The organism is Halomicronema sp. CCY15110 (assembly GCF_016888165.1).
GTDB lineage: Bacteria > Cyanobacteriota > Cyanobacteriia > Phormidesmidales > Phormidesmidaceae > Halomicronema.
The window spans coordinates 1-57671 of the sequence record NZ_JACSWC010000437.1 but is presented as its reverse complement, the minus strand read 5'-3'; the positions used below and the strand labels follow the sequence as shown (position 1 = coordinate 57671).

The 57671-nt window shown below is 55.9% G+C and carries 50 protein-coding genes and 1 riboswitch; of the genes, 22 read left to right on the top strand and 28 right to left on the bottom strand.

What is annotated here, in order from left to right; translation table 11 throughout:
• Positions 1-600: 600 nt before the first annotated feature.
• From JUK32_RS26465 to petB, 7 genes are all read right to left on the bottom strand, one after another.
• The gene (locus JUK32_RS26465) at positions 601-984 is read right to left on the bottom strand and encodes a response regulator (RefSeq protein WP_204141879.1); all 384 of its coding nucleotides are present in this window, start codon (positions 982-984) and stop codon (positions 601-603) included.
• 45 nt (positions 985-1029) lie between these two features.
• Entirely contained in the window at positions 1030-2613 is a 1584-nt protein-coding gene (locus JUK32_RS26460; protein WP_204141878.1) for a sensor histidine kinase, read from the bottom strand.
• 167 nt (positions 2614-2780) lie between these two features.
• On the bottom strand, positions 2781-3908 hold the full coding sequence (locus tag JUK32_RS26455) for a glycosyltransferase family 4 protein (RefSeq protein WP_204141877.1): 1128 nt from the start codon (positions 3906-3908) through the stop codon (positions 2781-2783).
• 27 nt (positions 3909-3935) lie between these two features.
• Positions 3936-4919, bottom strand: coding sequence for a GDP-mannose 4,6-dehydratase (locus JUK32_RS26450; RefSeq protein WP_204141876.1), 984 nt, complete (start codon positions 4917-4919; stop codon positions 3936-3938).
• A 279-nt stretch (positions 4920-5198) separates the two neighbouring features.
• Positions 5199-5639, bottom strand: coding sequence for an anti-sigma regulatory factor (locus JUK32_RS26445; protein ID WP_204141875.1), 441 nt, complete (start codon positions 5637-5639; stop codon positions 5199-5201).
• Positions 5640-5770: 131 nt separating this feature from the next.
• Positions 5771-6253 carry a cytochrome b6-f complex subunit IV gene (gene petD, locus JUK32_RS26440; RefSeq protein ID WP_204141874.1) on the bottom strand — a complete coding sequence of 161 codons (483 nt, stop codon included), beginning with the start codon at positions 6251-6253 and terminating at the stop codon, positions 5771-5773.
• Positions 6254-6347: 94 nt separating this feature from the next.
• On the bottom strand, positions 6348-7016 hold the full coding sequence (petB, locus tag JUK32_RS26435) for a cytochrome b6 (RefSeq protein WP_204141873.1): 669 nt from the start codon (positions 7014-7016) through the stop codon (positions 6348-6350).
• Between the two features lie 293 nt (positions 7017-7309).
• Between petB and JUK32_RS26430 the strand changes: the two genes are divergently transcribed.
• Entirely contained in the window at positions 7310-8545 is a 1236-nt protein-coding gene (locus JUK32_RS26430) for a S41 family peptidase (RefSeq protein ID WP_204141872.1), read from the top strand.
• On the top strand, positions 8535-9824 hold the full coding sequence (locus JUK32_RS26425; RefSeq protein ID WP_204141871.1) for an HD domain-containing protein: 1290 nt from the start codon (positions 8535-8537) through the stop codon (positions 9822-9824). The genes JUK32_RS26430 and JUK32_RS26425 overlap by 11 nt, the downstream gene beginning before the upstream one ends.
• A gap of 177 nt (positions 9825-10001) precedes the next feature.
• Here the strand turns inward: JUK32_RS26425 and JUK32_RS26420 are convergent, their stop codons facing one another.
• From JUK32_RS26420 to JUK32_RS26395, 6 genes are all read right to left on the bottom strand, one after another.
• Entirely contained in the window at positions 10002-11462 is a 1461-nt protein-coding gene (locus JUK32_RS26420; RefSeq protein WP_239113138.1) for a trypsin-like peptidase domain-containing protein, read from the bottom strand.
• Between the two features lie 294 nt (positions 11463-11756).
• Positions 11757-13346, bottom strand: coding sequence for an NAD(P)H-quinone oxidoreductase subunit 4 (locus JUK32_RS26415; RefSeq protein WP_204141870.1), 1590 nt, complete (start codon positions 13344-13346; stop codon positions 11757-11759).
• Between the two features lie 248 nt (positions 13347-13594).
• Positions 13595-15673, bottom strand: coding sequence for an NAD(P)H-quinone oxidoreductase subunit 5 (locus JUK32_RS26410; RefSeq protein WP_204141909.1), 2079 nt, complete (start codon positions 15671-15673; stop codon positions 13595-13597).
• Between the two features lie 286 nt (positions 15674-15959).
• Positions 15960-16859, bottom strand: coding sequence for a carbohydrate ABC transporter permease (locus JUK32_RS26405; protein WP_204141869.1), 900 nt, complete (start codon positions 16857-16859; stop codon positions 15960-15962).
• 125 nt (positions 16860-16984) lie between these two features.
• On the bottom strand, positions 16985-18862 hold the full coding sequence (locus JUK32_RS26400; RefSeq protein ID WP_204141868.1) for a tetratricopeptide repeat protein: 1878 nt from the start codon (positions 18860-18862) through the stop codon (positions 16985-16987).
• Between the two features lie 29 nt (positions 18863-18891).
• Positions 18892-20181 carry a P-loop NTPase fold protein gene (locus tag JUK32_RS26395; RefSeq protein ID WP_239113135.1) on the bottom strand — a complete coding sequence of 430 codons (1290 nt, stop codon included), beginning with the start codon at positions 20179-20181 and terminating at the stop codon, positions 18892-18894.
• A gap of 59 nt (positions 20182-20240) precedes the next feature.
• Here JUK32_RS26395 and JUK32_RS26390 point away from each other — a divergent pair, with 59 nt between their 5' ends.
• The 3 genes from JUK32_RS26390 (at position 20241) to JUK32_RS26380 (ending at position 22709) form a co-directional block, all read left to right on the top strand.
• Positions 20241-20387, top strand: a complete 147-nt coding sequence (locus JUK32_RS26390; RefSeq protein ID WP_204141867.1) for a hypothetical protein — start codon at positions 20241-20243, stop codon at positions 20385-20387.
• 400 nt (positions 20388-20787) lie between these two features.
• A complete protein-coding gene (locus JUK32_RS26385; protein ID WP_204141866.1) occupies positions 20788-21174 on the top strand; it encodes a hypothetical protein in 387 nt (128 codons plus the stop codon).
• A complete protein-coding gene (locus tag JUK32_RS26380; protein WP_204141907.1) occupies positions 21174-22709 on the top strand; it encodes an NAD(P)/FAD-dependent oxidoreductase in 1536 nt (511 codons plus the stop codon). The genes JUK32_RS26385 and JUK32_RS26380 overlap by 1 nt, the downstream gene beginning before the upstream one ends.
• Here JUK32_RS26380 and JUK32_RS26375 read toward each other — a convergent pair.
• The 3 genes from JUK32_RS26375 to holA form a co-directional block, all read right to left on the bottom strand.
• Entirely contained in the window at positions 22634-23659 is a 1026-nt protein-coding gene (locus JUK32_RS26375; RefSeq protein ID WP_204141865.1) for a hypothetical protein, read from the bottom strand. The two genes, JUK32_RS26380 and JUK32_RS26375, sit on opposite strands and share 76 nt — an antisense overlap.
• Before the next feature lie 382 nt (positions 23660-24041).
• Complete coding sequence (locus JUK32_RS26370) at positions 24042-24551, bottom strand: DUF4168 domain-containing protein (protein ID WP_204141864.1); 510 nt, start codon at positions 24549-24551, stop codon at positions 24042-24044.
• 73 nt (positions 24552-24624) lie between these two features.
• On the bottom strand, positions 24625-25635 hold the full coding sequence (gene holA / locus JUK32_RS26365) for a DNA polymerase III subunit delta (RefSeq protein WP_204141863.1): 1011 nt from the start codon (positions 25633-25635) through the stop codon (positions 24625-24627).
• A gap of 67 nt (positions 25636-25702) precedes the next feature.
• Here holA and JUK32_RS26360 point away from each other — a divergent pair, with 67 nt between their 5' ends.
• Both JUK32_RS26360 and cbiE read left to right on the top strand, forming a co-directional pair.
• Complete coding sequence (locus tag JUK32_RS26360) at positions 25703-26320, top strand: cobalt-precorrin-8X methylmutase (RefSeq protein WP_204141862.1); 618 nt, start codon at positions 25703-25705, stop codon at positions 26318-26320.
• Positions 26317-27561, top strand: coding sequence for a precorrin-6y C5,15-methyltransferase (decarboxylating) subunit CbiE (cbiE, locus tag JUK32_RS26355; protein ID WP_204141861.1), 1245 nt, complete (start codon positions 26317-26319; stop codon positions 27559-27561). Before JUK32_RS26360 ends, cbiE begins: the two co-directional genes overlap by 4 nt.
• Here the strand turns inward: cbiE and JUK32_RS26350 are convergent.
• Positions 27544-28386, bottom strand: coding sequence for a CPBP family intramembrane glutamic endopeptidase (locus JUK32_RS26350; protein WP_204141860.1), 843 nt, complete (start codon positions 28384-28386; stop codon positions 27544-27546). The two genes, cbiE and JUK32_RS26350, sit on opposite strands and share 18 nt — an antisense overlap.
• A 6-nt stretch (positions 28387-28392) precedes the next feature.
• Positions 28393-29475 carry a PIN/TRAM domain-containing protein gene (locus JUK32_RS26345; RefSeq protein WP_204141859.1) on the bottom strand — a complete coding sequence of 361 codons (1083 nt, stop codon included), beginning with the start codon at positions 29473-29475 and terminating at the stop codon, positions 28393-28395.
• A 792-nt stretch (positions 29476-30267) separates the two neighbouring features.
• Between JUK32_RS26345 and JUK32_RS26340 the strand changes: the two genes are divergently transcribed.
• Both JUK32_RS26340 and JUK32_RS26335 read left to right on the top strand, forming a co-directional pair.
• Positions 30268-30648 (top strand): cupin domain-containing protein, encoded by a 381-nt coding sequence (locus JUK32_RS26340; RefSeq protein ID WP_239113147.1) that lies wholly within the window; start codon positions 30268-30270, stop codon positions 30646-30648.
• A gap of 399 nt (positions 30649-31047) precedes the next feature.
• The gene (locus tag JUK32_RS26335; RefSeq protein WP_204141857.1) at positions 31048-31311 is read left to right on the top strand and encodes a hypothetical protein; all 264 of its coding nucleotides are present in this window, start codon (positions 31048-31050) and stop codon (positions 31309-31311) included.
• Between the two features lie 170 nt (positions 31312-31481).
• Here JUK32_RS26335 and JUK32_RS26330 read toward each other — a convergent pair whose 3' ends face one another.
• Both JUK32_RS26330 and JUK32_RS26325 read right to left on the bottom strand, forming a co-directional pair.
• The gene (locus tag JUK32_RS26330; protein ID WP_309224643.1) at positions 31482-34289 is read right to left on the bottom strand and encodes a UPF0182 family protein; all 2808 of its coding nucleotides are present in this window, start codon (positions 34287-34289) and stop codon (positions 31482-31484) included.
• Positions 34290-34331: 42 nt separating this feature from the next.
• A complete protein-coding gene (locus JUK32_RS26325) occupies positions 34332-36179 on the bottom strand; it encodes a lipase family protein (RefSeq protein WP_204141856.1) in 1848 nt (615 codons plus the stop codon).
• A 112-nt stretch (positions 36180-36291) separates the two neighbouring features.
• Here JUK32_RS26325 and nfi point away from each other — a divergent pair, with 112 nt between their 5' ends.
• Positions 36292-37026 (top strand): deoxyribonuclease V, encoded by a 735-nt coding sequence (gene nfi, locus JUK32_RS26320; protein WP_204141855.1) that lies wholly within the window; start codon positions 36292-36294, stop codon positions 37024-37026.
• 93 nt (positions 37027-37119) lie between these two features.
• Here the strand turns inward: nfi and JUK32_RS26315 are convergent, their stop codons facing one another.
• Positions 37120-37533 carry a DUF4278 domain-containing protein gene (locus JUK32_RS26315; RefSeq protein ID WP_204141854.1) on the bottom strand — a complete coding sequence of 138 codons (414 nt, stop codon included), beginning with the start codon at positions 37531-37533 and terminating at the stop codon, positions 37120-37122.
• A 49-nt stretch (positions 37534-37582) separates the two neighbouring features.
• A riboswitch (Glutamine riboswitch) is annotated at positions 37583-37677 on the bottom strand.
• A gap of 271 nt (positions 37678-37948) precedes the next feature.
• Between JUK32_RS26315 and JUK32_RS26310 the strand changes: the two genes are divergently transcribed.
• Complete coding sequence (locus JUK32_RS26310; protein ID WP_204141853.1) at positions 37949-38815, top strand: 6-carboxytetrahydropterin synthase; 867 nt, start codon at positions 37949-37951, stop codon at positions 38813-38815.
• A gap of 78 nt (positions 38816-38893) precedes the next feature.
• Here the strand turns inward: JUK32_RS26310 and JUK32_RS26305 are convergent, their stop codons facing one another.
• Positions 38894-39112 carry a DUF2283 domain-containing protein gene (locus tag JUK32_RS26305; RefSeq protein ID WP_204141852.1) on the bottom strand — a complete coding sequence of 73 codons (219 nt, stop codon included), beginning with the start codon at positions 39110-39112 and terminating at the stop codon, positions 38894-38896.
• Entirely contained in the window at positions 39097-39408 is a 312-nt protein-coding gene (locus tag JUK32_RS26300) for a DUF4258 domain-containing protein (RefSeq protein WP_204141851.1), read from the bottom strand. Before JUK32_RS26300 ends, JUK32_RS26305 begins: the two co-directional genes overlap by 16 nt.
• Positions 39409-39570: 162 nt before the next feature.
• Here JUK32_RS26300 and JUK32_RS26295 point away from each other — a divergent pair, with 162 nt between their 5' ends.
• The 5 genes from JUK32_RS26295 to JUK32_RS26275 all read left to right on the top strand — a co-directional run bounded on the left by JUK32_RS26295 (position 39571) and on the right by JUK32_RS26275 (position 45652).
• The gene (locus JUK32_RS26295) at positions 39571-42573 is read left to right on the top strand and encodes an NACHT domain-containing NTPase (protein ID WP_204141850.1); all 3003 of its coding nucleotides are present in this window, start codon (positions 39571-39573) and stop codon (positions 42571-42573) included.
• Positions 42574-42932: 359 nt separating this feature from the next.
• Positions 42933-43085 (top strand): hypothetical protein, encoded by a 153-nt coding sequence (locus JUK32_RS26290; protein ID WP_204141849.1) that lies wholly within the window; start codon positions 42933-42935, stop codon positions 43083-43085.
• Positions 43063-43410 carry a hypothetical protein gene (locus JUK32_RS26285; protein WP_204141848.1) on the top strand — a complete coding sequence of 116 codons (348 nt, stop codon included), beginning with the start codon at positions 43063-43065 and terminating at the stop codon, positions 43408-43410. The genes JUK32_RS26290 and JUK32_RS26285 overlap by 23 nt, the downstream gene beginning before the upstream one ends.
• Positions 43411-43539: 129 nt before the next feature.
• Positions 43540-44802 (top strand): glycerate kinase, encoded by a 1263-nt coding sequence (locus JUK32_RS26280; RefSeq protein WP_204141847.1) that lies wholly within the window; start codon positions 43540-43542, stop codon positions 44800-44802.
• Positions 44795-45652, top strand: a complete 858-nt coding sequence (locus tag JUK32_RS26275; protein WP_204141846.1) for a pantothenate kinase — start codon at positions 44795-44797, stop codon at positions 45650-45652. The genes JUK32_RS26280 and JUK32_RS26275 overlap by 8 nt, the downstream gene beginning before the upstream one ends.
• Here the strand turns inward: JUK32_RS26275 and JUK32_RS26270 are convergent.
• Positions 45633-46478, bottom strand: coding sequence for a M48 family metallopeptidase (locus JUK32_RS26270; RefSeq protein WP_204141845.1), 846 nt, complete (start codon positions 46476-46478; stop codon positions 45633-45635). The genes JUK32_RS26275 and JUK32_RS26270 overlap by 20 nt on opposite strands.
• A gap of 310 nt (positions 46479-46788) precedes the next feature.
• Here JUK32_RS26270 and JUK32_RS26265 point away from each other — a divergent pair, with 310 nt between their 5' ends.
• The 3 genes from JUK32_RS26265 to JUK32_RS26255 all read left to right on the top strand — a co-directional run bounded on the left by JUK32_RS26265 (position 46789) and on the right by JUK32_RS26255 (position 50523).
• The gene (locus JUK32_RS26265) at positions 46789-47331 is read left to right on the top strand and encodes a DUF4330 domain-containing protein (RefSeq protein ID WP_204141844.1); all 543 of its coding nucleotides are present in this window, start codon (positions 46789-46791) and stop codon (positions 47329-47331) included.
• A gap of 31 nt (positions 47332-47362) precedes the next feature.
• Complete coding sequence (locus tag JUK32_RS26260; protein WP_204141843.1) at positions 47363-47701, top strand: hypothetical protein; 339 nt, start codon at positions 47363-47365, stop codon at positions 47699-47701.
• Between the two features lie 251 nt (positions 47702-47952).
• Entirely contained in the window at positions 47953-50523 is a 2571-nt protein-coding gene (locus JUK32_RS26255) for a glycosyltransferase family 39 protein (protein ID WP_204141842.1), read from the top strand.
• Between the two features lie 41 nt (positions 50524-50564).
• Here JUK32_RS26255 and JUK32_RS26250 read toward each other — a convergent pair whose 3' ends face one another.
• Positions 50565-51155, bottom strand: a complete 591-nt coding sequence (locus JUK32_RS26250) for a hypothetical protein (protein WP_204141841.1) — start codon at positions 51153-51155, stop codon at positions 50565-50567.
• A gap of 650 nt (positions 51156-51805) precedes the next feature.
• Between JUK32_RS26250 and wbaP the strand changes: the two genes are divergently transcribed.
• A complete protein-coding gene (gene wbaP / locus JUK32_RS26245; protein ID WP_204141840.1) occupies positions 51806-53251 on the top strand; it encodes an undecaprenyl-phosphate galactose phosphotransferase WbaP in 1446 nt (481 codons plus the stop codon).
• 19 nt (positions 53252-53270) lie between these two features.
• Positions 53271-54515: an O-antigen ligase gene (locus tag JUK32_RS26240; protein ID WP_204141839.1), complete on the top strand. Its 1245-nt coding sequence runs from the start codon at positions 53271-53273 to the stop codon at positions 54513-54515.
• 11 nt (positions 54516-54526) lie between these two features.
• Here the strand turns inward: JUK32_RS26240 and JUK32_RS26235 are convergent, their stop codons facing one another.
• On the bottom strand, positions 54527-54628 hold the full coding sequence (locus tag JUK32_RS26235) for a cytochrome b6-f complex subunit PetL (protein ID WP_204141838.1): 102 nt from the start codon (positions 54626-54628) through the stop codon (positions 54527-54529).
• A gap of 142 nt (positions 54629-54770) precedes the next feature.
• Entirely contained in the window at positions 54771-55037 is a 267-nt protein-coding gene (locus JUK32_RS26230; protein ID WP_239113131.1) for a hypothetical protein, read from the bottom strand.
• 704 nt (positions 55038-55741) lie between these two features.
• On the opposite strand from JUK32_RS26230, the gene JUK32_RS26225 reads away from it, so the two are divergent.
• Complete coding sequence (locus tag JUK32_RS26225; RefSeq protein WP_204141837.1) at positions 55742-56182, top strand: two-component system response regulator; 441 nt, start codon at positions 55742-55744, stop codon at positions 56180-56182.
• A gap of 97 nt (positions 56183-56279) precedes the next feature.
• On the opposite strand, the gene JUK32_RS26220 is transcribed toward JUK32_RS26225, so the two are convergent.
• Positions 56280-56684: a DUF2294 domain-containing protein gene (locus JUK32_RS26220; protein WP_204141836.1), complete on the bottom strand. Its 405-nt coding sequence runs from the start codon at positions 56682-56684 to the stop codon at positions 56280-56282.
• Between the last annotated feature and the right edge of the window lie 987 nt (positions 56685-57671).

The window sequence follows — 57671 nt, the reverse complement described above, 5'->3', positions numbered from 1 at the left end:
ACAGATGTTGGGACAACGTTAAGGCCGAACGGGACAATGGCAGCGACCTCGGCCCACCCCCTGCTCGATAACGACCATCCACCTTGGCTATGCAAGCTGTGGGAAGAGCTCAGATGGCTCAAGATTGCCCTGGGGGGCTATACGTAGCATTCCCTGGGGGTCTGACCCCTCACGAAACTGTTACGTATCGACCTAAAAGACAACATTTTTCAATCTGGAGGGACGACAGTAGTTCCTGTTGTCATGAGGTACCGTGAAAGCCTTGAAATCTTGGCGATTCGGAAGTCTCAGCGCCCAATTCGCACCTCATCCAGCAGAGAACCGCTGTCATCGGCATAGTTCAAAGAGTCGAAAAAAATGGCTGAACGTTTTTATCCATCACCCTGCCCCCATTCAACGCCGTCCCGATAGAGAACTGCATGAAGGAGCCGGGCGAAACAATGGCGATCGCGCGCGCCCAGCCATTGATAGACGCCATCCCCGTGACAGGATTCCCCAGACTCTTGCCCGCAGAGCCCCATCGCCCCTTTCTAGTCGACAACATCGCCCGCCTCATCACTCTCAACGGCAAGCCGCCACCGGAGCCTTGGGGCGGCAGACTCAGGCGGCCGTAAGTTTACGCAAAATCACCTTCAACTGTTCTGTATCAAAGGGCTTGGTCAGGTATTCCGTCGCCCCTGCTAGTCGCCCCTGCAACTTGTCGAGATTGCCATCTCGCCCAGTCACCATGACGATGGGCAAATCTTGAAACTTGGGGATGCTCCGCACAGTGCGACAAAAATCGAGCCCATCCATCTCTGGCATAGAGACATCTAGCAGCACAACAGCGATCGGTTCTTGATTAATCAGCGCCAACGCTTGAATCGCACTATTGCACAGCAGCACTCGATATTCTGCCGACAGCGTTTGCTTGATCAATTGCTGCATGACCGTGCTGTCATCAATTGACAGAATCGTAAGCATCGATGACGTGGTGGCAGACATGGCCTTTACCCCTTGGATCGGTAATTGATGGTAATTGGTGGGCAATTATTCGGTAACCTGCACCGGAATTCGCACAATGAATTCTGCTCCTTCACCCACTTCAGAGACACATTGCAACGTGCCGTGGTGCTTTTCCACGATAATTTGATAGCTGATCGACATCCCCAGCCCAGTGCCTTTACCCACTGGTTTCGTCGTGTAAAACGGATCAAAGATCTTACGCTTAACCGCTTTATCCATGCCGGGGCCATTATCGCGAATCCGCACTTCGACATAAGGCAGTTCGGGCTGGTCGGCCCCAGGCGCATCGACCTCAGACTGCTCAACCAGCCGCGTCTCAATTTTGATTTGCGGGTGGGCAGTGGTTTCCAAGGCATCGATCGCATTACTCAAAATATTCATAAACACTTGATTGATTTGGCCGGCATGGCATTCAATCAAGGGCAACGAAGTATATTGGCGAGTCACCTGAACCGAGTCTTGGTGATTGCCGCCTCGTAAGCGACTTTTGAGGATCACCAGCGTATTATCCAGCCCTTCATGTAAATCGACAGGTTTAATCTCCGCTTCGTCGAGGCGAGAAAAATTCCGCAGTGATAAGACGATCTGCTTGATCCGACTGGTGCCGAGCTTCATCGACGACAGCACCTTGAGCAGATCTTCGACCATAAAGTCCAAGTCAATCTCGGCTTCTTTTTGGCGAATTTGCTCGCTCGCCTCCGGATAGGTGGTCTGATACAGCTCGATGAGCTCCAGTAGGTCTTTGATGTAATCGGTAGCGGGTTCGATATTGCCATCAATAAAATTGATGGGATTATTGATTTCGTGGGCCACACCCGCCACCAGTTGCCCCAGGCTCGACATTTTTTCGTGCTGGACGAGTTGAGCCTGGGTTTGCTGCAACTTTTGCAGGGCTTCTGAGACCTGTTGGGCTTGGGTTTGCGCCGCCATGGCGGTCGCGCGGGCGCGAGCTAATAATTCAGCTTGATCAATCGAAATAGCGACTTGGTCGGCCAGCGCTTGCAACAGTTCGACTTCCGTATCTGACCAGATTCTGACGCCGTGACACTGAGCGCAAAATAAGGCTCCGGTTTGACCTGAGTGGGTTTCCAACGGTAGCACCAAGGCCGCTTGAATACTCAACTGCTGGAAGAAAGCGTAGAACTCTGGGGACGTTTCAAAACTGTTATTGAGATCGTCAATGCGGACGATCTGTCGCCGGATGATCGCCTCCGACAAGCCCTCAGCATGGTCATCCGGTAAGTCACCCAACCGACTCTTGCAGTTGGGTGATTTGGCTTCATGGGTGATGGCTAAAGTGTCGCGATCGCCGCTTTCTAACCGCCATAAAAAATAGCAGCAGTCATTGTGTAGCAGCTTCTGCACTTCATCAACAGTCGTTTGAAGAATCGTCTCCAGGTCTAGGGAATTGCGGATCTGTTTCGTCAGGCGAAACAGCTTGGCCGCTTCCCGGGCATGATCAATAGAAACAGGAGCGGCTTGCTCCGCCAAGTTTTGGTGCAGCGTTTTCACGCGCACGATTTTTTTGTAGAGGGGTTCATTATCGATCGCAGTCATCGATTGCCCCTCGACCTTATTTTCCACTGATTGCTGAGAGATCCCTTTCATAAACGGAAAACCGCCAGGTCCTTGCTCTCACAATGTGCCCAGTCAGAACGGAATAAATTGGGCTTAATTCAAATAAAGTTGTAATCGACGCGGCGATCGCCCGCCCATCGGATCGCCGCTATCCAGACGAACCACACCTGTGAGGATGAACCGACGCGCCATGGTTCTCAAGGGCTGGTCAAAACTTGCTCTAGCGATCGCTGCAAACTAGCCGGGCTAAACTGCTCCAGCGTTTGTTGCCGCAACCACCCACCATCACACCGCTGATCTCCACCTTGCAGCAGCTCAATACAGGCGGCAGCAACCGCTGCCGAATCACGATAGGGTACTCGCCAGCCCACCCGACCATCTTGCAGCGGATCAGCCGAGCCATCATCATCTCCCGACACTGTCGGCACCCCACAGGCCATCGCTTCTAAATACACGATGCCAAACCCCTCCCGAGACGGCATCACATAGGCATCCGCCAAACGGTAATGTGCCACTAACCAATCATCCGGCACAAACCCTGCAAATACAACCCGCTCAGCCACTCCCAAGTCCTGCGCCAACTGGGCTAACCGGGGCTGATCATCGCCGCGACCCACCACCAAATACTTTACATCTGGAAACTGGCTGAGAATTTTGGGCAACGCCCGAATGGTGACATCTACCCCCTTATAGATATCCCCTGACCATAGCCGCGCCACCGTCATCAGCACCCGACTCCCAGCTAAGCCATATTGCTCAACGAGTTCCGGTGGCGGCGAACCGGGGCTAAATACCTCCCCATTTACGACACACGGCAGCATGTGAAACTTCGCCGCCGCGAGACCATTGGCCGCGCAAGCCAGATCGCGGCTATAGCGGCTGATGGTCCAAATGCTTTGGGCTTGTTGCAGGGCCTTCAGCTGGCGGGGGGCAACCGGTTCCCAGACTTCTTTGCCGTAGGTCATCATCGTGAGAGAGGTGTTAAACCACTGACACAACGGTTGCAAGAGCGGCCCCAGCAAAACGTGACCGCCAATCAGGCGAGCATATGGGGCTCGCCACAAACTTTTCACCAACTGCCAGGTCAACAGTAGCCGACCTAAATTACCCGTAGCGGCCCCCGCGTAGTGGAAGGTAAATTTAGGCTCATTGGCAAAAGGATTCGGATCAGACGCCTGATCTCGGAGCAAAAAAACATCGGCGGGTGGGGTTTCAGGGCAGGCGGCATATGCCCGCAAAATATCCTTCACATAGGATTGAATGCCCCCCTCCACCGAGAAGACACTTAAAAAGACAAACCCAACTTTGCTATCTTGCCCGTGCAAAACGACCTCCCCATGGCCCAGTAAAGATTAGTGAGAAAGCACGACCTGCCCCGACTGCAAGCGTTGCAAATCGGCCTGTACCATGTGCTCAATCAGTTGCTCAAATGTCACTTGGGGTGACCACTGCAAATCACGCTTGGCATTGGTTGGGTCAGCCACCAGTTGAAAGTGCTCGTCACGTCTGAGCAAATCTGTACTCACTTCGACATATTTCTGCCAATCTAAATCAACGCTGCTAAATGCAAAATCGACCAAATCTTGAACCGAATGCAAGATGCCAGTGCCAATGACATAGTCCCGTGGGGTATCGGCCTGTAGCATCCGCCACATGGCTTCTACATAGTCACCGGCAAAGCCCCAATCGCGTCTGGCTTCCAGGTTGCCCATCGAGAGGCGATCCATGAGTCCGAGCTTGATGCCCGCTGCGGCCAGCGTCACCTTACGGGTGACAAACTGTGGCGGCCGTCGCGGCGACTCATGGTTGTACAGAATACCGCTACAGGCAAACAGGTTGTACTGTTCGCGATGGTGGGTCATCGTCCAGTGGGCGTGTAGCTTGGCTGCCCCATAGGGATTTTTCGGTCGAAAAGGCGTCGCGACGGATTGCGGTGCCTCTTGAACGGCCCCAAAAATTTCGGAGCTGCTCGCTTGATAAAACCGAGTGGCTAGTCCAGTATTCCTTACAGCGGCCAGCAACCGGGTGGCGGTACCCGTCACCAAGTCCAGCGTGCCGAGAGGATCTTGCCAAGAGTCGGGCACGAAACTGGGGGCGGCAAGGTTATAGATTTCTTGGGGGCGCAGTTGCGCTACGGCGGCCTCTAATGCCGCTGCATCTCGTAAATCGACCGTATACACCTGAACTTGATTCGCCAGTTCGTCGAGTTTGACGACGCTATCTTGCCGATCAGGTGGCAGCAGACCAATGACTTGATAGCCCTTTTGTAAGAGCAGTTGACTCAGATAATAACCGTCTTGGCCGGTGAAGCCAGTAATCAGTGCAGTTTTACTCATAGCGTGGGGTTACCGGGGTCTCAATAGCGATTAATGTAAGCGCCACAGGCAGGATGAGGCCGTTGCCAAAATAGGTGGGGTCGATGCCAAGTTAGGCAATGTCTGGGAGCACCAGTTTAGACGAGACAGCAACGGCGATCGCCCTAACCATCCATAGTAGGAGCAGCAATGCACCGGGTTCGCCGTAATGCCTTAGGCGGGCTAATCCATGATTTATGCCTAGTCAGGGAGCGCCACTAGGTGCCCACCCCTCAAAGCATTCCCACTTTTGGGGTAGGGTTATCTGACAGGACTAGACTGATGCCGATATTGGGTGATTTCGAGGCAGTTTTGCTCGCCTTGCCGCCGATACGTGACGCGATCAACCGCCCGCCTCAGGAGAAACCAGCCGTAGCCGCCATGACATAGCAGGCTACCGGGTTCCGGTTCCTGTAGTTGATTGGGGTCAAAGGGCTGACCATAATCCCAAATGCGAATGTTGAGGCGATCGCCCACTAACTGCACCTCAATCTTGATCGGAGTTTCAAGGGGCAAATGGGCATGGGCATGGCGCACCGCGTTGGTGAATCCTTCGGCAACGGCGATATTGAGGCGATCAATATTACCTTGCACCCAACTAAATTCTGGCCCTAGTGAGTAGTACCAGCGCTCAAACCAAGCCTGAAGATGATTTAGGGTCTCTAACCGACTATCAACGACCAGACACGCAGATTTTTGCATCGCTCTAGCAAGCCTATAAATGTAAGCCAGCAGATGCAGCGAACCCATGATTCCGAATCGCACTGCCTAAACAGTAAAAAGTCGCCTGAGGCAAAACCACAGACGACCTTCTATATGAAATAGATGCTTGTTTAGAACAAGCCCAGAGTCAAGGACTCATCGATCGGGAAAGTTGCCCCGATACCCAGCCACAGAGTGACGGCAGTCCCAAATAGGAAGACCGTAGTGGCTACAGGACGACGGAAGGGATTCTGAAACTTGTTGACGTTCTCCAAGAACGGCACCAGCATCAAGCCCAAGGGAATGGCCGTCATCGCCCCAATCCCCAAAAGCTTGTTAGGGACAACGCGCAAAATCTGGAAAGTGGGATAAAGATACCACTCAGGCAAAATTTCCAGAGGAGTTGCAAAGGGATTAGCCGGCTCGCCCACCATTGCGGGGTCTAAAACAGCCAAACCGACACAGCAAGCGATAGTGCCTAAAATCACTACGGGAAAGATGTAAAGCAGATCGTTCGGCCAAGCAGGTTCGCCGTAATAATTGTGGCCCATGCCCTGCTTGAGCATTTCTCTCAGCTTAGGATCGCTCAGATCCGGTTTCTTGATAGTTGCCATAATTCGTCACTCGACTTCGAGACTTACAGTTTAAGGAATGGTAAAGCTACAAATGGTTCGCTCTCAACAAGATTGCAACCATTGCGCCAAACACCTAGAGAGGCCCTGAGATGCCCTGCTTCCGAATCATCAGGAAGTGCAGCAGCATGAACACAGCGATCGCCCAAGGCAGTACGAAGGTATGCAAGCTGTAAAAGCGAGTCAGGGTAGCCTGACCAACAGCCTCTCCACCCCGCATCAACTCAACGACAGTGGAACCCACAACGGGGATTGCCCCCGGCACACCGGACACAATTTTGACCGCCCAGTAGCCCACTTGGTCCCAAGGCAGAGAATAGCCGGTCACACCGAAGGTAACGGTAATGACTGCCAATACGACACCCGTCACCCAAGTCAACTCGCGGGGCTTTTTGAAACCGCCGGTCAAGTAAACCCGGAAAACGTGAAGAATCATCATCAGCACCATCATGCTGGCCGACCAGCGATGAATGGAGCGAATCAACCAGCCAAAGTTCACGTCAGTCATTAGATACTGAACTGACGCAAAGGCGTCCGTCACCGTAGGCTTGTAATAAAAGGTCATTGCAAAGCCGGTGGCAAACTGAATAATGAAGCAGGTCAGGGTAATACCGCCCAGGCAATAGAAGATGTTGACATGGGGCGGCACGTATTTACTGGAGATGTCGTCGGCGAGCGCCTGCACTTCCAGTCGTTCGTTAAACCACTGATAGGCTTTGGAATCGGTAACTTGCTTGGTAAACATGAAGCGGAAGGTTATTAATCTAAGCAGTGCATTCCTTAGAAATTTAACATGTAGAAACCTTTGCTCAGAGACATTCCCGTGTGAACGTAACGAAAGTCAACGCAAAATCTTCCAAACCAACCATTTGACAAGGGATTTGGCACATTTCAACAACTCGACTTCCTCCGCATTAGGGTTTACATATATTTACATGGCTGGCGGCATTCTCTGGTTTATCTATTGCTTTACGTCTATGCAACGCACTGGTTCTAAGCCGCCTTCTACAATTAGGGGTGACAGGAATATCGGATCTTATGGGAAAGCAGATTTTACGCTGGATTGCTTTGGGGCTATTGACCGGATTGTTGGCGCTGGGCATTGCTCAGCCGTCGGCCCTGGCCCTCACCGATGAGCAAAGTTTGGTTGCCGAAGTCTGGCGCTTAGTGAACCGAGCTTACCTGGATGAAACCTTTAATCGGCAAAACTGGTGGTTTGTGCGCGATCGCTACGTTCAGCGCGATTATGAGAGCCGCGAAGCGACCTATGAAGCGATTCGCGAAATGCTGGCGTCGTTAGATGATCCTTACACGCGCCTATTGCCACCGGAGCAATACCGCAGCTTGCAAACCAGCACGGCTGGCGAGTTGACCGGGGTCGGTTTACAAATCGCTAAGGATGAAACCGATCAGACCTTGCAGGTCATCGCCCCAATCGAAGGCTCCCCCGCCGCGGCTGCCGATTTGCAGCCGCGCGATCGCATTCTCGCGATCGATGGTCATGCCACGGCTGATCTCACCTTGGATGAGGCAGCCAACTACATGCGCGGCCCGGTTGGCACCCCGGTGAAGCTGACGGTATTGCGGGCAGCGCAAGCCCCCATGGAAATCACCCTGACGCGGGATGTGGTGAGCTTGAATCCGGTTGTGACTCGGGTAGACCGCGTTTCGCCCGATTTAACAGTTGGGTACATTCGCCTCAGTCAGTTCAACGCCAATGCCACAACGGAGGTGGCCGCCACGATCGCCGCCTTTGAAGCTGAAGGCGCGAACGCTTACATTCTCGACCTCCGCAATAACCCGGGCGGATTGCTCAATGGCGGCATTGAGATTGCGCGTCTCTGGCTCGATCGCGGCACCATTGTTTACACTTTTGACCGTCGTGGCGTGCTGGAAGATTTCTCCGCTGAGGGCACCGCCCTGACTGACGCTCCATTGGTGTTGCTGGTTAACGAGGGGACAGCGAGTGCCAGTGAAATTTTGGCGGGAGCTTTGCAAGATAATCGCCGGGCGCAGTTAGTTGGGAACACGACCTTTGGCAAAGGACTTATTCAGTCATTGTTTGATCTATCGGATGGGTCTGGCTTAGTGGTGACGGTGGCGAAATATAAGACGCCCGCCAACCATGACATTAATCGCTCCGGCATTCGTCCAGATAAAACGGTGACCCTAGGGGCCATTTCGCGTGATCAAATTGGCACCGCTAGCGATACCCAATACCAAGCCGCGATTGACCTTCTCCAACAATCTACGGTGATGGCTAGTGCCCCTTAAGCAAAACCGAACGTATCATGACCCACTGCACGGGGCGATCGCCCTTGATCGCCACGAGCCTGTCGAGCAACTGTTGATTGACCTGATTGATACCCCCGAATTTCAGCGTCTGCGGCGGGTGCGGCAACTGGGTACGGCCAGCCTCACGTTTCATGGGGCCGAGAGTTCTCGTTTTACCCACTCCCTGGGGGTAATGGAGCTGACGCGCCGTGCCTTTGATTTGTTAGCCAATCGTTATCCTCAGCTGTGGCCCCACCGCGCGACGGTGCTCTGTGCCGCCCTGCTGCATGATTTGGGGCATGGCCCCTTCAGCCACACTGCGGAGGAAATTTTTAAGACTCAGCATGAATATTGGACGCGGCGGATCATGCGGGAGTCGCCCCATGTGCAACCGCTGCTAGCAGCCTTTGACCCAGAGTTGACCTCGGCCATCGAAGCGGTCTTTACTCATCAGCATCCAGTGCCGCTGATCTGGCAGTTGGTCTCTAGCCAGTTAGATTGCGATCGCCTCGACTACCTACTCCGCGACAGTTACTTCACTGGAGCGTCTTATGGTCATTTGGATTTAGATCGCATCATCCAGTCGATGGACCTCGACGCTGACGGCAACTTGGTACTGTCGCGCAACGGTCAGACCGCGATCGAGCATTATTTACTGGTGCGTTACTTCATGTACGCCCAGGTTTACAACCATCCCAAAAACCTGGCTGCCACGTGGATTTTGCAACATGCCTTTAGCCGAGCCAAAGCCTGCTTCGCCCAAGGACAATTGGAGGCCGACGCTACCATGACCGCCTGGCTCCAGCATCCCCAACCGGGGCTGAGGCTGGCGGATTATTTGGCGGCAGATGACATTGTCTTCACTTACCATTTGCAGCGTTGGCAGTCTCATCACGATCGCCCGCTGGCGGATCTTTGTCAGCGATTCATAAACCGCAACTTGTTCAAAGGTCGCGATGTGTCTGGATTAGCGGAGGGCGATCGCGCGATGCTGCTGGCTGAGACCCAGGCTAAAGTCATGAAACTTGGCTACGACCCGAAGCTTTACTGTGGGTTGAGTCAGAGCCAAAGCCGGGGATATCCCCTGTATCAGCGCGGCATCAAACTGTGGATCGAGGGGCAGCCAGTGGATATCAAGACGGTGTCGCCCGTGGTCGAACCCCTCACCCGCACCTATCAGCGCACCTGGCTACTCTATCCCCCTGAGATTACTCATTGGGTCGATGGGCAACTAACGAAACTGAAACAGTCTGCCGTTGCTGTGGGTCAGGAGCATTAGCGATCGCCCACAACTCCACCGGGAACGTCACGGTGAAACCGCCTCAGTTTGTCAGCACATCAACGATATAACAATCTGCATTGAAGGCCCGAACAGGCCAGGGGCTTAAATCCCCGGTTCCACAGCATGAGAATGTACGAATTCATCTACGGATTGCGATGACTATCGACAAGCTACTTACCGGATGGTCAAACTGTAAGTGCCCTGATCCGATTGAGAATAACCATTCACAATGACGAGGTAAGGGCCACTCATCGGTAAGGTGAACGAAACCTCTGAGTTGGTGTTACCAGGGGCGATGTCATCGTTTTCTGCAACCAAGTTACCGCCACTATCCACCACGGCTAGATAGGTATCAAACTCGGGGCTGACGAGGGTAATGGTCACAGCTTGCCCCGCCTCACCGTCAAAGGTGAATTCGTCATAGAGGGTACCATCGGGGGCGATCGCGTCTCCCTGGGCGAGCAGACCGCTCTCTTGCAGAATGATCTCGCCAGCGGGAGGGACTGAGGGCATGGTCGTCGCCGCGCTACCACCCACTTCACTCAGGCGCAAGGCGTAGCGGCCCTGCTCGCCGCGCCCAAAGGAATTGGCCAAAATAATGTAGTCGCCATCGGCTGGTAGGGTCGCAATCACGCGGGCGTTGAGATCACCAGCGCTATCATCGTCTTCGAGATAGAGGCTGTCACTGTCTTCGCTAAGCACGATCAGGTAAGCATCGAGGTCTTGGCTGACCATTTCCACCGCAATGCGCTGGCCTTGCTGCCCGGCAAATACATAAGCGTCAAAGAAGCTGCCGTCGGCCAGGACATCACTGTCGGGATTCAGTTGACCAGAAACCGCTTCATTCAGGGCGATCGCTACTGGCGGTTGCCCCCCGCGATTCCCCGCCGCGCTGGCGGTGGTCAGGGCCGTGCCGTTGTTCACCTCGGCAATAAACGTCTCCACTGCTTCTACCGGAATGGCAAAGCCAATACCAATATTGCCGCCGCTACGTTCGGTGGTGAAGATCGAGGTATTGACGCCGATCAACCGACCATCGCTGCCCAGCAGTGGCCCGCCAGAGTTGCCGGGGTTGATGGCAGCATCGGTCTGGATCAGGCCGCGATCGGGATCGATGCGGCTCACAATCCCGACGGTGAAGGTGCCTTCGAAACCAAACGGATTGCCGATCGCAAAGGCCCGTTGTCCAACTTCTACGGCCCCAACGGGGGCAATATCAATCGTCGGTAAATTTCGCGGATTCCCCCGCAGCTGAATTGCGGCCAGATCCACTCGGCTGCTGGCGTAGCCCACCACATCGCCCGTGAACTCGCGACCGTCGGCTAAGCGTACTCGCACCGTGGGGTTGTTACCCACCACATGGGCATTGGTCAAAATCAGCCCATCGGGGGTAACAATGCTGCCGCTGCCCGACCCCGTGCCCGCATCAATAGCGACCACTGCTGGACTGGCTTGGCGGTAGACTTCAATATTGGTCTGTTCTTCCAGCGCTTGGGCGATCGCCATTTGCGATCGCGCCCAGCTAGCTGGCACCTCGACCATCTGCGGCATGAACGAACTGGCTAGACTCAAGCCCAGTGCGGCTCCAACGGTATAAATGCCTGTGCGCCGACGGCGCGGCCATAAATTTCCCATTGCTCTCGATCGTATTAGTTGAGTAAAAACCCTAAATTGGGCGCATCTCGTCCCGCCATCCCAGGCATCGGAACTAGATTTCAATAAGCGGTTGTCTTCACATCCTACGAAACCGTAATTTCGGCATCCGGGCAGAGTGAGCTGACAATTTGCCTGTCTCCAGTTCTCCGGTTGAGGGTAAAGTCCGCTCTTTAATACAAGAATTCCCCGAGGCAAAAAGGTTCCAACCTCAGGGAATGCAAAAATATCGCTGACTACTCCCCATACCGTTCTGGACATCGGTCACCGACGTGACTAATCCGCTGTGATCGGCAATTCTGGCGCTTGCAGATGCGGCAAAAAGGCCAAGGGTTGCAATTCCTCTGTGGAGGCAAAGGCTCGCGATCGCAGGTTGTCGGTCAGACTGATCGTGGTCGTATCGTAAATCTGCGTCAGCATCTTCGGATACAGCCCAAACCCAATAATGGGAATGAGCAAGCAAGCGATGATGAAGACCTCGCGGGGTTCCGCATCGATCAGTGCTTCATGCTCAATGAGTTCTTGGTTCTCCGGCCCATAAAAGATCTCCCGCAGCATAGTGAGCAGATAAATCGGCGTCAAAATTACGCCAACGGCCATCAGCATGACCGCAATCAGCTTGAAGGTAAAGGAATAGGCATCGCTGGTAGCAAAGCCGACAAACACCATCAGCTCGGCGACAAACCCACTCATGCCCGGCAGCGCCAGTGAGGCCATGGAGCAGGTGGTGAACATGGCAAAAATCTTGGGCATCTTTTTGCCGACACCGCCCATTTCATTCAGGACAAGGGTGTGGGTGCGATCGTAGGTGGCCCCGACCAAGAAGAACAGACTGGCCCCAATCAAGCCGTGGGAGACCATTTGCAGTACCGCCCCACTTAGGCCCAGATTCGTGAAGGAGGCAATCCCAATAATCACAAAGCCCATGTGAGAGATGGACGAGTAAGCAATCTTGCGCTTCAAGTTGCGCTGGGCAAATGAGGTCAGCGCTGCATAGATAATGTTGATAATGCCGAAGATCACCAGGATGGGCGCAAATACAGCATGGGCATCGGGCAACATCCCCAGGTTCATGCGAATGATCGCGTAACCCCCCATTTTCAGAAGGATGCCCGCCAGTAACATGTGCACCGGGGCCGTCGCCTCCCCGTGGGCATCGGGCAACCAAGTATGGAGCGGAAAAATCGGCAGCTTAACGGCGTAGGCAACTAAGAACGCCGCATACATAAAGAGCTGGAACTTAACGGTGTAGTCCTTCGCAGCCAGGGTGGACATGTCGAAACTAACCACATCGCCATAAAAGGCCATGGCCAGCGCCGCTACCAAAATAAACAGCGAACCACCAGCGGTGTACAGAATGAACTTAGTCGCGGCATATAACCGTTTCTTACCACCCCAAATAGAGAGCAGCAGATACACCGGAATGAGTTCCAGTTCCCACATGAAGAAGAACAGCAGCATATCTTGTACGGCAAAGACGCCGAGCTGACCGCTGTACATCGCCAGAATCAAGAAGTAGAACAGCCTAGGCTTGAGGGTCACCGGCCAAGACGCCAAAATCGCCAGGGTGCTGATGAAGCCCGTCAGCAATATTAGCGGCATGGAAAGGCCATCAGCACCAACGGACCATTTCAGGTCAAGTTGGGGCACCCAGGTGTAGCTCTCGACCAATTGCAGGCCAGAGTCGTTGAAGTCGTAGCCCAAATAAAAGGCTGCGACGAGCAAGACAAAATCGATGAGGCCCACGATCAAGGCATACCACCGGAGGGTCTTGCCGTCTTTATCGGGAATGAAGGGAATGAATAAGGCTGCGGTAATCGGCAGAAAGATGGTGACCGTCAGCCAGGGAAATTGAGCAAGTTCCATAGGAAATATCTAAGGGTGCTTTGAGATGAATTTTTCAACCGGAATTGCCGTGACAGTTCCTCAGGCAGAAATAACTAACTAAAAGATTCTTACTGAAGACTTTAGAGGGGGATTTGGGCGATCGCGACAAATCGCAACAAGTTTTTAATTTCTAAAAGGAATTTCCCCATGAGAAAGCATGGCAGGTGCGAATAAGCCATGCTTTCTAAGATGATTTGTCGGGATCGGTACCGAGTCAGACCACTCGTTTAGGTGATGCCGGAGACCAGCACCAGGCCTAGCACCGCACCGAACACAATCAGCGCATAGAACTGAGCCCGTCCGTTTTCGAGATATTTCAGTCCTTCGCCCGTCACGAGGGTAACAAAGCCTGCCAGATTGACAATGCCATCCACAATGCGAACGTCCATCGTCAAGGTCTGCTTCGCTAAGCCGCGACAACCTTTCACGAAAACGGCATCGTAGATTTCGTCGATGTACCACTTGTTCTTCGACAGTTGGTACAAAGGTTTGATTTGGTTGGCGATCGCGGCCGGGTCAATCTTCTTCTGGGCGTACATCAAAATGGCGAGAGAGATGCCGATCAGGCCAATGCCCACCGAAGAACCCGCCATCAGGATGAACTCCGACCATTCAAATTCGGCAAAGGCTTCTGACCAGGGCAACAGCGCTTCCACTTCCTCACTGGGGGGATGAATGAACGCCTCGAAGTAGTTCACAAAGGGCGTACCCACCAAACCGATTAGCACCGAAGGCACCGCCAACGCCACCAACGGCAGCGTCATCGAAATCGGCGACTCATGGGGCGTGGCCGCATGATGATCTTCGCCATGCTCCGCTTCGGCATCAAGGGTCAGCTCTTGAGGATTCATCGCCCCGGGGCCGAGGGAAGCGCCCATCGCCATCAACTGCTCGCGCTTGAGCTGCGTCTGAATCTCTTTATTGGTGCCGCGAAACTCGCCTTCAAAGGTGCTGAAGTACATGCGGAACATGTAGAACGCGGTGATGCCCGCCGTGAGCCAGCCGATCGCCCACAAGACAGGACTGACGGCAAAGGTAGAGCCGAGGATCTCATCCTTCGACCAAAAGCCCGCGAAGGGCGGAATGCCGCAAATTGCGAGCGTCCCCACTAAGAACGTGGCCGAGGTGATGGGCATATATTTCCGCAGGCCGCCCATCAAGCGCATGTCTTGGGCCAGCAAGGGGTCGTGACCAACGACTTCTTCCATGCCGTGAATCACTGAGCCAGAGCATAGGAATAGCATCGCCTTGAAGTAAGCGTGGGTCATCAGGTGGAACAGGCCCGCCCCATACGCGCCGACCCCCATGGCTAGCATCATGTAGCCCAACTGAGACATGGTGGAATAGGCCAACCCCTTTTTGATGTCGTTCTGAGTGATGGCGATGCTCGCGCCCATGAAGGCGGTGAAGCAACCCACCCAAGCGATCGCGGTCATCACCGTGGGCAGATCCTCAAAGACGGGGAACATCCGGGCAACGAGGAAGATGCCGGCGGCGACCATCGTCGCGGCGTGAATCAGTGCGGAAATTGGGGTGGGGCCTTCCATGGCGTCGGGCAGCCACACATGCAGCGGAAACTGCGCGGATTTGGCCATGGGGCCGAGGAAAATCAAAACGGCGAAGATAGTGGCAACGCCAGCGGTGAGACTGCCATTTTCCACCAACGCGGTGAGCCGCTCACCCATCACGTCAAACTCGAAGCTGCCGGTAGCCCAAAAGAGCGCCAACATGCCCAGCAGCAAGCCAAAGTCGCCGACGCGGTTGGTGATAAAGGCTTTTTGACAGGCATCCGCCGCGCCATCGCGACCATACCAGAACCCAATCAGCAGGTAGGAGCACATGCCCACCAGTTCCCAAAACACATAAATTTGCAGCAGGTTAGGGCTGATAACCAGGCCCAACATGGAGGAACTGAAAAGGCTGAGATAGGCATAAAAGCGGACATAACCCGGGTCATGAGCCATGTAGCCATCGGTGTAGACCATGACGAGAAAGGCCACCGTCGTCACAATCACTAGCATCAGAGCCGCTAAATGATCGATGGTGTACCCCATCGTCAGCTTGAAGTCGCCCGCCGAGGCCCACTCGAAGGTGCGGGTATACACTTCGTGTCCCTGCACCTGGCTGAAAAAGAGGAGAAATGACAGCACCATTGCCGCCCCAGTGAGCGAAACAATGAACACCGCCGATGGCCGCCGGAGCGTACTGGTTGTTTGACTGTAGCTAATGAGTCCGGTGCCGACGATCGCTGCCCCGACGAGGGGTAGCACCGGCACTAGCCATGCGTATTGATAGATTGGCTCAATTAATTCCATACGTTCTCTATGCCCGCTTACTGCTCTTTGCGACAGATTGGCAAAACCGCTTACATTTTGACACAAGCCTAGTCGCTGATTTTCATTCGCTGGATATACTTCCGTCTTTTTTTATGCCCAAGCCGCCACTCATTAAACTAGATCGCTCATGAGGCACCTGTTCACAATTTAGAAATACCGGAAAAAACGATCAGATTTGGTGAAATCGGTGACTAAATACCCAGTCGTCGCCTGGGTTGTCGTGAATCGTCAACAGCGGGCGTTAGCCGCCAATAGTCTATAGCACTTCTGAGCGATCGCCCAGCAATCGCAAAATCGACAGCGCCAAAATCACCAGAAACAGCGCCAGTCCCACCGTACAGGCGTAGCTCAGCTCCAATTCCTGAAACGCCAACTCATACACGTAGTAGACGATGGTTTTGGAACTGTTCAGCGGGCCGCCCTGGGTCATAATGTAGATTTCTTCGAAGACTTTGGTGGCGGCGATCGCGGAAATCACCGTCACCAGAAAAATGTAGGGCCGCATCAGGGGAAAGGTAATGTCCCAATGCTTGCGCCACCCGTCGGAGCCTTCGATCGCCGCTGCCTCGTACAGATCGGGGGGAATGGTTTGCAGCCCCGCCAGGTAAATCACCATGTAGTAGCCCAGCCCCTTCCATATCGTCACTACCATGACGCTGGGCATTGCCAGAGCCGGACTCGTCAGCCACGGAATCCCGCTTTCCGTCAGCCCCAGCCCGATCAAAATCTGGTTAAAGAAGCCGTTCTCGGCATAGAGCCAGCGCCAGGCGATGCCCGCCACCACCATCGAGATCACCACGGGGGTGTAGTAGGCCACGCGAAACCAGCGCATGCCGCGCAGCTTTTGATTGACCAAAATCGCCAGCAGCAGCGGCAAAATCGCCAGCAATGGCACTACCCCAATCAGGTACAGCAGCGTGTTTTTCACCGTGATCCAAAAGGTGCGATCGCCCAGTAGCTCCTGAAAATTCTCCAGCCCAATCCACAGCGGCGGCTGGGTGACATCAAAGCCGTAGCTGGTAAAGCTCAGATACAGCGCCTGGATGGCGGGCCAAAACACCGTCAGCCCCAGCACCGTCAACGCGGGCGCGAGGAAGAGATAGGGGATCAGCGATCGCCCGAGCTGCGATCGTTTGGATTGCGAAGATGCCTGCATAGGGCCAAAATCCAAGGCGTGAAAATGTCCACTCAGATTACACTCTTTTCTGCCGACAAGAAATCGTCGAGTTGCCAGCGGTATTGGGGGCGATCGCCAAGACTCGCTCACAGCCTAAAAGGTGTCTAAAGCAGCCACCACCCAATGAGCAGCACCCCCACCAGCCCCACGACTACCCAAACCCAAAACGGCACCTTGAGCGGCTGGGGCTCGACTGTAGGGCGCGATTCAGCGGTGGGCGATAGGTGGTCTCGCCCGGCTGATGGCGCGGTGGCCGACTCGCCAATGGTCGGAGCCTGCTTGGGCTGCATGACAATTTGCTGCCCCAAATCACGGATGGCGACATCACAGCGTTCAACTTCTTTGGGCAAGCCCAACTCGGCGTAGATCTCTCGGGCGGCCTGGTAGCAGTCTCGCGCCTGCCACTTATCATCTAACCGGGCTAGAGCAAGTGCTTGGTTGAAGAGAGAATTCGCTTCGCCCCGACGATCGCCAATCTCCCGCTCAATTTCGAGGGATTGCTGCTGGAACGTGATCGCCTGCTGATATTGACCCAGATCATAGTAAGCCAGCCCCAAGTTGCCCAAAGCATTCGCTTCGCCTTGGCGATCGCCAATCTCCCGCGTGATTTCTAACTGCTGCTGAAGAAAGGCGATCGCCTGCTGATATTGACCCAGCGACCGATAAGCAAGGCCCAAGTTGCCCAGAGAAGTCGCTTCGCCCCGGCGACTTTCCTTCGGAAACGCTTCGCGAACGCCAATCTCGCGTTTGATTTCTAGCGATTGCTGATGGAAGGCGATCGCCTGCTGATATTGACCCAGCGACTGATAAGCAAGGCCCAAGTTGCCCAAAGCAGCCGCTTCGCCCCGGCGATCGCCAATTTCCCGCGCCATTTCCAAGGATTGCTGATGAAAGGCGATCGCCTGCTGATATTGACCCAGCGCATTGTAAGCATTCCCCAAGTCGCTCAGCGACTTCGCTTCGCCCTGGCGATCGCCAATCTCCCGCTGAATTTCGAGCGATTGGTGATAGAAGGTGATCGCCTGCTGATATTGACTCAGCGAGAAGTAAGCAACTCCCAAGTTGTTTAGGGTAGCGGCATCGCCGCTGCGATCTGCCTGGGCTTGATAGAGGTTGAGGGCTTGTTGGTAATAGGGCACCGCTTGCGCCGGTCGGCCACAGGCGCGCAGGGCATCCCCTAAGTTGCGGAGGGAGCGGGCTTGTCCGGCGGCGTCTTGATAGGCTTCGGCCTGGGTCAGGGCTTGCTGATATTGGGCCAGCGCTTTTTGGTATTTATATTCGCGCTTGTAAGCATCCCCCAGGGTGTTGTGCAGGGTGATCAGCAGCGGCGAGTCGGGCGTGGTCTCGGTGAGGGTGGCGATCTGCTGCTCCAGTTCGGTAATGGGGATTTGGCTGCCGGGGTCGGGGGCGGTCTCGGTGGAGTCTGTGACGGCACTCATCATTGGCGGCGGCATCCCGTCGGGGCGGGTAACCGCGTCAGGCGGGGCAGCGTAAAACTCAAATACCCCGTTGCGCCAGCTCCAAAAGTCGGGAGCTTGCTGGGCTAACCGCGTCGCCACCTCGTCCGGTAGCCACAGCACAATCGGAAAATCAAAGTGCCGCAGGGCCTCCCGCGTCCATTGCAACGAAAAGAAAAACTGCTCCTGCTCGGATTTTTCTTCGGTGAGGCGTACCCCCAGCAGTTCCCCCGCATTCAACACCGTCACCACCGCCGGGTCGCCCGCTTGCAGGGCGGGTGATTGCTCCACCAGCTCCGTCAGGGCCGCTTTCAAGCTGGGGCGCTGGTGGCTCAGTCGCGTGCGATAGGTGGCAATCCCCGCTTCGCGCAGTTCCGCCTCGTATTGCTCCATCAGCTGCGCTTGCAGGTTGCGGTCATCACAAATCGCCAGCAGCAGACTCAAGCGCTCCGGCTGCGCTTCAATCGACAACTCCAGCTTTCTGAGTTCACGGCGGTTAGAGGTTTCTAAATCAGTCGGGGGCATAGTTTAAGGGACTACCCTCAACACAGGGACTAAATCAATTGCCGACGGCGCAAAATATCGGTCACGAGTGGATGCAGGTCATACCACAGGTCGTCATTCTCATATTCCAACACATAGAGCGAGTGCAGCAGGTCGAGAAACTCGTCGCTTTTCGCATTCGGCGGGGCCAGGTTTTCGTAAGTGGTTTTCAGCAGCTCAAATAGATTGCTGCCCAGGGTGCGAGCAAACTGATTCCGCAACGACTTGACCGCCTCTTGCAAAATATCGGCATTGATGGTGACCACTTGGTCTGCAAGATCTGGGTCAATCTCCGACATACAAATACGGCAACATTCTTGACCGATGCGCACCAGTTCGCGCAGCACCCCACCACTTAGCAACACAATTTGGCGCTTCATCTCTGGTTCAATCAAGTCTGCCGGAATCCGTTTCTCCAGCAAGTGTTGCAGCGTTTCGACATTGGCCTCAATGGGGGCGGCCTCTGCTCGCCGCACATCTTCGCGGCTGTAGAACTTGGTGACTGGCAGCATAATAATTCGGCTATCAGATTCCAGCGTGGACACCAGCCGAGGATCGCGAATCACCGCCACGGGAATCGTAAACACCACGCGAATTTCGGGTGAGAATAGCGCCTTAATATTGTCCTGAAAAATGGGCCGCACCACATCCAAATCCAGTTTGTCCAAATCATCAATGATCACCAGGATTTCTTTGCCCGTAGTCGATTGAATGGTGGCCGCGACTCGGTTGATTTGCTCCGATAGCTCTGACACGCGGCGGTCATAGGTTTCACGAATGATTTCTCGAAACGCGCCTTCTTTTTGCAACTTGCCGCTGAATAGGCCGTAGAAATCGACCCCGACCCCCAACTCCTGCTTAAGCTGGTCAGTATATTCCCGCGACTTGGTCTGAGTGAACCAGTTCACTAACGCATTCTTGGTCCCTTCCGGAATCGGCATTTGCCGCTTCGTCGCCTGGCTCAGCAGCTTCAGCGCGATCGCATACAGAATATTGATATGGTTCACGTCTGACATTTCCACCAGGTCGGCGATGGAAAACCGGGCGACATAAAAGCCCTCGTCCCGCATCTGGTCCGCCAGCTGCACCAGTAGCGTCGATTTGCCACAGCCGCGATGGCCGGTAAAAATTAGCTTGCCGTTGGCTTCCGAGGCGATCACCGCATTGTTCAAAGTGCGCAGCACCTTTTGGCCGTACTTGACCTGAAACTGCTCAATCTCTTCCGCTTCTGACAGCGGAAACAGGTTCAGATTGCGGTACGCCTGGATAAATGCCGCTTTGCGATCGCTGATCATAGCCATTCTCCTGCCGATCACGCCTATCATACCGGGCATTTCGGTCGCGGTTTCGCGGTCTCGGGATGAGGTTGGGGTCATTGGAGCGATCGCAGGGCATCCGTTCAGGCAAACGCCACGGCCCCACCCCAGCGGGTATCGCCAGCCCCGTGCCAGTCGCCCTGGGCATCGACCCCCACGGCGCGGCATCCCAAAGTCCACGACGTTGGTAATAGTCACGATTGATCTGCTGGGCGATCGCCAGAGAAGTCCTGGCCTGCCGTCTACGGGAATGGGCGGATGGACGGCCCATACTGGCAGAACTGGGAACTGAGATCACGCTTGCCCGTGGCCTGTCGCGGTCTGAGACTGTTTTGCGACACTGCAAGATGTCAGGTTTACCGCTTCGCGAAAATTTCATGCCTTTTGCAGTTTGCCAGTGCAGAAGTGAATGACTCTCCTCAGATATCGCAAGCCGACGGAAAACCTGGCTGACCGACTAGAATCGTGGGTGGAGTCGCTCGCGGTAAGATGCCGACAGGCCAGGGGCTCAAGCCTGTACTTCTGGACTCCTAGAAGCTTGGCGTACGCCGTGAGTAGCTGCAAACCAGCCGCAGGATAAGAGAGAGTGACGTGCCGCGATCGCTAACGCCAGAATTCATTTCACACCTGTTGGCGCGACCCCATGGCGCGGAGCGATCGGCAGAGTATGAGCGGCTGATGGAAATTTATTGCGTGGTTAAAGCTGGAGGCACCGCTGCCCAACTGGCAGCAGCCCAACAGTTACAAGCCACCGAACAAACCGCCCTAGAAGCCGAGATCGCCCAGTTATTGCCCCAAGCCAACTGCGCGAACCAAGTCGCGGCCCTGCGACAAGAAATTCAAGAAGTTCAACGTTCGGTGGCCCATCGGGTGGCGTATCTGCAAAGTATCGACCCCCAAGAAGAGCGCACCGTTCAGAACTGTCTGCCCCTGATCGACGCCCATTTTGCCCAGGTCAACGATCCCCACTCGCAATGATGTCATCCTCATCGCCAGAAGTTGTCGTCATTGGCAGTGGCCTCGGCGGGTTAGTCGCGGCAGCGCTATTAGCTCGCTATGGCAAACGGGTAGTGGTCTGCGAAAGTCACACCATTCCCGGCGGCGCGGCCCACGGGTTTACCCGTAATGGCTTTCACTTTGATTCGGGGCCGTCGTTCTTTTCGGGATTGAGTGATCCGGCGTCGCGCAATCCGCTGCGGCAGGTGCTGGATGTGTTGGAGGAACCGCTGGAGGCGATCGCTTACGATCCGCTCGGGTTTTACCATCTGCCCGAAGGCACCCTGCCCATTTACCGACAGCTTGCCGACTATCGCCGCGCAGTGGCCCAGTTCACCCCCCAGGGTGCGGCTGAACTCGATGCGTTTGTGACGCGACTGCTCGCGCTGTATGAGCCGCTGAGCCAAATTCCGACCTTGGGGCTGCGGCCTGATTTGGGCGTCGTGCCGTTTTTGCTGCGCTATCCCCTCGCCCTGCTGAAACTATTGCCCCAGTTGCCCGCTGTGCAAAAGTCGGCGGGCCATTTACTAGATCAAACGGTGAGCGATCCGTGGGTGCGCCAACTGATCGATTTGGAGTGCTTTTTGCTGTCAGGGCTGGATGCCCACGGCACGATCGCCCCCGAAGTGGCGTTTGTGTTTGGTGAGCGCGAAACTGCCCCGGTGGACTATCCCGTTGGCGGCAGCGAGGCGATCGTTAACGCCCTGGTGCGAGGGCTCCAAAAGTGGGGCGGCGAGTTGCGGCTGGGCACCCATGTGGAACAAATCTTGGTTGAAGCCGGGCGGGCCACCGGAGTGCGGCTCAAGTCGGGGGAAGTGATCGCCGCTGAGACGGTGATTTCCAACGCGACCTTGTGGGATACCTACAGTCACCTGCTGCCGCCAGAGGCCTTGCCCCTGAATTTTCGAGAAACGGCGATCGCCACCCCAGCGGTCAGCAGCTTCATGCACTTGCACCTGGGCATTGACGCGACGGGGTTGGATGCTCTCACTGTGCATCATGTGGTGGTTCACAGCCGCGATCGCCCCCTCGATGCTCCGGGCAATACCTGCATGATTTCCATGCCGTCGGTGTTGGATCCGACCCTCGCGCCAGCGGGCAAACACGTCGTTCACGTGTATTCGCTGGAACCGTGGGCGGGCTGGCAGCGCGACGAAAATTATGCCCAACGGAAACGAGATCGGGCCGCACCGCTATATCAAGCCCTGGGCAAAGTCATTCCTGACGTTCGCGATCGCGTCGAGGTGGAACTCATTGGCACACCGTTGACGCACCAGCGCTTTTTACGCCGCTATCAGGGCACCTATGGGCCAGCGATTCGGGCCGATCAGGGCTTGTTTCCCAACTGCCGCACGCCGATTCCGGGCCTATTGCGGGTGGGCGATTCAACACTGCCCGGCATTGGGGTGCCAGCGGTGGCGGCCTCGGGTATCCTCTGCGCTCACTCGTTGGTGTCCGCGTCACAAACCGCCTCTCTTGTCGAGGCATTGGTGTCAGCCAGGGGGCGATCGCAGTAGCGATCGATCAAATCTTGTCGAGCCGGGGCCAACTCCATCGAGAAGGTGGGGGCGGGGGCAACTTTGGGCGCGGCAGCCCCTGTCACCGGAGTTCCCAATGGCTCGGCAACCGGAGTTGTATTTACGTTGGTGGCGGCTGGCAGGACAGCGGCCACATTGGCAAAAGCGGTGTCCGCATTGGCTGGAACCGTCGCCCCCGCAGCAGCCGTCATCTCTGCTAAGGGGTCGAATGACACCACATCCGTCATAGCGATTTCCGGGGCCGCTGGCGGGGCGGCTAAAGGCACAGGCACGTCGGACGGCGGAGCGATCGCAATCCCGTCTGGCAACGCAGCAAATAATTCCGGGGCTGGGTTGGTCGCGGTCACCTCAGCGACGGGGGCGGACGGCGGGGCTGAGGGAGTGGTGGCAACGGTCGCGACGGTCGCGGGGGCCGCCCGAGAGACAAAGCTGGGGGCCACCGCCGCCGGTTCTGGGCGGGGCTGGCTAACGGCGCGTAGTCGAGGGGCGATCGCCGCTGCCGAAGGGTTGGTCGCTACGGGAAAAGGATTGACTGCCGGGGGTGGTGGGAACGGGGTGGGCAGCGGGGCGATCGCGTCAACCCGATCAGGCATGCCGCCTGGGAGTTTGGCTAACAATACCCCCCCGACCAAATCGACTTCTCTCACCGGATATTGAGCAGGATCGTAAAGCGCTGGGTTATAGCCTGGTGGCTCATCGATTTTTCTTGCGAGTTGGGGTTGATCCGGCAACGGGGGCCGCGCAATTTGCTCAAACTCGGGAAACTGGCCGCTCATCGTATCTAAGGAAAACTTAGTGTCCTCGGCTAGCTGATCGCTGGCGTCGGGCTCAGGTTCGGGAGCCGATTTAGCCGTTTTGGGTAAATGGGTCAGGTTGTAGGCCGTTAGCGTGATCAAGCTGCTGCAAGAAAAAAGCGCCCAGGTATGCATAGGTCTGTACCGGAAAAGGGGGTCTGAAGGGGGCTATTCTCCTTTTCCAGCACCGCCAAGCTAAATCCGTATATTTTCCGATGACAGTATGCAAACGACGTTAAGCACCGCAAAAATATCTCTGCTGAGGCCAATGCGGTGCGATCGGTCACTGCGTCCGGTTTGAGGATTTTGGCTGTGAGCTGAGGCGTTGATCGTGAGTCGAGTGAAGGCTGAGAAGTTGATTGCTCAAGTTGGATTCAGCATTGCGCCCTCGCTGTCGCCGCTGCCTGGTTAAAGGAGCTTTCCCAGTTCTGGGTCGAGGTCAAGGCTACTGAGCAGCCAGTATTCGGTTTCTCAAACTGATTTCAACACACGATATTTCCAGCGGCGCGTAGCTCTCCTACTGGGCTCCTTGCAGGCGCAGCAGCTCTTGTTGAATACGTTCAAACACGGTCTCGTCGGAAGCGTGGGCGTCGGTAATTTGGTTGAATCGTCGGGAAGTGAGGCCCGTATCTTCTACGGCTTGGCGTGAATCGTTGCAGTAGCGCGTCAAAATTTCCCGCACGTCACGACGGACGGAGCGGGGCACCTCAGAAATATTCTGGGTATTCGTGCAGCTCATGTCGATCGCACTAATATCCACCTCTACCGTGAGCAAGATGTCTTTGATTTGGGTGTACGCGGCGTTGCGATACCGATCGATCGCCAGCACCGCCCGTGCGTACTGGTTGATTTCTTCGTTGGAGATGCTGCTCTGGGCGATCGCGGCCTGTTGGGCCAGCGGCAATTGCACCCCGGTGGTGGCAGGCAAACCCACGACCCCCAACCAGCCAGAGACCACACCGATTGCCAGCAACTTCGACCAGTGCTGTCGCCGTCGCGAGGTTGGCATCACTAAAAAACTCGTCATAGCCTGAGACTCAATCCCAATATTTCAGTGTGAACAGCGATTGCTCGTGCAGCTACCCATTGTAATTAGGAGACTACCGCACGCGCGCAGAAATCTGCCGAGGATTTTGACAGATTTGGGCAATTTCGACCACCTTGATTTGTAAAAGGGCAGTGGCATCTTGGCCGCTTTTAAGCCCCGCTTCGAGGGCCAGCAGGTGTTCTAGCACCTGTTGCAAACCGCCGAGCGAGAGCGCCGCCACTTCTTTTTGCAGGAAATAAATCCGTTTGGGGTTGCCGATTTCCGCCGCTTTGGCGATGGTTTGTGGATTGCGTTCCCCGCTTTCGGCCATGAGCTTGACCCATAACCAGGTGCGAAATTGTCCAACTAGGGTAGAGACGATGCGCAGGGGGGCTTCGTTCCGGTTGAGCAGATCAGCGAGTAGGCTCAGGGCGCGATCAATGTTGCCTTCGCGGAGGGCAGCGGCCAGTTGCAGGCTGCTCTGGGTGCTCACGGTGACCAATTGTGACACCGCAGCGGCATCAATGGGGTCAGCGCGATCGCCCCAAAACAGCGACAGTTTTTCCAACTCCAGCATGAGCTGGCGGGTTTGGTTGCCCACCGCATCCACCAGCAAATCCACGGCGTCTTGGGTGAGGGTGAGTCCTTGCGCTTTGGCGGTTTGTTCAATCTGGCGGGCAATCTGGTCGCTCTTCCACGGGGGAATGGTGCCAAACTCCCGAATCTCACCATGTTTTTGCAGCAGCTTCGTGAACTTAGAGCGCCCGTCAGGCTTTTGCTGACTGCTCAGTAGCAGGATGCTGGTGTCGGGCAGCTTGGGCAGAGTCCGCTCAAACTCCAAGCGCAGGGCTTCGCTGCACCGCTGCCCCAGGGGCGTATCCACCAGCCACACGAAGCGTTTGCCCGTGCCAAAGGGGGGCGTCATGGCCTGATTCAGCGCCACGGTCGGGCCTTCGGCTGCGTCGCTGCCGATTTTGTCATAGTTAAAGCTGGCCCAGGCGTCATCGATCGCCCGCTGCCGCAGTTGGGCGATCGCCTGGTTCATTTGAAAGTCGTCCTCGCCCCAGAAGTAATAGACTGCCATAGGCTGTGTGAATACTGTCCCAAGCCGAACTGTTCTAAAATCTTAAATCCCATTACTCAGGGTGACGATGCCGCCGCTGCCGCAACATCCCATTTTGCAGGAAAGTTTTGCCCGCATCGATCGTGAGTTGGGCACCCATGACTTTGCTCCCGAAGAATACGCCATTCTCCGCCGCATTATCCACACCACGGCAGATTTTGATTTTGCGCAGCTGTTGCAGATTTCTCCGGAGGCGATCGCTGCTGGCATCGCAGCGCTCCAGGCTGGCACCCCCATGGTGGTAGATGTCGGCATGGTGCGGCAGGGCTGCCAGGGCATGGTGCAACGAACGTTTAAAAATCCCCTCTGGACAGCGGTGGACTTAGCGATTACCGCTGACCCAGGCAAGACGCGCACCGAAACGGGGCTGCTCAAAGCTTGGGCACAATGGCCCGAGGCGATTTATGTGATCGGTAACGCGCCCACGGCGTTGCAAGCGCTGTGCGATCGCGTGGCAGAGTCCCCCGTGAAACCGCCGCTGATTATCGGGGTGCCGGTGGGGTTTGTCGGCGTGCTAGAAGCGAAATCGCGGCTGGCGGAGTTGGCCGTGCCCCAAATCCGCGTGGAGGGCCGCAAGGGCGGCTCGACGGTGGCAGCGGCGATCGTCAATGCGCTGCTGGTGCTCGCCTGGGAAGCCTTGCCATGACACCCATTCAGGTAATTGGAGTCGGGCTCGACGGGGCGGCGGGACTATCTTCAACCACGCTTAATGTGATCCAACAAGCGGCAATCTTGGCGGGGAGCGATCGCCTGCTTCAGCACTTTCCCGATCACCCGGCTCAACGCTGGTCGCTAACAAACTTGCCCGAACGGTTACGGCAGCAGGTAACCCAGCCCGCCCCCGCATTAGTGGTGGTATTGACCTCCGGCGATCCGCTCTTTTTTGGACTGGGACGGCAGCTCCTCCAGGTCATCCCGCCGGAATTGATCACCTTTCATCCTCACGTGAGTTCGGTGCAGTTGGCCTTTAGCCGTGCCAAACTGCCCTGGCAAGACGCCACCATCATCAGCGCCCACGGGAGATCGCTCGACCGCTTGGCCGCCGTAGTTAAAAAGGGCGCATCACCCATCGCCGTATTGACCGATCCGGAAAATACGCCGACCGCGATCGCTCACTTGTTGCGATCGCTCGGACTCCCCACCCCCTACCAAATGTGGGTCTGTGAGAATCTGGGCGGGGCGGATGAACGGGTGCGCCAGTGGGCGATCGCGGCTGTGCCCGCTGGTGAATGGAGGGCCCTCAACGTGGTGATTTTGCAGCGCTGCGATTCGCCACCCCAGCTCGCCACCGTGCCGCTATTGGGCATTCCCGACTCGGCGTTTCTCAGCTTTCGCGATCGCCCCGGCCTCATGACTAAACGCGCAGTGCGTGTCCAAATTCTGGCAGAGTTGGCGCTCCAGACCCACCAAGTCATTTGGGATATTGGGGCGGGCACGGGCAGCGTCAGTGTCGAACTAGCGCGACTAGTGCCAACGGCGCAGGTGTGGGCGATCGAGCGAACGACGGCGGGCGCAGAGTTGATTCGGCAAAATGCTGCGCGATTTGAGACGCCCAATATTCAAGTCGTGGCGGGACAAGCGCCCACAGTATTGGCTGACTTGCCCAACCCCGATCGCGTTTTCATCGGCGGCAGTCACGGCCAACTAACCGCAATTCTGACCCATTGCAGCGAGCACTTGGGGGATACTGGCGTCATCGTCGTCGCCCTAGCGACGCTCGAAAATCAGACCGAACTCGCCCAGTGGCAAAGCGACCATTCTCCCTGGACGGTGGCCTATCAGCAACTCACGATTGCCCGATCAGTGGCAGTGGGTGCCTTCACCCGTTGGAACCCCCTGAACCCAGTGATCCTAGCCACACTGCGACGCTCAGACAGTGGGCAATAATCCAGCAAGGTACCCAACCAAAACCGCCGTCAAAATTAGCAGTGAGCAATCCCAAATATCTGTCAGGGGCTGTGCTGCTCGACCCGTGAGCCACGTCGGTTTCGCTGCCACAGGGGCGGGTCGGACAAACTCACTTATATAGGCCAGACCAGTCACCCAACCAGCGTGCAAGCCCCAGGCGATCGCGATCGCGCCGCCGTCGGCCCAGCGGGCACCCACCAACACCAGGCCCAGCAGCCAGAGTCCCGGCTGCTGCCATACACCATCGCGACCATCCCAAACCAGATGCGCCAGCGCAAACAGGGCACTCGCGATAATCGCTGCTCCCCAGGGTGAAAGCGCGAGTGCAAGCTGGGTTTGCAACCAACCACGGAAAATCAATTCTTCGCTGCCGCCAATGACGATGCCCAGCGCCAGCAGCCCTAAACTGGGCAGCCAGTGACCCATCGGCGCACTGCTCTGGCTAGTTTCATCATCGGCAGCGGGCAGCGTGATGAAACCGCCCAAGCGCTTTACCAGCAACACCAAAACCAGTCCGGCGATCGCCACTCCCCAGCCCAGTCCAAAGGCCCACACCGAATGCCACCCGCCCGCCAGTCCCTGATCCGCCCAAGTTTGGTGCAGGAGGCGATTGGCGATCGCGATCGCTACTGGAGCCAGGGCATACAGCGGCAACAGCAATGTCAACTTTTGCTCAGGTGGCGTCGGCTGAAACGGTCGCCACCCAAATTTTTGACTCAGGGGAATCGCCAGTAAACTCCAGGCCCCCAGCCAACCAAGCAAGAACACAACAATGTTGGCAACAATGCGGGGCAATGATTCCATCGTGCACTAGGAAGCCAACACCGAATCTTTCGGACGGGCAAAGATCATGCGGCCAGCGGAGGTTTGCAGGGCACCCGTCACGACCACGTCAATTTCATCCCCGATAAAGTCGCGCCCCTCTTCCACCACCACCATGGTGCCGTCATTCAAATACCCCACCCCCTGCTGCGGTTCCTTGCCTTGCTTCAAAATGCGCAGGCCCATGTCATCTCCCGGTAAATAGTTAGGCCGAATCGCCTGGGCCAAATCGTTGATATTCAGGACTTCCACTTCTTGAAAGCTGGCGACCTTATTGAGATTAAAGTCATTCGTCAACAGCCTGGCATTGAGTTCTTGCGCCAGTCGCACCAACTTGGCATCCACCGTCGGAATCTCCTCATAATCGATGCTCGAAATCACCACCCGACTAGCGTAGGTTTCACGAATGCGATTCAGCACATCCAGTCCGCGTCGTCCCCGTACCCGCTTTTGGTCGTTGGAGGCGTCAGCCACCTGCTGCAATTCCTGCAAAACAAACTGGGGCACGAGAATTTGCCCCTCCAAAAAACTGGTTTCCAGCAATCCTTCTATGCGCCCGTCAATAATGCAACTCGTATCCAGCAGCTTGGTTTTAGACGGCTTCAGGGTGCCTTCTGCCACCAGGGTGGATTCCATCGAGCCAGGGCTCACGAGGCGGAGCAGCGATCGCCCGTGAGTATCAGCCAAGTTCATGCCCGAAACCGCAAAAATGACGCTGCCCATGACCGCCAGCAACGGCTTAATGAAACCAAACTCGCTGGGGATCGGCAGCAAAAACAGCGGAGCTAGCATCAGATTAGCAATGAGTAGACCAATGACCAGGCCAACGGCCCGACTGAGCAACCGCTCGGGCGGCAGTTCCCGCACTTGCGTTTCCAGTCGTCGATAGCTGGTCTGCATGACCAAGCCCAGGCCGGTGCCAAATAACGCCCCAAACCCGGCGGTGACAGAACTCAACCCTTCCAAGCTACTGACTTCACTCAGCACACCTGCGGGCAACAGTTCCGGAGCATAGAAGCCGATTCCAGCTCCAGCAATAATGAATGAAAGTACAATGAGAGCATCTAGCATGATGACAAGCCACAAAGGCTCAAATATGTATTTGGATGCGCATGCGCATTCCACATCTAAGGTACGACACAGAACCACTTGACGGTGAGATGAAAACCGTAAAACCGCTAAATTGCCCCAGGGAAAAATCGCCAGTGCAGTCAGGCCGTTCGTCTACAGCTTGAAAGCTAACGGCTCGCCACGATTTGCCCCGCAATTTGCAGTAAATTTTCACACTATGCATTTATTGACATGCTTTAGCGAATACTCGGCCCCGTCAGTAACGCCCGTAACGCTCAGGGTCAATTCATCTCGGCACCATGACATCAATGGCATGACGAGGGGCCCCAAGTCGCGCGAAACCGCTTCTCCATGTCATTCTTCTCAGTTCTTAAGACCGGTCGCCCCCCAGACGAGACCCGGAGCCACAGGCGGTGAGGTTAACCGATGGCATCTGGATGAGGTTTGGGGGCGAGCAGTCTGAGAATATGTCGATTAGGCTGAGAAGATTTTGAAGTCGGCTTATTTTTCGCGGCTTCAACTTAAAGTTTTTGTATAGCAATGTGCATGCTAAGACGATTTGCAAAGGTCAGGGCTAAGCTGTTGCCAATGTCCACACACAGTCTTTTGGTTTCATTTGAGTATTGAGCAAAGGTGCAGTTATGGTGACTCGCCGTACTGGCTGGGAACTCTGCAACTACTGCTGGGGATGAGTGTTGGAACAGCCGTCGTTAAAATTTCACATTTGCAACTGGAGGGTTGGTTATCGTGCCCAAAACACAAGAGTTAGCTGAGTCTAAGAATGGTCTGTCGATGCAGTCTTTAGCCGTCCCAGAAGGGATTGCGGCGACGGAATTGCGGCCATGGGGTTCTTTTACCGTTTTGGAAGAGGGCCGAGGCTACAAAATTAAGCGGATTGAGGTCAAGCCAGGCCATCGTCTAAGCTTACAAATGCACCATCACCGCAGCGAACACTGGATCGTGGTTTCTGGTACCGCTAAGGTGACTTGCGGCGAGAAAGAAACACTCCTCAGCACGAATCAATCGACCTATGTTCCCCCTTGCACGTCTCATCGCCTAGAAAATTCCGGCGTAATTCCGCTGATTTTAATCGAGGTGCAGAACGGTGAGTATTTGGGCGAAGACGATATCGTTCGCTTCCAAGATGATTATTCCCGCTCTGAAAGCAAGTAGAGGAGGCAATCGGCGGCTGGTCTGCGGTGATTGATTGCGCCTTGGCCAACTCAGAATCCAACTCTCACCCCACTGGGTGCTATCCATGGGGCGTAAGTCCTTGGAATGCCTGGAGCATAGGCTTTAGAAGCGAATTGTGCGCCTTCAAGAGGGCGTGAAGCTCCATCATGTTTTCTAGGCCCGCTCCCCATCGCCTTGGCGCGCCCGGAAACCGCCCAGTGGGTCAATCCACCGCAGTGCTTGCCGCAGTGGCAGCTACCTCGGGCTGCACTCGGGCTTAATTGTGCGGCCACATCAACCGCCAAAACCATGATGTTGTTGGTGATCAACGCCTTGAGCAGGTGCTCGCAACTTTAGTAGTTATAAGTCCTCAAAGCGACAGCCGCTCTTCAAGGTGAGGTGGAAGCCTACCTTTTGAAGGGCTACGCCTACAATCCATCAGCGATCGCCTTACCAGACGACGCATTGCCAGATCTGCTCAAAGGTGGCAGTGGGCAAGGTGGGCAAGAACAGCTAATGAATCGGGGTTTGCCCTGGCCGGGTGCTGCGGGTTGCGTGCCCATTCTAAGGTCGTCTGCCCGATCACGGGCGCTGGTGCAATCGTCGGCAGGGGATGGCCAATTCGTGCTGCACTTGACGATTGTGTTCGGCCCGAATCAGTAGCTCGCTCGCGGGCGCACGGCGGTGCACCAAACAGTTCGAAGACATCCGCTTCGTGATCGCCGAGATGTACCAGGGGCAAGCTCTCCGGCATATTAGCTTGGGTGGCAACAGCGGGGAAGTCTACGGAATGTCAAACAGATACCCGATCGCCTACCGGGGGGCAGTGTCGTTTAGTTACTCCTGCTCAGCTCATTGAGGATGCTCTCTAGTTCCTGCTGGGCTTGACCATAGGCTTCCCAGTCGCCTTCTTGCAGGGCTTGCCGTCCCGCTTCGTAGGCATTCAACGCATCTTGAATGCGATCGGCTTGAGCAATTGGCAAGGTCGGCGGATTGGCGGTGGCAGTTTCCCCGTCATCCGCTGGGGGCTCAGGTGTCTCCACCGGCACCGCCGCGCTTTCGCCAAAAATCGCGATCAGGGCTTCATCCAGAGTTTCGCGCATCACGATGTCATTGTCGTGGGCCACAATGACGCGGCGCAGTTCCGGCAGTTCGCCCTGCTCAGCCCGCAGATAAACGGGCTCCACGTAGAGCAGCGACTGCTCAATGGGAATCACCAGCAGATCGCCGCGAATCACTCGCGAGCCTTCTTGACTCCAGAGGGTGAGCTGTTGGGAAATCTCTGGCGTTTGGTCAATACGAGCTTCGATTTGACTGGGACCATAGACTAACTGCTGCTTCGGGAACTCGTACAGCAGTAGCTTGCCGTAGTTGTCGCCATCGGAACGCCCTGCCATCCACGACACCATGTTGTCTTTGTTGATGGGGGTAAAGGGCAGAATCTGGATGAATTCTTCAGTGGTTTCCCCCGGCAGTTTCATGATCAGGTAATAGGGCTCCATGCGCACTTGCTCGCCCTCATACACCTGGGTGGGGAAACGCCAAATGTCTTCGCGGTTGTAAAACACCTCGGGATCGGCCATGTGGTAGGTGCGGTACATCTGGGCCTGCAGCGCAAACAAGTCTTGGGGATAGCGGAAGTGCTCCCAAATGGCTTCGGGCGTCTCGTCCGCCGACTTAAACAGGTCGGGGAAAATTTGTCGATAGGTGCCGAGGATGGGGTCGGCCTCATCCACGACGTAATAGTCTAAGGAGCCGTCGTAGGCATCGATGACGACTTTGGCCGCATCGCGCACGTAGTTGCTGCCGCTGCGAACCAGGGTGTCCAAGGTGTCGTTGTTCAGCAGGGAGCCAATATCGTTGCTGCGGTTTAGCGGTTCGGAGTAGGGATAGCGATCGCTCGACGTATAGGCATCAATGATCCACTTCAGTCGCCCGTCAATGACGGCGATGTAGGGGTCGCTGTCATATGTCAAGAAGGGGGCCACCTGGCGGGCACGTTCCAGAACGTCGCGGTGGTAGAGAATGCGCGAGTCGTCCGTGATGTAGTTGGAGATTAAAACCTTGAGGCTGCCCATGTCGTAGGCAAACGCCAACCGGCGGCCCAAGTCGTTCAACGGCACACCGCCCAAGCCAGTGTAGCGATAGGGGGCGTTGGTATTGCCTTCGGGATAGTCAAACTCATCGGTGGTTGCACCCGTAAACACGTAGGAATCGGTGGCTTCGCCATAGTAAATGCGGGGCTGATCAATTTCGAGATCAACGGTGTAAACCGGCGGCACATTTTGAATCATCAGCTGAGGTAAGCCGTCGGGGGTGACCCGGTTGACCGGACTCATCACGATGCCGTAGCCATGGGTGAATTTGAGGCGTTGGTTGACCCAGGTTTGGGCTTCGGGCGGGGCTTCAGAATAGTCCAACTCGCGGGCCGACAGCATCACTTGGCGATAGTCACCGTTGAGGGTGTAACGATCGATGTCAACGTCTTGAAAGCGGTAATACAGGCGAATTTCTTGTAGTTGGCGATAGGTGCTCAGCAGGGGGCGATAGTCCCACAGGCGAATGTTATCGACGGTGAGGCTGTTGTCGTCGAGTACGGAGCGATCGAGGTTTTCTTCAGCGGGAAACGGTTCGCTCTGCACTTGGTCAAGGGCATAGGCTTCGCGGGTGTAGGCAATGCTGTGCTCGATGTAGGGCCGCTCGCGGGTGAGTTCATTCGGCTCGACTAAAAACCGCTGTTGAAACCAGGGATATAGTCCGCCGACCAAGATGAGCGTCAGCATGTACAGTCCGATGCCCACGGTGGGCCAGACGAAGCCGCTGCGCCACAAGGACATGATGAAGAGGGCGGCTACCGCCAGGGTCACAAAGGCCATGGTCCAGTAGGCGTGGAGCCGGGCATGGAAATCGGTGTAGCCGGCGCCAAACACCACTCCGTCAGCGGAGAACAGTAAATCGTAACGACCGAAGTAAAAGCCGGCGGCCACAGCGATGGCCAATGCCGACAGCAGCACACACATATGCCCCTTGACCTCCCCGGTAAGGAAGTACTTCCAGCCGCGCTCGGGGCGAATTTCACCCTTGAGGGCATAGACGCCAAAGGCGAGCAAAATGGACCAGATCAACAGCTGCACGATCGCCCCCTGCAACCCCTCATAAATGGGCAGGCGAAAGACGTAGAAGCTAATGTCTTGTTGGAAGAGGGGGTCGAGGCGATCGAAGTCAGTGGGATTGAGAAACTTGAGAATGCTGTCCCAGGCGGCTGCCGCGCCCATGGCCGCATTAAACGACAGCAGCGCGATTAACAGTGCGGCTAAATATTTGGGCAAATAGTCGGCCAGCGAGTCCAAATTGCGCTGCTCTAAGACGCGCCAGGGCGACTCCCGCGTAATCCATAGCGCCAGCCGATAGTTGGCATACAAAAAGGCGGCGTACCCAACTAGGGTAGTGACCCAAATGATGGCCTGCCAGCGAATGCGCGTCCAAAATACATTGTCGTAGCCAACGGCATCAAACCACCAGGACTCCGTCAGTAGGTGGACGATCGCCCCCGACAAAGCAATGAGCACGAGAATCGCGATCGCCACGAACAAAAACAGCGGGGGGCGACGACCAAAGTCAGGAATGTTTGCGCGTTTCACAATCGGTGTTGATGATGACAGTTGACAGGTACTCTGTTCACCCTAGCGAGCTTTTTCCATTTCGCGGATGTCTTTTGCCTCTAGAGCTTCCTCTTCGACTTTGCGACGATCCTTTTGCTTGTCGAGTTCGCGCTGCAAATAGCGCACGTAAAACTCCATCATGTGATCCGCCACGACATCCGGCCCAGGCTGTTTGATCCCGGCCAAAAAGCCGAGCAGGCGATCGCCCCAACGTTGCGTAGTGTAAGACTTTTCGTGCAGCTTACCCCGAAAGCCAAAATAGCGAAATTGCCCCATATGACCATACAGCCGCCCCGGATTCAGCGGATTTACCTGCGGCGGAATCAACGGCACAATGTCGTTGTTATTCACATAGCGGAACATGCGATCGCCCATGCGTCCATTCACCTCACGGGTAAAGGCCCAGTCGCCGACACGCGGCTGTCCAAACGTGTACAGTCCTGACACCTTAAAGCCCTGATATTCCAGCGAGGTGGCCGCCAGCGCCGCCAATGCCCCCCCCAAACTATGCCCGGTGACCCAGAGTTGACTGTCGGGCGTCCACCACTGTTGAAGTTGCACCAACACGTCGCGCTCCACACTCCGCCAAGCATCATGAAACCCCCGATGCACCTCGCCCGTCGGCGGTACGGCTGACTGGGCAGTATGGGTAAATGCAAACTGTTTCATCCGAAACTTGAAATTGGTGCCCCAGTCGGCGGCTTGTTGGCTACCGCGAAAGACCAGCACGATATGCTGTCCTTTCCGAAAGATAAAGGCCTGGGTATCTGTCAGGTGGTTGACAAAATATCGATAGTTGGCAGGCAGATTTACGCCTTTGTTGTCGGTTTCTCCCTCCCGCAGCCAACGTTTAATCACGTCAACCACATAATCCGCCGGGGTTTGTTGCATCCATTTCAGATCGTCATCGGGGCTGAGCCAGAGCCGCACAATGTCTTCCACATAGCCCGGATCTTCGTACACTAGATGCGCCGCTTTTGCCATGCACAAAGCCCGAAAGGCGTTGATCACCGCATTGTCGCGTTCAATGTTGGCAAAGTCGTGGGTGCTGTAGGGGGGCGGCAAAATTTTGTAGCCATAGCGCTCAAACAGGTTCTGCACACCGTCGTAACCGGCCCAGTAAATGTAGTGAAAGAGTTGGTCATAGAAGGCGGAACCCCCCTCACGGCGATAGGTGCGATCGCTAATTACCCGCACCCAGTAAATAATGTAAGGCTCCAGATCTGCAGCGGTGACCAGTCCCGATAAAATCGCATTTTCACAGGCTTCAAAGGCACTCAAAAATCCGTCGAACCAATTGCGCAGGGTCAACTCAATGATGAACTCTTCATCCCGGTACTGCTGCAACACCCGGACAGTGTTTTCGTCCATTTTGCTGGGCTGCTGACGATTCATATGTGCCAGCATATTCAAGCCCTGACGGGTTTTAACCATTTGGTCGTGGGGACGCAGCGCCCGCTTCAGGCGTTCGTCGGTCGCTTCAAAACGCACCACCGACTGATCGCCCGTAGGCAGGCGCAATTCAAACACGCGATATTCTTCAAAATCTAAAATGTCAGACACATTGCGCACGGCCTCGCGGCTGGCAAATTCTTCGAACAGGTGGCGGGCCAGATCGCGCCGTTCCCACTGCTGATTTTTGATATAGCGATCGACTCCAGCCACTGCTGCGATCGCCCCCATTAGTAAGGCAAAGGCCGCCAGCCACTGCGCCCCTAGTTGCGACTGGATCACAACTTCTGGGGTGAGTCGGTTGCCCTGCCCCGCGACATTTGTAACCACGGCGGCTAGTGCCTGAGTTACTCCCGGCCCCGCCACAACTAGCCCCACAGCGCCCAACCCGATGCAAGATACCCGCTTAATACCCATAACCCTGTCAGCATGGTGAAATGATAGATGCCTCATGCTATCGAAAATTTTCCCGCTAGCATGTGCTCCTTAACCCTTTGTTGATAACCGCTTGTTGATAACCGCCGGATAAATGGAGTTTGTTGCCCCGACGACTTGGCCGACTGATCCCGCCGCCGCGATCGCCCGGCAAAACGAATTGCGATCGCAGGTGCGCTTGCAAGATGAAGTGCGATCGCCCCTCCAGTTGGTCGCCGGGGTGGATGTCGGCTTTGAAGACCAGGGACAAGTGACGCGAGCCGCCGTGGTGGTGTTGGAATTTCCTAGCTTGCAGTTAGTGGAAACCGCCTTAGCAAAACGCCCCACCACCTTTCCCTACGTGCCGAGTCTGCTGTCCTTTCGCGAACTGCCCACCCTGTTGGCAGCCCTGGCGAGCCTCAAACTCACCCCCGATCTCATCCTGTGCGACGGCGCGGGCATTGCCCATCCCCGCCGCTTTGGCATTGCCTGCCATCTGGGACTGATCGTGGATTGCCCCACCATTGGAGTGGCCAAGTCGCGACTCATTGGCATCCATGACGAGGTGCCCAGCGAAAAAGGAGCGTGGGTGCCCCTGCGAGATCGCGCCGAAACCATCGGGGCCGTCTACCGCAGCCGCACGAATACCAAGCCGCTGTACATCTCCGCTGGCCACCGCATCAGCTTGCCCACGGCCCTGGACTACGTGCAGCAATGCACCCCAAAGTATCGCCTACCGGAAACCACACGATTAGCGGATCGCCTAGCCTCGAACCGGGGACCATTGCCGCCGCTGAAGTCACGCCGCCCGGATGATGACGCCACGGCTGGGCAAATGTCGTTGTGGTAATTAGCCGACATCCGCTCTAAAACGCGAATCCCTCCTGCACCGGGTGGGGGGCAAGAGGGATTCAAAGGTCACGTTCATCGCCGCTTCAGCAACTTAAGCGTACTGATGCCTTTCGTCTTCGAGCTGTTGCAATAGGCGATTGTCGCCCTTAGCTTGCGCCACTTGCATCCGTCGTTCTAGCGATCGCTTGATATTGGCCTGGTGCATATCCGTGGCTTCTTGCAGCAAGTTGCGCCGCGCCGCTGCCATCGAGTCAAATACCGGCTTGAACTGCGGTGCTTGAGGAGCTTTATTAACCTGCACCATTGCTTCCACAGCCCCGTGACGAGTCGTGTGGTAAGGCGTGCCGCGATAGGTCAGATTAGCCTCAGGTTGCGGAAAGGGCACATGACTCACATAAGAGAAATGCAGGGGCCGACCGCGATAATGCCCGAGCATTTGACTTTCGGATACCTCCAACACGGGAGGAGTGTAGTCATATTTAACGCCACGGTAACAAAGTTTCATATTTCGCCTCCAAGCTTAAAGCTTGTCTCAGAATGGTTTTGATTTAAGAGGCGCGTTCCTTCAGGTATTCCCTTACTTCCGTCCCGGTGGTGCCAATCGAAAACTGAATATCAGCGAAAAAGCTGGGCATTCGGGATGAACGATTTTTATATCTGTATCTAATTTTACGATTTTGCCCCTATGTCAGCAACTCATGAAATTAAAAGTAATACTGGGCTTGCTGCCTGTATGCGGCTCATATCAGGGCCTCTCTATCCAGTGATAGAAAAATGAGCCGTCTCTGTCACAAAGCTTATGGCTGGGTGCCGTCCATGTGCCACTCTCAGGGCCAATGGATCACAGCACATCGGTAAAGCGATCGCCTATGCTAGGAACAGAACATTACGGAACGTAAACAAAACGGTGCGCTGTCTTTATGGAATGCGTTATTAACCGCCGCGCTCAGTTTTCGGCTAGCCATCGCTATTGGCTGCCAGAATGGAGCGAGGCCGAAAACCAAGCCAAGTTTGGTCCTTGCAGTCGGGCTCCGGGGCACGGTCACAACTATGTGCTGTACGTGTCGATGCTGGGCGAGCTGGATGAGTACGGCATGGTGCTGAACCTGTCGGATGTGAAACAGGTGATCAAGCGAGAAGTCACCAGTCAGCTCGACTTCTCGTATTTAAATGACGTGTGGCCGGAGTTTCAGGCCACGCTGCCGACGACGGAACATATGGCGTGGGTGCTGTGGCAGCGTCTCTCGCCGCACCTTCCGATCACCCAGATTCAGCTATTTGAACATCCCGAACTTTGGGCCGACTACACAGGTAATGACATGGAAGCATATCTCACCATCAGCACTCACTTTAGCGCCGCTCACCGCTTAGCCTTGCCGACCCTGAGCTATGACGAAAATGTGGAAATTTACGGCAAGTGCGCCCGTCCCCATGGTCATGGTCACAACTACCATTTAGAAGTGACGGTGAAGGGGGAAATCGAGCCGCGCACGGGCATGATTGCGGATTTGGCGGAATTGCAAAAGGCCATTGATGAGCACGTGGTGGAACCCTTTGACCACACTTTCCTCAACAAAGACATTCCTTACTTTGAGAAGGTGGTGCCCACAGCGGAAAACATCGCCGTTCACATTCGCGACCTGCTGCGGGAGCCCATTGCCCAAACGGGAGCCCAGCTGCACAAGGTGAAGCTGATCGAGAGTCCCAACAATTCCGCCGAAGTGTACTGCACCGCCGCCCCGACTGCGGAAGCCGTCGCGACCCGACCGGAGTTGGCAGCCGTGTAAGCTGATCACCCTTTTGAATCCTCAGTTTGGGTGGGCGTGCCAGCGGGTGCGCTCACTTCTATGCTGGCTAGGTTGCGGCTAAGCCACATGATTGCCCATGAGCTGAGCATAGAGCGGTTGCTCTTTGGCGAGTTGGCTAACGTTGAGCACCGAGAACCCGAGCACATTGCCCTGCGCATCGACGCGTTCCATGACCGCATCGTGATCGGTCTCGCGTAGATAGCCAGCCGCCTCCGAGAAAGTCACCTCAAGAAAGTCGGCTTCGGGGTCAAACCAGATTTTTACGGCTTGGGCCATTGCGGCTCTCCTTGTTTGAGTTTGTCGGTTAAATAAGCGGTAATGACAAAGGCATCGTCTGGTAGCAGCTTAACTACGACGCAAAGCCACTTGGCACCCACCATCGTTTCTGCCTGATGCTGATAGTAAAGGTAAACATTGCTGTCTGTTCTGGAGCGCCTCACGACTTGAGGCTGTTGCAGCGCTGTGCAAATGGCTGCTTCCATCGTAGCCATTTCTGGGTGCTCAAGAATATGGGCAAGCCGCTCAGTCGTTAAGCGAATCTGACGACCTTGATAATCCGTGAGAATTTGCACAGTGCAGCCAAGTTAAGCGGGTTAAAGCTTCTAGGGCAGAAGTTGAAGGCTGAGATCTACAAAATGTTATCAGTCTTAGTCAGTGTGAAGTCATTACGCAACGGCACGCTCTTAAAGGAACTTCGCTATCGTTGAGGCACGATTTTCATCTGTGCGATCGCGATGCAGGCATTAAAAGGCTTCTGGCAATTTCTCAATACGGATGTGCATGACATCCCCTGGGGTGAACTAGCGGAAAATGGTATTGAGGCCGTGGTTGCCACCAATGACTTCGGCACAACCGTCCGAGATCAAGCGCCGAATCTGAAGCGGCTGCAACCCCACCTCCAACAAATCGAACCATTTTTGCAAACGCTGGAATCGCCCGTGACGCAACTGGCGGTCTCTGGTTTGCCCTTTGTCTCCATTGGGATTGGCCTGCTGCGCATTTATCTAGATTTGTCGAAGATTGACCCGACCTACGAAAGCGCGGTGGCCATCACGGCTCAGCTGGCCTATCTGCAAAGCTTAGAAACGGTGTTAGCCCGGGTCGATGACGCCACCGTTCAAGCCCAGCTGGGGCAGGTTTCCCTACAAACCCTGATTGAGCGGCAACTGGCGCGGCTCCAGACCGACCTGACCAAACGCGAGGCCGAAACAGTCACCAGCCGCTTTCGGGAGTCGGTGCTGGCGGAGCAGTTTAGCCTGGCGCTGCGGGACTGTTTGCAGCAGGCGGAGCTGGATGACGCCACCACCCAGCGACTCGTGGCACAGGTGACCTGGGGCACCCATCGCTATCTGCACCGGGCGATCGCCGAAGCGGGGGACAGCGTGGCCCCTCTGGCGGCGGTTTATCGAACCGGGGGGCAAGCGACCCAAGACCGCTACGACAGCATCGAAACCTATTTAGCCGAGACGATCGCCCGCCTGCCGAACGAGCAGGTATTCTACGAAGCCAATCCCCGCGTCACGTACCAAGATTTGTATGTGGAACTCGATGTGCAGCCGCTGACCCAGTCGGGAGCGGTTGACCGCGATGCTGAGCGAATCAATATCCACGCTTGGGCGCAACAACTTTTAGAGCAGGCAGATCAGCCGCCCGAGCAGCCGCGCCAAGTCATGTTTATTGAAGGGGAGGCCGGACGGGGCAAGTCGGTATTTTGTCGGATGTTGGCCGATCGCGTGCGGCGGGAGCTGGCCTTTGCCTACATTCCAATCTTGATTCGCCTGCGGAATTTGCGAGAGCTGGCGAATAACCTGACGGAAACCCTGGAAGACTGTCCCGATTTAGAACAGGTGAGCTTTGTGCGGGGAGACAGTGACTGGCTGGCGGATCGCAATACCCGTTTTTTGCTAATTTTGGACGGCTTTGATGAGCTGCTGTTAGAGGGGCGCGCCAGCGGTGGGTTGAAGGAGTTTTTGCAGCAGGTGGCGGATTTTCAGGCCCGCAGCCACCATCAGTGTGTGGTGACGGGGCGCCCCCTGGCCCTGCAAGGGATTGATCGCCTGATTACTCAGACCAAAAACCTGGCGCGGGTGCGGCTAGAGCCAATGGGGGATACCCAGCGCGAGCAGTGGTTGACGAAGTGGCAAGCCCGCTTTGGGGAAGCTGAGACCACTGCGTTTAGAGCGTTTTTGCAGGCGTGCCCCCAGGACATTGACGAGACCCTGGCGCGGGAACCGCTGCTGCTGTATCTGCTGGGGCGGCTGCACCGCGAAGGCCAATTGACGAAGGAAATGTTTGCGGGTACAGCGGCGCAGCCCAGCAGCCCCACCGCCGCCAAAGTGTGTATCTATCGCGAATCGGTGAACTGGGTGCTCGACAAGCAGCGTCAAGACGAAAACTTGCGCCTGGCGGGTCTGGAAGAGCTGGATGACCTGCGAGAGGTGCTGCAAGAGGCGGCCCTGTGCGTGGTGCAGTCGGGCAATGAAACGGCCCAGGTGGCCATGCTGAAACAGCGCTTTCAAGATACGGCGAACCCGGTGAAGCAATATTTGGAGCAATCCCAGGCCACCACAGGGCAGTCGGACGAGAAGGCTTTGAACAACCTACTCACCACCTTTTATCTGAAGCCGAAGGAGGGCGAGCGGGGCTCGGTGGAATTTGCCCACAAAAGCTTTGGCGAGTACTTATTTGCTGAGCGGTTGATCTGCGCCTTTACCGACTGGACGGAACTCAAGAAGCGTCAGCGCCTGGTGATGGATGAAGGGGCCGTGAATGCCCAAATCTATGATCTGCTGGGCTATGGCGGTCTCAGCGTCGAGATTGTGGACTATCTGTTTGAGCTACTGAGCGAAAGTGACATTGACCGAGTACAGCTCTTTGAGCGGCTGCATGGTTTTTATCAGCGCTGGCACGAAAGCGAGTTTCTCAACCAGGGACCCGTAGACGACCTGCCCCAGCAAGAAAATCTGCCCCTCAAAAAGATGCTGCAACTGCGGAATCAGGGTATTGCCATTGGGCTCAAGCAAGTAGATGTATTTGCGGGGCTGAATGTGCTGATTTTGCTGTTTAAGCTGCATGCCCAGGCCCAACCCGAAAGCTATCCCACCCTGCCCAACGATGCGCCCGCCCCGGCCATCACCTTTCACCCTTGCGGCACTCCTGGTACAGAAAACTGGGACAAAGATCGGTTGCTCAATACTATTCACTACGCTGATTCCTTAGGGTTCGCCACGTTTACCCTCACTGCCGGGCCACATCTCGCTCGCGCCAACTTCGAGCGCGCCAACCTCTTACTCGCCAACCTCCAGTATGCAATTCTGTTAAATGCCAACTTCGAGCGCGCCAACCTTGAGCGAACAATTCTGCTAGATGCCAACCTCGCTCGCGCTAACCTCGTTAGCGCCAACCTCGAGCGCGCCAACCTTGAGCGAGCAATTCTGCTAAATGCCAATCTCGAGCGCGCCTACCTCTTTAGCGCCAACCTCGCTCGCGCCATTCTGCTAGATGCCAACCTAGGTAATGCCCGCAACTTATCATCAGCCCAGTTCAGTGGTGTATCACCGCCCCTTCTTTGTGGTGTCACCTTGCCTGCTGACCTCGCCCTTGCCCCCAACCGCGACTGTGGGCAACTGCCCCAGGCGTTGGCCGATAGCTATCCCAGCAGATTCGAGTCGGTCGAAGTCGCAGTTGAGTTTGTGCGGCAGCAGGTGCCGTCGTGGCCGGGGGAGAACCTCACCTAGCCTCTCCTTGGTAAGGCGAGGAATCGGAGTAAGGCGAGGAATCAGAGGTACTGCCAAGGGGAAGTATTGTTTACGGCCTGGGCAGCAATTGCTTTATCCTCAACGTTTTGCCGCTTGCCGCTCAGCCCAGAACCCCGGTTTCTCTGTTGGTGTGTCTACGCAACCGGACTGGCCTCAGGGAAGAAACCGGGGTTCTCGTCACATCGAGACGGTGAGCTGCGAGCCTTTAGGGGCTTTGCAGATATCGATGCGAGTCCCAAAGGTTTGGCGACAGTGGGCAAGCGTTTGTAAATATACGCTGCTGCAACGGGAGGAAATCCCAGCGGTGAGCTAGCTTGAAGGCGTTGGATAGGCTCTGGATGTCGCTGGCTGCTGGATTGAGGCAGAGTTGTGCCCACGGCCCCGACTCCACGGGCAGCGTCGCTTTGTTCAACGATTCCAGCGGTGTTTCCCAACCATGGCGCGATCGCCCCTCAGTCATTAAGCCCTATGTCATTTTCTCGTCCCCCTAGCCGCATTCATCCCAAAGTCAGTACGATGCCTCGACAACAGTCCGAGTCATCGCACTATTTGAACCTGTATAAGCTGACAATCGAGCGCAAACGGCTGAAGCAAGAACTCGCTAGCCTGAACAAGCGCCGCGATCGCATCCAAGATCGACTCGCCGTTTTGGATCAAGAAATCAACGTCCTCACTGACCAAGCCCGTGAACTCGGCGAGGCCAATGCGTCGACTCCACAGTCATCGCCATCGTTGTCAGAGCCCAACAGTGTTATTTATCCACCTGCCACCGCGAAGCCGACCGACCCGTATAAAACACTCACGTTGGATTATTGAGTCACATCATGGCGAGCTTTAGGGCCGGCATCAGGGGCGTTAGTCGTTAGCTCTGGGTGGGGTTGTCACGTCATTGTCTGACGGTGGCGGCTGAATTTGGCATAATGCTGTGGCCGAGTCAGAAAGCCTATGTCGCCGACCGAGATTTTGCGCCAATTATTTGATACTGCGGTGGCAGCGGCCCAACCCGATCGCCGCATTCCCGCATTTTTGCCATCCCCTCCTAAAGGCCAGACGGTGGTCGTCGGAGCGGGTAAGTCGGCGGCGGCCATGGCCCGCGCGGTGGAACAAGCTTGGTCGGGGCCGCTGTCCGGGGTCGTCGTTACCCGTTACGGACACGGCGCTGAGACCCAGCGAGTGGAAGTGCTGGAGGCGGCGCACCCCGTCCCCGATGCCAACGGCATGGCGGCGGCGGAGCGCATTCTGGCAACGGTGACGCCGCTGGGGGCAGACGATTTGGTGATCTGCTTGATTTCAGGCGGCGGGTCGGCGCTGTTAACGTTGCCTCCGGTGGGCATTGGGCTAGAGGTGCTAGCCGATTTAAACCGCCAATTGTTGCGATCGGGCGCGGATATTGGCGACATGAATGCCGTGCGCAAGAATCTTTCCCGCTCTAGCGGGGGGCGCTTGGCGGCGGCGGCGTATCCCGCTCAGGTGGTCTCGTTGCTGATTTCGGACGTGCCGGGCGATGACCTGCGAGCGATCGCCTCTGGCCCCACGGTAGGCGACGCAGCGACAACGCAAGATGCCCTCCACATTTTGCAGAAATACGACATTTCCGTGCCGCCGGAGGTATTGGCCTACCTGCAAGCGAACCCTGACCCGGTGGTGGCACCGGGGGATGAGCGCCTGAGCACCACCACCAATCATCTGATCGCGGCACCGCAACAATCGCTGGTAGCGGCGGCCCAGCAAGCAGAAGCCTGGGGGTACCAACCGCTGATTTTGGGCAGTGCGATCGAGGGCGAGGCCCGCCAGGTAGGCATTGTCCATGCCGGTATTGTGCAGCAAGTGGTGCAGTACCAGCAGCCGATCGCGCCGCCGTGCATTCTTCTCTCCGGGGGCGAAACGACAGTGACCGTGACGGGAGCAGCAGGCAAAGGGGGACGCAATTGTGAGTTTTTACTCTCCCTGGCCGTGGCGCTCAAAGGTCAGGAAAAGGTGTGGGCGATCGCCTGTGATACGGACGGCATTGATGGCAGCGAAGACAATGCGGGAGCGGTGATGGGGCCACTGATTTTGTCGCAGGGCCGCGATCGCGGCTTCAAAGCGGGCGAACTGCTCGCGGCTCACGATAGCTATTCGTTCTTCGAGGGGGTGGCGGCGCTGGTGACCACCGGCCCCACCCTCACCAATGTGAATGACTTTCGCGCCATCTTGATCGATGCCTGACCCGCTCTCTGTGTCTGAATGGGATGTCCCATGGTTGGGGCTGGTGGTGGGCAATACCCGGCTCCATTGGGGCCTTTTTCGGCAGCAGCAGTTGCAGGCCGTTTGGCACACCCCGCACCTGACGTCCGCCCAAGTGACAGAATTACTCGATCATCAGTTTGGCGTGGCGGCGTGGCGATCGCTCCCAACTTTGGACAGGAGCACGCTCGACGAGTTGACTAAGCTGGCGGCGATTTTGCCCCCCGCGTCGCCCCTCCGGCTGGTTGTCGCTTCTGTCGTTCCGGCACAAACGGACCTGTGGCAGCGTTACCCCTACTTTCGCGAGGTCACCCTGGCAGACATTCCCCTGGCCAATCTGTATCCCACCCTGGGCATCGATCGCGCGTTGAACTTGCTGGGAGCGGGCGATCGCTACGGTTGGCCCGTCCTGGTGATTGATGCGGGCACGGCGCTGACCTTCACTGCTAGCACGGCAGAGCGCTTGATCGGGGGGGCCATTTTGCCAGGACTGACCACCCAGTTCACCACCTTAGCCGCCAACACCGCTAACTTGCCGACTGCTCACCTGCCGACAGAACTGCCATCGCGCTGGGCCAGCCACACCGCCGAAGCCATCCGTAGTGGCGTCATCTATGGCACGTTGGCGACGTTGACGGACTATGTGCAAGCGTGGCGACAAGATTATCCGGCAGGCCAAATCGTGCTGACCGGGGGCGATGGGCCAAAGCTCTACCAATGGTGGCAGTCCCAAAACCCAAAAACGCCAGGGATGACATTAGAGCCTCACCTGACGTTTTTGGGTTTAAGCCATCTCCAGCCCGCTTTGCTGGCTACAGGCCCGCAATTCTAGAGCGATAGATTTCCGGGTTAGTGCCGTAGGTCGCTTCTTCTCGGTGCGAGTCGGCATACATTTCCTGCAGTCGGTTTACTCGATTGCCGGGATCCGGATGAGAGCTAAAAAATTCGGGGGTGCCGCTGTTCAGGTTTTCCATGAAGGAAATCAAACCACGCTGGTCATACCCCGCTTGCCCCAGGTTGACGTAGCCCAACTCATCGGCTTCGTACTCGGCGGTGCGGCTATTGGGCAAAAATAGCGCCAACTGCACCCCAATATTGACCAAGTCGTCTTGCGAAACCCCCAGGGCTCCAACGATCCCGTTTGCCAGGGTGATTTCCCGCATCCGGTTGACCGAGTGGCGGCCCACAATATGTCCAATCTCATGGGCGACTACCCCCGCGAGTTCCGCCTCGTTATTGGCGGCTTTGAGTAACCCGGTATTGAGATAAACAAACCCGCCGGAGGTGGCAAAGGCGTTGATGCTGTCATCCGCCACAATTTGGAAGGTGTAAGGAATTTGGTTGCGATCGCTCACCATCGCCAACCGCTGCCCAATCTCGTTAATGTATTGCGAGACGGCGGCATCCTGCCGGAAAACCCGGATCCCTTGCCGCTTGAGGGCGCGATCGGTCTGTTGGCCGAGGTCAACTTCCTGGGCATCGCTCAGATTCGACAGTTGAACGTATTGGATGCCGTTAAAAATCAGATCAAAAATATTGATATTCGCTTTCGACGGCTGCGGCGTAGTTGCGATTAATCCCGTTGCGATGATGAGCGCGATCGCGCCATAGAGCCAGCGCCGGCCCAGTCGTTTTAGTGGGTGCATTAAATTATTCATCCGTTTTCTTTCCTGCCCTTGCGTTGTCCTGGCTCCTCACAGCCGTGGTCCCTGTGGATAGGGTGCCTAAATTGGTGACTTAACTCCCATTGACGTTAAAATTTGCCTCGAAGTTGCCAGCGGAGTGATTAAATATGTCTTTGATGACATAGCGCTCGCTTGATAACGGTCGGACTAAGTCGCGTCGCTGGGGATGGTGATGGGCGACCTTTGCCTGGTACCCAGTCTAGCGAAGGGATTATGGCGATCGACAGGCTGGACATATCCGGTTGAACTGCTGATCTGATTCACGATAAAGGAAAGTCTCACGATGCAAATTTTGGATGCGAAAGGTCGGCTGTTTGGCAAAGTCAGCTTGTTGGATATTGGGGCTGCCCTCATCATTTTGATGGTGTTGGTGGGAATTTTCATCTTCCCAGGGACGGGGGGCTCTGTGGCTCAGGTGGGCGGCGGTAACACCCAGCCCGTCGAAGTCGATGTCATGGTGCGGGGCTTAACGGTGTCTGATCCCGAAGGCTTCTTCCAAATGCTGCAAGAGTCCGAAACGACGAACGTCATCATTCGCAACCAGCCCCATGGCGAAGTGCGCATCCAAGACGTGCAGCAGCTGCCGCGTAGCCAAGCGGTGCCGCAGCCTGATGGCACCGTCAAGTCCTTTCCAGATCCGCGCCCAGAGATGGACTATACGATTGATTTGCTGATCACGTTGACCGATGATGCGCTGATTACCGATAACGGCCCGGTGGTCGGCAACAGTCCCGTGAAAATTGGCACGCAGATTCAAATTGAAGGCGACCTTTACAGCTTCTACACCAGCACGGTGGGGGTACGCATTTTAGACGCGGAAAGTTAGGCTAGGGCTGTTGATGTTCGGGCCGACGACCATGGCTTCAGGTGCCCGCTCCGGGAGGCGATCGCCCCCGCTAAATCGCTGGATTGCCCTGTTCTTGCTATCCATGCTTGGGCCACCGTTGCTCATGAGCCTGTCGTGGATTCTGCCGGGGGCGATCGCGGTTATCCAAACGGGCAGTTGTCCCCCTGCGCCGCCCGATATTCCCGCCTACCCCTGTTCCCTAGGGCAATATTTGGTGCGCATGACGGTGGGCGCTTGGGCGCTGATGGGCCACCTGCTGACCTGGATGGCCTGGTTTGCGGTAAATTTCGTTCTCTGGGGCGTGGGGCTGTTTGGCGTGGCGCTCTACCGTAATTGGCGATCGCACTAAGGGAATGGGAATTTAACGATGTGTGGACAGCCGTCTCGGCTGTTCAAATGCAGGCAAGATGCCTGCCTGACAAGACTTGGATTTTATCCAATCCTGATTCCTCCCCCTGGCCTTTCCCCCTTTTGATCGCGGCTCTGCCTGGGCCACAGTCGCCTAGCCGCCACGAGCGGCTGGGCCTTCCATCGTCAGATTAGCGCCCGTTCCCCGGCGACTTACAATACGGGCTGGAAGATTGTGAGGTAGCCATCACTATGGCGAAAGCGCCGACTAGCTGGGTCGAAGATGTCGTGCGGATTGGGGTGCTCTGGGGCGGTGCGATCGCGATCGCGGCCCTCTGGATTATTCTCGATCGCACTCCGCCCGCGTGGGATCAAGCGGAGCATTTGTCGCTCTCGATGAACTTTTGGTGGACGCTGACCCATAGCCCTTGGTGGACGGCTGATGGGCTGCGTCATCTATGGATGCTGTCGCCCAAGTATCCCCCGGTGCTGTATTTGGTGACCGCTGGAGTGCATACGCTGTGGGGGCCAGGCCCCGATATTGCGATCGTGGCGAACGCCCTATTTGGGCTCATTTTGCTCATCGCGACCTACGGCCTGGGGCGGCATCTTTTCAGTCCCCAAATCGGTTTACTCGCCGTTGGCCTCACCTTGTTGATGCCGCGACTCATCAAACTTTCGCTAGATTTTCAGCTCGACTATGCCCTGACGGCGTTAGTGGTGCTCAGTTTTTGGTGTCTCACCGTCTGGCGCGATGCGCCCTCATCGTTACGGCAATGGCTCTGGGCCGGGGCCTTTGGGGTGAGCTACGGGTTGGCGTTAATGGCGAAGCAGTCGGCTCTCGTGTTTTTGCTGGTGCCATTAGTCTGGGTCGGGCTCGCTACGCTCTGGCGGCGACGCTGGGGTCGTTTGTTGCAGCTCTTGGTCGCGGCTCTGTTGACGTTGGGCGTCATGCTGCCTTGGCTGTCGGTCAATTGGCTGTTTCAGTTCAGCATTATCGGCAATACCAATGTGGCCTCGGCGCAAGCCGAGGGCGACCCCATGCTGAATACCGTGGCGGCCTGGACTTATTACTGGCAGGATCTGCCGTCAGCCATTTCTTGGGGATTGCTCATTGTGCCGCTGGTGGGGGTGGTGCTGTGGGCCGGGGGCCGATTGCCCGGTCGCAAATCGACCTTGCAGCTCGACGGCACTCCGGCGGGACGGCTGTGGCTGGTGGCGTACATCGTCGCGGGCTATGTGCTGTGGTCGGGCATTGTGAATAAGGACTTGCGGTATATCGCCCCGGTGCTGCCCGCGATCGCCGTCCTGTTGGCCTGGGGGCTGGCTTGTTGGTGGCGCAAATGGCCGTGGGTCACAACCGCCACTTATCTCGTGGGGCTATTGACGGCATTGCTGACGATGTTTCCCACCGGGTTGCCCACACTGGACTGGGTGACGCAGACCCTCGCGCCCCATGCCGCTTTTCATCCTTACCTGGGAGCGCCCTACCCCCATGATCAGGTGATCGCCCAAGTCACCCAAACCCAGCCCTATCAGCTATCAACCTTGGGGGGCCTGCAATCCACCGCAGTGTTTAATCAGCACACCGTCAGCTATTACGGCAAGCTGGCTGATTATCAGGTCTATGGACGGCAAGTGGGCAGTCGTCCGAGTAAACATGAGCAAGATCTGCGATCGCTGTCGTGGTTCTATGCCCAAGGGGCGATCGACGCGCCCTGGCCACCGCCCGCCACCCCCGAGGACGAACAGGCCCAACTAGCGAATTTGCTGGAGGCCAGCCCGGATTTTGCGATCGACCGCACTTGGGATTTACCTAACCACACTCGCCTTTATCTTTATCGGCGGCAGCAGTTGCCCGTCACCGTGACCGCCCTGCCCATGAGTGCCTGTGCTCGCGCAATTCCGGCCTTGCAGCGGGTCGAAGTGCCACCGCTGGGGCCACCCGGACAAGCCCTGCCCGTGACCTATGAGTGGGTCGGCCGCTGGTCAGCGCTGAGAACCGGACTCGTCTTACTGACTTGGGAACCGACCACGAGCACCGCCGAAATGACTTCCCCTTGGCTGCATGATCATGGCCTTGGCTTGGGGACTCTGCGCCCGCATCCGATCCAACCCATGCAGACGACCCTCAGCCCGGCCGATATTAACCCCGACGGTTGCTTTCGGGTGACGGAGCGCCTGGCGACCTTGCCACCTGCAGCGGCTCCGGCGGGCACTTATCGCTTGGTGGGTCGCTATGTGGATACGACCACTGGCGAAGCCGCCGCCTTAACGATTCCCACCACAACGGTAGAACTGTCGGGGCTAGCGCCTCCCGTCTCCGCGCCTGATTTAGACTGGGTGACGCAACTGCGGGAAGTGAGTCAGTTACTGCCGTTGGGGCCGGACTATTTGGATGAAGTCTTTGACCCCATTGGCCGGCTGAATCTGTACGATCCCATCCAAAACTATCTGGTGCAGGCCGAGCAGAGTTTACAGCGTCGTTGGGACAGTCCCGACAACGCCGTGAATTACGGTTACGGGCTGGTTTTGGCACAGGTCTTGCAGCTGAAGGTCAACGAGGCGATCGCTTCGCTCGAACTTTTGGCCCAACAAGATGCCGAAAACCCCTATGTCCATGCCTATCTGGGCTTCGTGAATCTGTATGCGTTTCGTCCCCGCGCGGCCCAAGCGGCGCTAGCCCCAGCCCTGGAGCTGGCTCCTGATGAGCCCGAAATTCAGGGTTTGAGTGCCGTGGCGTCGTTGATGCAGGGGAATCTGTGGGGAGCATGGCAAGCGGGGCAACAGGCGATCGCGCTACTCAATGCGGACGCCGAATAGGCTGGGCAGCGTCAGCTCCTTACCGACGCTGACGCTGTTCCTCACTCCACGCCACAGTAGCCGTTCACGTCGTCAATCAGGTTGGATTCATCGGTCGCCAGGACGGCAATTTGGTCGCTGGCGGTGGATGAATCAATCTCGACGGTCTCTAAGCTAGCGATCAAGTCGGCTTCGGTTTCAGCGATCGCCACCTGCAACATCGCAGTATTCACGGTATCGAGCGCCTGGTTAAATCCCCCCAGCACATCGACGTAGCCGTCGCGGTAGTCCTGTAGTTGAGCATCGATAAAGGCTAATGATGCCAGTTCATTGGCCAATTCCTCTAAACTGCCAGTCACCGCATCAACCGCACTGACATATTGCGCGGCGGCGGCGGTGATTTCATCTAGGGTTGACGCGGCGGCGGCATTCTCGGCAAAGGTCGCAATTTCGGCCTCAAAGCTGGCCATGATGACTTGATTGCGGTTGACGCTCTCCGCAAATTCGTTGCACTCTGCTGGCGGCGGCGTGGTTTGGGCTAGCGCCGAACCGCTGGCGGCGGCCATGAGCCCAAGGGCCAGCAGAAAACCCGACAGGCCGGGCGCGACCAACCGGGGTGTGGGTGAAAAATGATGGCTAAAATTCATGCTCATAACTTCAATTCAGTTTCATAGACCCTCGTCCGGTGCCCAGCTCGCCGCCCCTCGGGCAGTCTCAAGCGTAGGCGTTGGGCGACCTATCAGCTGCAAACACTCGCGGGGGCAAGGCCCTCCCAGAGGCAAGTCTCTAAATATCGGCCAGCTCTGGCAAAGGCTGGCCCCGCAAGATACCGCTGTCCACCTGCAAAAGCTCCTCAAAACATAGCACTCGCTCGATGATTCCCGTGGTTCGACCCCAGATTCTGGGAGTTAGAGATGTCCGTGAACTGAGGTGTGCTTTAGCAATGAAGATTCCCTCGTAGATTGGTGGCAAGGAATGAGGCCCAACATCTTGAATCCTTGCTGTTGTTGAGTTTCCTGGCATCAACCGCACCTACAATACGCATTTTTCGGATAATTTCTTTTTCAGAGATCTTCTGAAAATTCAGTGGTAAGCGATCGCCGCCCTTGGCCACCGTCATCTCTCGCCACACCCTACGATGACCCAAAATGCGGGCCGGTTTGATCCGTTAACAGCGGCTTAAATCTATGCGGATAGTCCAAAAACCGGCATAATTTATCCGGTAATTATGCAGCTGCCCTGTAGGATCGGGATACTTTATGCTTCGTTTTGCATTGTGGTGGTGTGGGCTGCATTTGTGTTTATGACCCCCCTAACTCAGCTGCTTAAACCGGCTTATGGGCCTCTAACCTTTTCGCTGCGATCCGTTTCTACCGCAGCACCCCTCATGGTGGCCGATGTCATCGGCTTTGTCGTCGCTGCCTATATCAGCGTCATGGTTCGATACGTCTTTGACGGTCAGTTTGAGCCGATTTTGTATTGGCGTCTATGGCCACTGTTAGGCGCAGTGACATTCATGTACGGCCTCGCCCGGCTATATCCCGGGGTGGGGTTAAGCCCAGTCGAAGAGCTCAGGCGTTTGGTATTGACCACGACCTTATTTTACCTGGCGCTAGCCGCTGTGATCTTCTTGTTTCGCGAGGGCACGACCTATTCCCGAGGCATCTTTTTAATGGCCTGGCCGTTATCTTTAGCTGGGGTCTGGTTGTCGCGGATCTCAATCAGGCAGGTGGTTGCCCCCTACAGCTGGTGGGGCTTTCCCGTGTTGATTTTGGGGGCAGGACGCACCGGAGCCTTGGTGATTCGCACGTTGAAACGACAGCCTGGATTGGGTTTAAAGCCGATCGCGGTGTTGGATGATGACCCGAAAAAACAGGGTGATATTGAATCGGTGCCGGTTTTGGGCAAGCTGGCGATCGCTCCATTTATCGCCCGCGATCGCCAGATTAGTTACGCGATCGTCGCCATGCCGGGGGTGCCCAGAACGAAGCTGCTGGGCATCTTAGAACGCTACGGGCACATGTTTCCTCACTTGCTCATCATTCCTGACCTGTTTGGATTGTCGAGCCTGTGGGTGGGGGCCACCGATATAGGCGGCATTTTAGGTTTGGAAATTCGTCAACGCCTATTGCTGTATGGCCCGCGACTCACTAAAAAGGTGCTCGATTATGGCCTCACGCTGCTGTTGGGGCTATGCTCTCTGCCACTGCTGCTGGTCATCATGGTGGCCGTCAAGCTCGATTCACCAGGGCCGATTTTTTACGGTCACTATCGGTTAGGGCGGCGCGGGCGGCCCTTTACGGCCTGGAAGTTTCGGTCAATGGTGACCAATGCTGACGCCGTATTGCAACAGCATCTAGAGGCTAACCATCTGTTGCGCGAGGAGTGGGAGCGCGAGCGGAAGCTCAAGAGCGATCCGCGAATTACCCGAGTCGGGCGCTTCTTGCGGCGCACAAGCCTGGATGAATTGCCCCAATTGTGGAACGTTTTGCGCGGCGACATGAGCTTGGTCGGCCCCCGCCCCATCGTGGATGAAGAGATTGGCCACTACGCCGAAAAGTATGAATTATACAAGCGAGTACACCCCGGCATTACCGGTCTGTGGCAAGTCTCGGGGCGCAACGACGTGACCTATGCCGAGCGGGTCAATTTGGATGCTTATTATGTGCGTAACTGGTCGGTCTGGTTAGATATATATATTCTGTTAAGAACTATTTGGGTGGTAATGATTGGCGATGGCGCATACTGACGCACAATCGCATTGGCTAATGCAAGGAATTCCACGCTGGCACCAAGTTTTGCCCGTCTGCCTGGGGCTACTCTCATATCCCTATTCGATGTTTTTGGGGCTAGTGGGCCTGTTGAGCCTGAGTATCTGGCAGACCGTACGCAGCCCTAAAGCGATTTTTTTCACGCTGCTTAATAGTGGCTTGATCGCGATCGCTGTCCTGCTGGTGATTAGCTCTAGCCAAGCCGTCTTCCCCGGCGAAGCTTATCTGCAACTCGCCCACTTTCTGCCTTTTTTCTGGCTTTGGGCCTGTTTGACCGTTTATCTGCAACAGACGACCGACCCCTGGGCTCAAATCTATCGCTGGACGGTCGTACTCGTGCTGGCTTCGGTGCCGCTCAACCTCGTCGGGATGGTCGAGTATCTACTGAAGCTGTCGCCCAATCCGGCCTTACTGCCCTACTTTCCCTTGGTTGACTGGCTTTATTTGGGGGACACTCATATCCTGCGGGCTTATTCTTTATTTGATTATCCCAACACCCTGGCTAGCTACCTCACCCTCATTTTGGGCCTCAACCTGGGGTTAGTGTTTTTAACGGGGCAAGAGATGCCATGGGGCCGACAATCCACGCTCTGTCGATGGCTAATTCGCGCTAATGTGCTGCTCACGTTGGGATGTCTGTTTGCCTCCGGATCGCGCAATGGCTTGCTGGCTGCGATCGCCCTCATGGTCGTGAGCCTGCTGCGTATGCGCACTAATCGCTGGATACGATTGCTGGGGCTGGCCGGGATTACCCTGATCGTGGTGACGACGCTGAGTTTTGGGGTGGCGGGCCGTAGTGTTTCCTGGAGCTGGGTGACGGATGATCCTCGCGTTCAGGTGTGGCAGTTGGCCTGGCAAATGATTCTAGACGAGCCGATTCTGGGGCAGGGGCTCGGCAACTACAAGCTGCTATACAACGGCGAAATCCCGCTGTATACCTACATTGCCCACGCCCACAACTTTTGGCTCACCATGGCCGCCGAAGCTGGGCTCATCGTCACGGTGCTCTTTACGCTCGCGATCGGGCTGATTTGCTATCGCGGCTATCGAACATTTACCTCACTCAAATCGGCGACGAGTCACCAAGCGCTCTTGATGGGCTATGGACTGGCCTTTTTCGGGATTGTCTTATTTTCGCTACTGGACATCACTTATTTCGAGGCGCGAGTGAATGTCGTGACTTGGCTGAGTCTGAGCGTCATTGCTGCTAGCCCAGCCCTCAGCCAAAAAATGACTCAATAGTCATCAGCCATCTAGATGAGCTTGACGGCTTTCATACCAAAATAGAGCACCATGGCGGTGGCAAAACCACCCCCGAGTAACGCAATAAATGCGATCGCTGCACCAACGTCCATTGAGCTTCTCCTACTTAACAACAGCTTCCTTATTCAACCATGAACGCTCTCCTTGATGCAGCGTTAAAGTCGGTCAAGACCACTCATCGATCAATGCTGTACCCACCCGTGCAGTGCCCGAGGGCTCCGACGAAGCCAACCGCTAGGAATGCTGTTGAATGCGATCTTCAAACTCTTTGCGAATGGCCTCAGCGACTTGCAGTGCCTCCGGGTAAATCCCCGGGTGCTGAGTTTGTAACCATTGCACCAGACCGCTAAATTGGGCGTTGCGTAAATCCAAATCGGCTTGAAAGATCGACGCCATCGCCATGTATTTGGCATATTCGGCGGGGTGTCCCTGTTTCACAAACTCTGCCGTCAGCGCCAACAACGCCTCTTTTCTCACATCATCATCAGATGCCGACATCATGGCTTAACCCGACCAACTCAACAAAATCCGATTCCCTATCTACAGTTAATCTAGCTGGGCTTAAGCTAACCCTGAGAGCATTACTACAAGATTGTTACAGCCGTTTTCGCCGTCGTCCATGCAGACCTGCTAAGCCCTACCAATAACCAGATTCAAACCCGACGCGAGACTCGCTACAGACTCAAACGGGCCTCGCCGGGTCGTAAAGTCGATCCAGTCACGCCCTTAGGAATCTGCAATTCAATAAAGTACCCGTTCAAGCCGGTTTCGACTTCGCTCAACCTACCAGTATCGAGAGTTGAGCGAAGTCGAAACTCGGTCCATGGGGTTTGCGCGCAAGTCCCTGATGCCCCATCGCCCACCGTCCCAGCATGGGAAATTTATAACCCACTACGCATTCGCCGACCGGGGGCTTTTGAGGGAGCCCTAAGGTTGGAACATCTGACGTAGCTGGTTGCTGGACATCAATTTGCCGGTACTGTGTAGGGCTCTCACAGGACTTGATGCGGGGTGCTAACATGGCTGTAGCCTAAAAACACCGACCCTCACTAACCCTCACGTGATACCGCATTGGCTTAGCGTTCGTCGTTGTTTAGCTAGAGCCAACTATGTCCAAGTGCTGTCACACCACTTGGCAGGTGTCTTTTTGAGCGAACCACATTTAGGTTGATTGCTGACAGACTCAGGCTTAAGGCTCAACTTATATGGATACGGAGACTCACAGTATTGGTCTCGACAAACATGCTGTTGCCCAACTGCATGAATCGTTGCCGGTTGTTGTGGCGGTTGATGATGACAGAGACAGTTTAGTATTACTCAGCTACGTGGTTGACGATTTTCCCTGCTCACTGGTTTGTGAAACTGACGGTCAGGCAGGTTTAGAAAGCATCATCAGCCTTAAGCCAGATCTGGTCCTGTTAGATATTCGTCTGCCGGGACTCAGCGGCCTCGATATTGTCCAGCGTTTGAAAAGTACACCTGATATGGCGTCGATGCCGGTGGTGGCAGTGACGGCGTTGGCTGGCCAACGGTATCAGCAAGAGTTACTCAGGGCGGGGTTTGACCATTACATTTGCAAACCCTATGAGTTGAAGGATGTTCAGGCGGTAATTCAACAATATGTGTTTACCACTCAGTTGCGATGATGGTCGGAAAAGCTAGCTGATGTTGATGAGCTGGGCAAAACTGGTGCCAACACTGGACATGCTTGATCAACTGACCCTGATTGCAAGGAACGATCGCTTATTGAGCATTTGAACTGAAGTGAGGTGTTTCAGACAACACCACCACGATCGCGGTTCTGCCGGTTGCCAGGGTGGTATCACTCAAAATATCGACGACTTCTGCATTCAAGGTGGTTTGCAGAATATCAATCAGGGCAGGGCGGAGCGCCTTATCCAGATCTTCGCGGACTTGTTCGACATCAACTTTTGCAGAGGTGATATCACCTTTCTCACCTTCCAGCAAAAGGCGTTCCAACTTGGTCAAAGAGTCTTCGGCCAAAAACGTGACTGTGTTACTGACGATTTGACAAGTGACCTTGCCAGGCGCGTGACCAATGTGATTTTTGTAAAGCTTCTGAATCTTTTGGGAGAGGGTGCGTTGAGTTTGCCCCCGAGATTGAGTCTGAGTTGTGGTGTCGGTCATAACCTTTGGGGATGCGGGTGAGCGATCGCCGATTTTGAGTCTCCCAAAATCGCAAGTCATAGGCTGGGTGAGCAAACATCAGGGTTGGGTTTAACGTCCGCCATCAACCTAATCAGGTCAACGGTTGGGGTTAACTTGGGGGCATATTCCCACAATGTTAAATCACATTTCCTTGGTTTTGGGCATGAGTTAGGCAAGCAGGATGCGGCCGGAGACGATCGCGATGAATTTAAAGATAGGGCTTTTCGAGCATTAAAGTCCAAAATAATAAACGATCAATGTCAAGTTTGATACCCCGTGGGCAGGCCCGCTGGGGCGCGATGCTGGTGGGTCGGGCGATCGCGCTTGCCAGTCAGGACCTTGAGTTTGACTGGTTTGCACTAGGGCGCGTCATCAATTAATTCCAGAAACCTGGTGAGATCAGCATTACCGCGCCCGCACTCCTGAAATAAACGAGGGCCTGTCGTCCTTTTGCCGCCAGGCTTTGATGACTAAATGGTGACAGGCCCTAGTCCCGCTCGGCGTAAATTCGCTCCCCCATCGGCCCACTCTTCGAGCAGCCGCTTCGCGTCTACACCCTAAATCCCTGTCCCAACAGTGGGCGAGGGACTTCAAGCCGCTCGCTCCCCTGCTCCCAAACTAGGCTACTACGTACACATAAGTGATCCGTTATGACTTGCCAGCGATTCAGCCCCCTAAATCCCCCAAGTTTGGGGGACTTCGAATTTGGGTCTTCTCCCAGAATTGGGGGGACAAAGGGGGGGCAAATGCAGCATTTTGAGGGAGCTATCGAGAGGTGTGTACGTAGTAGCTCAAAACGAGGAGGAGGGGCTGGGGGAGGTAGAGCTTTGCTCTTCCCGCTGGGTGGGTGGATCGGGCTCGTGACTGATGCCGCCGAGTAATAGGGGAGGGGACTTGCGCGCAAAAAAGATCCCCATGAACCGAGTTTCGACGCCGCTCAACTCTCGATACTGGTAGGTTGAGCGA

Coding starts and splice junctions, on each gene's coding strand:
- JUK32_RS26390 (WP_204141867.1), top strand. CDS start 20,241: ATGAGGTTGGGGTCATTGGAGCGATCGCAGGGCATCCGTTCAGGCAAA.
- cbiE (WP_204141861.1), top strand. CDS start 26,317: ATGACACCCATTCAGGTAATTGGAGTCGGGCTCGACGGGGCGGCGGGA.
- JUK32_RS26340 (WP_239113147.1), top strand. CDS start 30,268: ATGCAGTCTTTAGCCGTCCCAGAAGGGATTGCGGCGACGGAATTGCGG.
- JUK32_RS26450 (WP_204141876.1), bottom strand. CDS start 4,919: ATGAGTAAAACTGCACTGATTACTGGCTTCACCGGCCAAGACGGTTAT.
- JUK32_RS26405 (WP_204141869.1), bottom strand. CDS start 16,859: ATGCAGGCATCTTCGCAATCCAAACGATCGCAGCTCGGGCGATCGCTG.
- petB (WP_204141873.1), bottom strand. CDS start 7,016: ATGTTTACCAAGCAAGTTACCGATTCCAAAGCCTATCAGTGGTTTAAC.
- JUK32_RS26370 (WP_204141864.1), bottom strand. CDS start 24,551: ATGACGAGTTTTTTAGTGATGCCAACCTCGCGACGGCGACAGCACTGG.
- JUK32_RS26350 (WP_204141860.1), bottom strand. CDS start 28,386: ATGGAATCATTGCCCCGCATTGTTGCCAACATTGTTGTGTTCTTGCTT.
- JUK32_RS26295 (WP_204141850.1), top strand. CDS start 39,571: ATGCAGGCATTAAAAGGCTTCTGGCAATTTCTCAATACGGATGTGCAT.
- JUK32_RS26255 (WP_204141842.1), top strand. CDS start 47,953: ATGGCGAAAGCGCCGACTAGCTGGGTCGAAGATGTCGTGCGGATTGGG.
- JUK32_RS26325 (WP_204141856.1), bottom strand. CDS start 36,179: ATGGGTATTAAGCGGGTATCTTGCATCGGGTTGGGCGCTGTGGGGCTA.
- JUK32_RS26275 (WP_204141846.1), top strand. CDS start 44,795: ATGCCTGACCCGCTCTCTGTGTCTGAATGGGATGTCCCATGGTTGGGG.
- holA (WP_204141863.1), bottom strand. CDS start 25,635: ATGGCAGTCTATTACTTCTGGGGCGAGGACGACTTTCAAATGAACCAG.
- JUK32_RS26225 (WP_204141837.1), top strand. CDS start 55,742: ATGGATACGGAGACTCACAGTATTGGTCTCGACAAACATGCTGTTGCC.
- JUK32_RS26375 (WP_204141865.1), bottom strand. CDS start 23,659: ATGCATACCTGGGCGCTTTTTTCTTGCAGCAGCTTGATCACGCTAACG.
- wbaP (WP_204141840.1), top strand. CDS start 51,806: ATGACCCCCCTAACTCAGCTGCTTAAACCGGCTTATGGGCCTCTAACC.
- JUK32_RS26420 (WP_239113138.1), bottom strand. CDS start 11,462: ATGGGAAATTTATGGCCGCGCCGTCGGCGCACAGGCATTTATACCGTT.
- JUK32_RS26460 (WP_204141878.1), bottom strand. CDS start 2,613: ATGAAAGGGATCTCTCAGCAATCAGTGGAAAATAAGGTCGAGGGGCAA.
- JUK32_RS26290 (WP_204141849.1), top strand. CDS start 42,933: ATGTCGCTGGCTGCTGGATTGAGGCAGAGTTGTGCCCACGGCCCCGAC.
- JUK32_RS26280 (WP_204141847.1), top strand. CDS start 43,540: ATGTCGCCGACCGAGATTTTGCGCCAATTATTTGATACTGCGGTGGCA.
- JUK32_RS26380 (WP_204141907.1), top strand. CDS start 21,174: ATGTCATCCTCATCGCCAGAAGTTGTCGTCATTGGCAGTGGCCTCGGC.
- JUK32_RS26430 (WP_204141872.1), top strand. CDS start 7,310: ATGGGAAAGCAGATTTTACGCTGGATTGCTTTGGGGCTATTGACCGGA.
- JUK32_RS26415 (WP_204141870.1), bottom strand. CDS start 13,346: ATGGAACTTGCTCAATTTCCCTGGCTGACGGTCACCATCTTTCTGCCG.
- JUK32_RS26315 (WP_204141854.1), bottom strand. CDS start 37,533: ATGAAACTTTGTTACCGTGGCGTTAAATATGACTACACTCCTCCCGTG.
- JUK32_RS26445 (WP_204141875.1), bottom strand. CDS start 5,639: ATGCAAAAATCTGCGTGTCTGGTCGTTGATAGTCGGTTAGAGACCCTA.
- JUK32_RS26250 (WP_204141841.1), bottom strand. CDS start 51,155: ATGAGCATGAATTTTAGCCATCATTTTTCACCCACACCCCGGTTGGTC.
- JUK32_RS26270 (WP_204141845.1), bottom strand. CDS start 46,478: ATGAATAATTTAATGCACCCACTAAAACGACTGGGCCGGCGCTGGCTC.
- JUK32_RS26345 (WP_204141859.1), bottom strand. CDS start 29,475: ATGCTAGATGCTCTCATTGTACTTTCATTCATTATTGCTGGAGCTGGA.
- JUK32_RS26395 (WP_239113135.1), bottom strand. CDS start 20,181: ATGGCTATGATCAGCGATCGCAAAGCGGCATTTATCCAGGCGTACCGC.
- JUK32_RS26260 (WP_204141843.1), top strand. CDS start 47,363: ATGGCTTCAGGTGCCCGCTCCGGGAGGCGATCGCCCCCGCTAAATCGC.
- JUK32_RS26220 (WP_204141836.1), bottom strand. CDS start 56,684: ATGACCGACACCACAACTCAGACTCAATCTCGGGGGCAAACTCAACGC.
- JUK32_RS26310 (WP_204141853.1), top strand. CDS start 37,949: ATGGAATGCGTTATTAACCGCCGCGCTCAGTTTTCGGCTAGCCATCGC.
- JUK32_RS26400 (WP_204141868.1), bottom strand. CDS start 18,862: ATGCCCCCGACTGATTTAGAAACCTCTAACCGCCGTGAACTCAGAAAG.
- nfi (WP_204141855.1), top strand. CDS start 36,292: ATGGAGTTTGTTGCCCCGACGACTTGGCCGACTGATCCCGCCGCCGCG.
- JUK32_RS26240 (WP_204141839.1), top strand. CDS start 53,271: ATGCAAGGAATTCCACGCTGGCACCAAGTTTTGCCCGTCTGCCTGGGG.
- JUK32_RS26235 (WP_204141838.1), bottom strand. CDS start 54,628: ATGGACGTTGGTGCAGCGATCGCATTTATTGCGTTACTCGGGGGTGGT.
- JUK32_RS26360 (WP_204141862.1), top strand. CDS start 25,703: ATGCCGCCGCTGCCGCAACATCCCATTTTGCAGGAAAGTTTTGCCCGC.
- JUK32_RS26465 (WP_204141879.1), bottom strand. CDS start 984: ATGTCTGCCACCACGTCATCGATGCTTACGATTCTGTCAATTGATGAC.
- JUK32_RS26285 (WP_204141848.1), top strand. CDS start 43,063: ATGTCATTTTCTCGTCCCCCTAGCCGCATTCATCCCAAAGTCAGTACG.
- JUK32_RS26265 (WP_204141844.1), top strand. CDS start 46,789: ATGCAAATTTTGGATGCGAAAGGTCGGCTGTTTGGCAAAGTCAGCTTG.
- JUK32_RS26230 (WP_239113131.1), bottom strand. CDS start 55,037: ATGATGTCGGCATCTGATGATGATGTGAGAAAAGAGGCGTTGTTGGCG.
- JUK32_RS26305 (WP_204141852.1), bottom strand. CDS start 39,112: ATGGCCCAAGCCGTAAAAATCTGGTTTGACCCCGAAGCCGACTTTCTT.
- petD (WP_204141874.1), bottom strand. CDS start 6,253: ATGGCAACTATCAAGAAACCGGATCTGAGCGATCCTAAGCTGAGAGAA.